Raw genomic sequence first — 57,671 nt, 5'->3', positions numbered from 1 at the left:
CGCCAATGGAGCGCGTGTTCCGCAGCTTGAAAACGGAATGGATACCGACCATGGGCTACAGAATGGCTCAAGAAGCCCAGCGCGATATCAGCCACTTCTTGATGCATCGGTACAACTGGGTTCGCCCCCATCAATTCAACGGCGGGCTGGCGTCGAAGAAAAACTTAACGTCGTGTCCGGGATTAGTTGACCACTACACCTCGAGGGCTCTGCAAGTTGGATTTTTCGCGACAAGCTTGCTGGCAATAGCCGAGACTCGCTACGTTTGGTCGCCAAAGGAGAGAATATTTTTAACAGGATACAGCGAGCGCGCCAATTGGAGCTACCCTCTGAGGAGGCATGTGGGTGTCCTGCGAGAATAATTATCAAATGAAAAACTCCGCCAAAATTATCGATTACTCATCTAAAATACTAAAAGCAGAATGGCCAAATTTAGTACTGTGGTCATATCTGCTTTCACCGTTGATTGTTAGAACGCTAACAAACTATCAATACTCTAAAATTGATTTGTTGGTCTTTTACACCCTTGGCATGTCGGTGTTGTGGCTTTTGGCGATTAGATTTATTTCATCCAATCAATTCAAAGTTCACATCATTCTGCTGCCATTTTATTTGCTGGCAGCTGTTGATCTCTTTTTGGTTTTAAATTTCAACTCGAAATTAACAGCGGCCTATATGTTTATTGGCTTGACAAACCATAAGGAAGCCAGCGAATTTTTACCGACCTATTGGCAGTCCATCAGTATCGTTTTGGTGATCTTTGTTATTTGCTATGGGGCTGGATTAATAGGCCTGCATAAGCGCGAATTATATAAAAACAAAGGTATTTTTGTTCTGGTTGTTAGCGCCTTGCTAGTGGGGTATGGGGCGTATTTTTATAAAACCGTCAAACTTAATTCTCTCGGGAAATCTGCAGTCATGGATCTCCTTGCAAAAGATCAAAGCACGCCAGTAGGTTATTTGTCGCAAATGGCCCTTACTGCAAACTTGTATTTGGGGACGGAGAAACTTATCAAGCGCCGTCGAGAATCTGATGTAAAAATAACCAGCATGTCGGATCAATCAAATATAGAAACCATTGTTTTTGTGATCGGTGAGTCATCACGGCCGCACAACTGGTCCCTCTACGGTTATAACAAGGAAACAACTCCAAATCTCGGTAAGCAGGCGGGGATTTTCAAGTTTAATAATATTTGCACGACAGCCCCATATACCTCGTTCGCGGTTCCTTCAATGCTGAGTCTTGAGCCTATATGGGATTGGGAATCCATTGTATCAACCAAATCATTGGTGAGTATATATCGCGCAGCCGGGTACATGACCTATTGGTTGTCTGTACAGGAGGTTGATAGTTTTGGAGGAATAATTCCACAAATAGCTGCAGAGGCACAGTACCGTCAATATTTCGAGAGAAGCTATGATGGAGCATTAATTTCAGAATATGAAAAAATACTGAAAAAAAGCGATACAGAAAAGAAAGCCATATTTATTCATGTCAAGGGTAGTCATTTTGAGTATTCACGCCGATACCCAGAACATTTTGATAAATTCCAGCCGTCAACAAACAGCTTCAAGGACAAAATTACCGCAGAATATGATAACAGTATTTTATATGCGGACTGGCTATTAAGCGCAATTATTGATCAATTGAAGTTAAGCAAAAAACCATCTGTCTTGTTTTATTCATCGGATCATGGTGAAAACATGATGGATGACAGTCGAGGGCTCTTGGGTCATGGAATTGGCAATAAATATGACCTCCCGGTTTCGGCATTTATCTGGGCGTCCGATAATGTTTCAAGCCAGCAATCGCTCAAGCTTTTAAAGCTGAGGGAAAGAGAGAGTCAGAAAATCAGCATATCATCCTTGCCACATACTCTTTTAAATATCACTGGGGTTTTCACGAGTCGGTATAAAAGTCCGGATGATTTATTAAGTGATGATTTTGTGTCGTCGAAGTGTCCACATCTGCTCGGCGCAGGCTATGTTCCATCGTTTGATTTTGACACCCATTAAATAGCCCTCGCTGAACAACGCGCAAGGCGTTGATCCATCAGGTTGACTTCCTGCGTTTTTGAGTAAGCCTTCCTCTCCAGTCGCGGCGGCATGGCGGACGCCCATGCCGCTGGTGCCTTGAACCTTGCCGAGAGTGACCACGCGATGAAACCCACTTTGCTACTGCTGTCGCGCTTGCCCGATAGTTTCAACATCCGCCTGCGCGAGCATTTCGACTGCCACTCGTATTCGCTGCTCAACGAAAAGGATTGGCAGAGCAGTGGCTTTGCGAGCCCAGGCGTTCGGTATGAGCATTGCGTATACGGGGCGCACGCCAAAGGCTGATGTGCCCTATCGCTGGTGTAACGATGTACAAGCACTGGCGGCATGATCAACGCGGCGGTGCTGGCAATGGGTATGCCGCGTCTGATAAGCGCTTGATAGTCAGCAATAGGGTGTACCATCAAACCCTGTCCATCGGAAACCATTTAGCCATGTCCGCGCTAAGCGAAGAGAGCCGCCAGATTGTAGCTTCTCTGGCGCACCGGATTGGCGCCAACGCTGACATTGCAGCGATCGCGCGAGCGATTGTTTCAACCTTGCAGGGTATGGACGCCGCCCTCACGCCCATCATTGGTCACCAAGGCGGGGCTGCGCTTTATCGGCGCAGCCTTCAACTGTGCACCTCCCGGGATCCGCGCCTGGCCGGTATCTATGATCGTGCACAGGTTACGTTTGATTTGAATGCTCTCAAGCAGGTCCTCCTTGAACAAAGCGAAGCCGATGCGTTGCTCTTCGGTGAAGTGATGTTGATCACCTTCTATGAATTACTCACCACACTTATCGGGTCCTCGCTTACTGCAAGGTTGCTTCGCGACGTGTGGGAACCTCCTTTGAGCGACACCCCCTCGCAGGAAAACTCGCCATGAGCACCAAAGTGACTATCAACCGCCTGGCCACCGGCGTGCCAGGATTGGACGAGGTGCTGGGCGGTGGTTTGCCGGAGTTTTCGTTCAACCTGATTGCCGGCCCGCCTGGCTGCGGCAAAACCACCCTGGCGCATCAAATGATGTTTGCCCTGGCGACGCCTGATCGCCCCGCGTTGTTCTTTACAGTGCTGGGCGAGCCGCCGCTGAAGATGCTGCGATATCAGCAGCAGTTCGACTTTTTTGACAACGAAGCGATCAACCGCTCGATCCGCTACATCAACCTGGCTGACGACACGCTGGCCGGGGACCTGGACGAAGTGTTGCGCCGGATCGTCAACGAGGTAGAGATTCATTCACCGGCGCTGGTGTTCGTTGACTCTTTCCGATCGGTGGTACTGGCCAGCCAGACCCGCAACAACCCCAACAACAACCTGCCGCAGTTCGTTCAGCAACTGGGCATGCTAATGACCACCTGGCACGCGACGACCTTCCTGATTGGCGAGTACTTCACCGAAACCGAGACCAACCCGATTTTCACCGTGGCCGATGGCCTGATCTGGCTGCGCCAGAGTGTTCAGCGCAACTCCATGGTGCGCAAGATGGAAATCATGAAGATGCGTGGCCAGCCAACCTTGCCGGGGCTGCACACCTTCCGCATCGCCACCTCGGGCATCAAGGTCTTTGCGCCGGCTGCTTTCAACCCTGTTGAAGCGCCACTGGAGTTTCCGCTCCAGCGCCTGAAAATGGGTGTGCCGCAGCTCGACAGGATGCTGGGAGGCGGTCTGCCTCGGGGTTACTCGTTGTTGGTGGCCGGGCCGTCGGGTTCGGGCAAGAGCATACTGGCGGCCGCCTTCCTTGCCGAAGGTGCGCGCAATGGCGAAACCGGTGTGATCGCGGTGTTCGAGCAACGGCCCAATCATTCGCAGAACGCGACCCTCGCAACGCTGATTCGGAGCGGTCAGGTCGGCCTGGTCGACAGCCGCGCCCCTGATTTATCCATCGATGAAATCGTGCACTTGTTGTTGGGCGAAATTACCCGATTGAAAGCGACCCGCGTGGTCATCGACTCATTGTCGGGGTTCGAACTCGCGCTGGCACCGACGTTCCGCGAAGATTTCCGTGAATCCCTGTCGCGAATGGTCACGGCCCTGACGAGCGCCGGCGTCAGCGTGCTGATGACCTCGGAACTGGAAGACCGCTATACCGACCTGCGTTTCAGCCCTTACGGAACAGCGTTTCTCACCGACGCCATCATAGTCCAGCGCTATATCGAAGTGGAGAGCCGTCTGTTGCGCATCATGGCCGTCGTCAAAGTGCGAGCGAGTGCTCATTCCGATGAGCTGCGCTTGTACCAGATTGACGATAACGGATTGCAGATTGGCGAAATGTTGTCTGACCAGGAAGGCCTGCTCGGCGGACGGCCTACCAGGCGGCGTTTGGGCAAAGACCACGGGTGAATAAACCATCATGAATGAGGCCAATGGCAAGAACGAGCAGGCGCTGGTCAACGCCGCTCGTGAGCTGTTCCTGCTTGGCCAGAAAACCGTCGAGGCGCTCGCGGCCTTGCACAAGGAACTGAACGACGCCAACGCCCAGCTCGCCGATAACCAGCAGCTCGAACAACTGATCGAGGCCAATCAGCAATTGGTCCTGGCGATCCTTTTGGCACAGTCCGATGCAGAAAAACCAGAACGCACACAGCAAGAGCAGCGGCTGTACCTGGAAATGCGCGAAGCCAACGAGCAGTTGGTGATCGCCGCGCTCAGCGCACAACACTTGCAAGCAGCTGCTGAACAGGCGCTGGAACAGCAACGCAAAGTCCTGACGATGGTGGCCCACGAGCTGCGCAATCCCCTGACGCCCATCAGCATGATCGCCGGTCGACTGGTGCGGGTGCCCAGTGAGGAGCTGCCGCGCATGCAGAAGTTGATCGAAGGTCAGGTGCAGCACATGTCCCGATTGGTGGAGGATCTGCTCGACGTCGCCCGCGCCAGCTCCGGCAAGTTTCATCTCGATTGCAGCGTTGTCGATATGACGCAGATCATCCACGAAGCGAAAGACATCTGCACACCCGTCATGATCTCTCACCAGTTGCAGTTCAACGCAGATCTGCCTGAATGCGCGTTGATGGTGAAGGGTGACCCTCTGCGGCTGATTCAAGTTCTTGGCAATTTGCTGGGCAATGCCGCCAAATACACGCCGGCGGGCGGCACCGTCTGCCTTTCGGTGACCGCCGAGGACGGCGTGGTGAAGATAAGCGTCCGCGATACCGGCATTGGGATTACCGCCAAGGCATTGCCGTTCGTTTTTGAGCCCTTTGTGCAGGACGTTCACGCGGTGGGGTTTAACGGGGCGGGCCTGGGCATTGGTTTGACGGTGGTGCGAGAGTTGGTCGAAGCTCACGGTGGCACAGTGACTGGCCACAGTGCAGGAGATGGGGAGGGGAGCGAGTTTGTGGTGACATTACCGTTGCTCAACCATTAACTTCTTATTGACGCCATCTGGAGGTTTAGCATTTGGAGATCTCCACCTATCCCTGACCGGCAATGCTGTCGGGGCCCAGCCTCGAAAATCAGACGCTAGGGCAAATTTTCCGACCCCAGTGCAGAACTCCATCTCCCCAGGCAAGGCGCTTCCTGTGCCTTTCTCACACACTCGGCTCTAACGCTATCGCGCTGTATAACAACAAGAGCCGCGAAAAAATGACCAGTTTCCCATCTGCTACCGAAAGCCAGATCGGCCATATCGGCGCCCGTCAGACCCGAGTCGAGGACGCCGCATTGTTGCGCGGCCTTGACTGCTACGCCGACGACGCTGCGATCCCTCCTGGACAGGGGGCAATTCGTTTATCCATTTAAATTGTTTAAACGCCTGTTTCTGGCTGTTTTTGATTAACGAACTAATCGCTCAGGCCACTGGCTCATTTATCTAAATGTGCCATGAGTGTTCAGCATAATAAAATCGCGCGCCATTTATCGGTCTGGTTAAATTAATTTAATACCGTTCCCTTGTATGCGTTGCGTTGAGCTGAAAGATTTTGCGTTGCTTCTATTACTTGAAAATAACAAATGGAGCGCTATATAAGTGAGTCGAAAAAAAATTGCTGCGAGTTCGTTGTTTCTTAGTGTCACCCTGAGTGCCCAGGCGCATGCTGACTTCCTAAGTGATAGCAAAGCCACCTTGGGAATGAGAAACTTCTATTTCAATAACGACAACCGCGATGGCGTTGCCGCCCCTTCCAAAACCGAAGAATGGGCGCAGGGTTTCATGTTGGACTTCAAATCGGGCTATACCGATGGAATAGTTGGTTTTGGTGTCGATGGCCTGGGGTTGCTGGGGGTTACCCTGGACAGCGGCAAAGGACGGCATGTCGGCAGCACCATGATGCCTTCTGACAGTGACAACCGTGCCGTCGACGAGTGGAGCCGGCTGGGGCTGACCGGCAAAGTCAAAATGTCGAAAACTGAATTTCGCTACGGCACTTTGATTCCGAAACTCCCAATTCTGGTCGCCAACGATGGGCGCGTGCTTCCACAAACTTTCGAGGGCGGTCAAATCACTTCGAGCGAGTTCAAGGGGCTGACCTTGACTGGAGGTCGGATCGAACATGCAACAGGACGGGGTTCGACCGATCAGACGGGGTTGGCCGTTGCTGGTGGTACGCGTGAAAGCAATCAGTTTGACTTCGCCGGGGGCGATTGGAACGTCACCAAGGATCTGACAGCCCAGTACTACTACGCCAACCTCGATAACTACTATAAACAGCATTTTTTGGGATTAATTCACACCCTGGCGCTCTCGGACAATCAGTCCCTTAAAACCGACCTGCGCTACTTCAACACTGACTCCTCAGGTGCAAATAGCGCCGGTACGTCAGGCTACAGAATGAGTGGCTTCACCAAAAACGGTGATGGAGAGATCGACAACCGTACCTGGAGTGCCGCGTTGATTTACACACTGGGTGGCCACGCGATTACTGCGGGGTACCAAAGTGTGTCGGATGGCAGCAACTTCACTCAACTCAGTCAGGGTAGCCTGGTAGACAAGGGCGCCGGTGGAGCAAGCATGTATCTGTATACAGACCGCCTGATCCAAAGTTTCGCCCGCGCAGGCGAGCGCACAGTTTTCGGTCAGTACGCTTACGACTTCGCCGCTCTGGGTGTCCCTGGCCTGAAAGGCTCGGTCATGTACCTCTCCGGCGATAATATTAAAACGACGTCAGGCGACAACCAAAAGGAATGGGAAAGAGACATTAGCCTGGACTACGTCCTTCAGTCCGGAGCGCTCAAAGGCGTCGGGTTCGGCTGGCGTAACGGCAAGTCCAACAGCGAAGCGGCTCGTAACGTAGATCAGAATCGAGTGTTTGTAAGCTATAGCCTTCCGCTTCTTTAACGAGTGTCATGAGGGGTTAATTCCCAGCTTTGCTTTGTTTACAGAGCTAATGATGGATTCAGTCGTCTTGTTCCACCTGAAGAGCTTGGCAAGCGCTGCGGGCGCTGAGACTTGGAACTGATGGCTGACCTCTTTGGGCGTTGATCCCTCCGCCAATGACAGCAGAATTTTGGCCCGCAGCCCAAGACGTTGCGCCAGCCAACCCATCCGCGACCAGCCTTGTAGTGTGGCGCGGTCAAATCGCATTTAAACGAATGGGGCGGCGGGTTTGTCTACACCCTCTTAGAAGCCTTCCAGCACGATCTTGCCCTTCGCCTTGCCGCTTTCCAGTAGAGCATGGGCACGACGAAGATTTTCTGCGTTGATGCGCCCATAGTTATCGCCAACGGTGGTGCGCAACTCACCCGTATCAACGCGCCGTGCAACTTCGTTGAGGATGTTGTGCTGCTCCTGCATGTCCTCTGTCTCGTAAAGCGAGCGGGTGTACATCAGCTCCCAGTGCAACGACAGGCTCTTACGCTTCATCGGCACGACGTCAAGCGTGGCCGGGTCATCGATCAGGCCCAGCTTGCCTTGAGGCTTCAGTGACTCGATGATTTGCTCGTAGTGCCGATCGGTCTGCGTCAGGCTTGCGACATAGCTGACTTGTGCGATACCGATGCGCTTGAGCTCCTCGCTGAGTGGCTTGGTATGGTCGATGACATGATGCGCACCAAGCTCGGTGACCCAGGACTGGGTTTCAGGGCGCGAAGCCGTACCAATGATCGTCAACCCGGTTAACTGACGCGCCAGCTGAGTCAGGATTGAACCCACCCCGCCTGCAGCGCCGATGATCAGCAGCGTTTCGCCCCGGTCGGTGGTATCGCGTGCAACACCGAGGCGATCAAACAGTAATTCCCAAGCGGTCAAGGACGTCAGTGGCAATGCCGCAGCCTGGCTGAATTCAAGCGACTGGGGCATTGAACCGACGATACGCTCATCCACCAGTTGCAGCTCACAGTTGCTGCCCGGGCGGATCAGCGATCCGGCGTACCAGACCCTGTCACCGGGCTTGAATAGCGTCACGTCGCTGCCGACCGACTTGACCACGCCGGCAGCGTCCCAACCGAGGATACGCGGCTGGCTTTCGTCCTCGTGCGGTACGTAGCCCTGCCGCACCTTGGTATCGACAGGATTGACCGATACGGCCTTTACCTCTACGAGCAAGTCGCGCGGCCCCGGAACTGGCTCGGGTATATCGATCTCCACCAAGGCGTCGGGATGTTCAATAGGCAGGCATTTGAAATGTGCAATGGCTTTCATTCTATGCTCCTCAGGAGATGCGATACATTTTCGTGATGGTGAGCTTTTCAGCAGCACGTTCGATGAAAGGGAGTGCTGACTGAAAATGCGGTGTCGCTTCGTGAGCAGTCTGCGCCGCTTCGTCCCGCCACTGCTCGATCATGTGGAAAGTGCGAGCTTGCTCGGCATCACGATGGAGGTCGTACTGGATACAGTCCGCTTCGCCTCGGCTTGGGCCTTGCAGGCCCTGCAACGTTTGCTCGAGCTCGGTTTCGAAGCCAGCCTTGGCGACCAAAGTGGCAATCAGTGTTAGAGGGGTAGTCATCAAACCTCCTGTCTGCGTGCGATATAAAGGGGGAACGCATTGGCTGGCACGGGTGTATCGAAGATGTCCATGCCGGCCATGCGGCCAAAAACCTGAATCTGGGTGGGAGCGCGACAACAATCTTGCCCACTTGGGCATTCGACTAAGTTGATAGCCCTAAGGCCATGCGAGCTCGCTCTGGCGGGATCACTTGTAGCGTTCAAGCCAATGTGCATAAGGAGCGGGCAAGGTCCAGGCAGCACGCTCTACACCCAGCTCCTGGGCGGCTGAATAGGACCAGTTAGGATTGCCCAGGTGCGCCCGGCCAATCATCGCCAGGTCCAGTTGACCACTCCTCACCGCTTCTTCGGCGACGCTCGGCGTGCCGAAGCCCCATGCCGAGGCCACCGCAATCCCCGTCTCGCGCCGTACCCGCTGGGTAACTTCGCCCATGAAACCGGGGGCCCAAGGAATGTTGGATTCAGGGATGGTGAACCCGATACTGACGCTGAGCAAGTCCAATCCACCGTCCTTGAAGCGACGTGTCAGTTCGATAGCCTCTGACAAGGTCTGTTCATCCCGGCCGTCGTATTCGATGACACCCAGGCGAGCGGTCAGCGGCAAGTGCTCTGGCCATACTTCGCGAACCGCCGCCAGTGTTTCCAGCAGAAAGCGGCTACGGTTATCGAAGTTTCCGCCATAGGCGTCGTCACGAAGGTTGGAGTGTTCAGAGAGGAATGACTGGGCCAGATAGCCATGGGCGAAATGCAACTCTAACCACTCGAAGCCAGCGTCACGTGCACGGCGAGCGGCTGAGACAAAATCCTCGCGCACCCGGGCGATATCCTCCAGCGTCATGGCTTTCGGCTGCTTGGCGAGATGAGCGCCAAAGGCAACTGCCGACGGGGCGATGGTCTGCCAGCCACGCGAATCATCCTCGCCGATATGATCGTCGCCTTCCCAAGGACGGTTCGCACTGGCCTTGCGCCCCGCGTGGGCAATCTGGATACCTGGCACTGCGCCGGCAGCCTTGATCGATTGCACCACAGGCACGAAGGCACGGGCGAGTTCATCGTTCCAGATACCAGCGCAGCCAGGCGTGATCCGTCCTTCGGGCGACACGGCAGTCGCCTCGACGACCACCAGTCCTGCCCCGCCACGCGCGAGGGTGGCATAGTGCACAGTGTGCCAATCGTTGATCAGGCCATCATTGGCCGAGTACATGCACATGGGGGGAATCGCGATCCGGTTGCGAAGGGAGACATCCTTGAGCGTGAAAGGTTGGAACAGCGCAGACATTAGGTCTTTCTCCGAGGGATACTATTTCTGTTGTTCGATAATATTCGAACTATTGACATAGAGCAAACCCGTGTATGATTCGCTCATGCGCCCCTTCAAACACCTTCCTCTCAGCGAATTCGTTCTTGAGCGTCTGTTTTACGCCTTGAGCGACCCTGTACGCCTGGAGATTGTCCGGCGCCTCGCCGAACTGGGAGAGGCCAGCTGTGGCGAGCTGGACGGTGGTCGCGCGAAGTCCACCATGTCCCATCATTTTCGGGTGCTGCGAGATGCCGGCCTGGTTCAAACCCAGACCATCGGCACGACCCACATGAACTCGTTGCGGAGGGAAGACTTGAGTAACCGTTTTCCGGGCCTGCTGGAAACGATCCTGTCCCAGCGCGACTAATGTTGCTGTGGGTCACTCAGTGATGCATGCCCGAAGGGACAGCGTAATACTCCACCCAAACAAGCCCTTGTTCAGAACTGTTTCAGCGCTTGCTCTGCGCAAAAACCTGCGGATCGGAAAAACAGTTGACCAGGCGGTCGTACACCAGCCTCACTCGTGGTGCCACGGGCCCTGATTGCGGACGATACATGATCAATTCGGAAGGCGGCGGGGCATCGTGCTGCATGACCTCGACCAGACGCCCTTCAGACAGGTAGGGTTCTGCCAGATAACCGGGCATTTGCCCAAAGGCGAGCCCGGCCAGAACAATCTCTCGCTCGGTTTCTGGGTCGTCGCAGGTAAATGCCGGGGAGGCAGGCAGGAACGCTTGTCCCTCGGCAAGCACCCACGGCCAGGGCCGGCCGTTGTTGCGATCGATCAGCATCGACAGGGGTAAGCGTTTCAGATCCTCGATATTGCCAGGGCGTTGCACGGTGTCGAGCAGTGACGGCGCCGCAACGATTTTCAGGTCCACATTGGCCACCGTTCTGGCGATATAGCGCCGATCCCGCACAGCTCCGACACGAATACCGATGTCGATCTTGTTGGCCACCGCGTCGGTGAGCTGGTCATCCAGGCTCAGGTCGATGCTCAGGCCCGGATTCTCCCGCATCAGCGGTTTCAGAAACTTGATCAGATACAGCTTGCCGATGGCGTGGGGGGCCGTGATGCCGACGATGCCTTTTGCCTCCTGTGTACTGTGGGCGATAAACAACTGATCCACCCGCTCCAGGGTTTCCCGGGCTTGCAAGGCGAAATTGGCACCAAAAGCGGTGACATGAACCTGCCGCGTGCTGCGGTGGAACAACAGCTCCCCAAGCGTGCGCTCCAGTTCTTTGATGGCGCGTGTCACGGTCTGCGGAGAAGTGCCGAGGCGGGTGGCTGCATCGCGAAACGTGGTCGATTGCGCTGCCACCGAGAAGATCCGAATCAGCTCCATGCGATTGAGCATTGCCGTCAACTCCAGTTCCAGAAAATGGAATTCTCAAATCCGAACTCTTCCATTTTATGACGAATAAAACCAGCGCAGACTGCACCCGTCAACCCAAGCAGGTCTCAACAGGAGCGCTGAACATGAGTAAAAATATCCAGGGTAAAGTGGTCGTCATCACCGGTGCGAGTAGCGGTCTGGGCGAAGCAACGGCGCGTCATTTGGCTGCGCTCGGCGCCCATGTGGTACTTGGCGCCCGTCGCCAGGATCGTCTGGATGCAATTGTCCGGGAGATCGTCGCAGCAGGCGGCAAGGCGATTGCCCATCCGATCGATGTCACACGCAAAGAGGACTTGTCTGCGCTGGTCGCCAAGGCTGTCGAGGCATTCGGTCGCATCGATGTGATGATCAACAATGCAGGGCTGATGGCGATCTCTCCGATTTCGCAGCTGCGCGTCGAAGAGTGGGATCGCATGATCGACATCAACATCAAGGGCGTGTTGTATGGCATCGCGGCCGCGTTGCCGCTTTTCGAACAACAGGCCAGCGGTCACTTCATCAACATCTCGTCGGTTGCCGGCATCAAGGTATTCAGCCCCGGTGGCTCGGTGTACAGCGGCACCAAGTTCGCGGTGCGCGCCATTTCCGATGGCCTGCGTCATGAAGTCGGCGGGAATATTCGCACTACGACCATCGAGCCGGGCGCGGTGGATTCCGAGCTCAAGTTCGGCAGCGGGCACCAGCCGAGCGCCGAGGTCGTTGGCGAATTTTACAAGATGGCCATCCCGGCTGATTCGGTTGCACGGGCCATCGCATACGCGATCGAGCAACCTGCCGATGTCGACATCAACGAAATCGTTCTGCGTCCCACTGCGCAAGACTTCTGATAGGTACCCTTTGCCGTTTGCGCCCTTGCGGAAAGGTACGGGCGCGAGCGACTAAGTTTTAGCGCTATTGAAATACTTCCAATGGTCTGGCCTTGAGCCCTCGTTATGCCACCCCCACCAACTTAGCCTGTCGCTCAATGACGACTTTGCCAATAGCATTGCCTGACTCAAGGCGCACATGTGCCGCGCTGACACCCTCAACAGTGAAGTCATGGTGCTCATCAATCAGTGGTTTAACCAGGCCGCGATCAACCAAGGCAGCTAGTCTTTGCAGGATTTCGCCATGGTGCTTGCGGTCTTCATTATGAATGATCGAAATAGCCATGAATACAAAGTCGAGCCTCAATGCCTTGAAGTGCATTTCGGTCAGATCGTAGCGGTCGTAACCGATGATCGAGACGACATGACCTTTAAGCTTCGCGGCTTTCAGTGAGTTTTGTAAGACCTCACCGCCCAAGGTATCAAAGACCGTATCGAATCCTTTTCCTTCGGTGATTCGCTGGCTGTATTCCTGGGGCGTTTCGCTGTTATAGAAAATAATCTCATCGGCGCCCAGCCGACGGGCAATTTCCGCTTTTTCTGGCGTTGAAACCGTCGTCGAAACCCTGGCCCCCTGGACCTTCGCCAATTGAATGCCGATGTGCCCAACTCCACCGGTGCCACCATGCACCAAGACGTTGTCATTGGGTTTGATCGAGGCTCGGTCAATCAGCGCCTCCCAGGCCGTAATTGCCACGAGGGGCAAGCTGGCTGCTTCGCCAAAAGAGAGCGACTTGGGTTTTAGAGCAAGCATCTCGGCATCGGCCTCCATCTGATCTGCCAGCGCACCGGGAATCCCCACGATGCCACCGAAACAGCCATAGACTTCATCGCCTACGTCAAAGCGAGTCACACCAGCACCGACAGAGCTGACGACCCCTGAAACATCGATGTGAAGAATTGCCGGAAAAGTCAGACCGGCTGTACCTTCGCTGCCCCGACGAATTTTCGTGTCCACTGGATTCACGCTTGTCGCCCGCACGTCGATAATCACATGACCTGGGCGGGCAACGGGGTTTTCCGTATTAATTTCTACAAAAAGGTCTGAGTTACCATGCTGATTTATCACAATGGCTTTCAAGGCTTAAACTCCGAGGAACAATAGGCCAACAAATTTATCATCAGTAATATGGGATAAATACGCTAGAATTATTGAATCTTTCGGTCCTTTTGGTTGGTAATAAATGCTGGATTCCATTGATGAATTGCGGTTGTTTATTGCTGTTTTCGAGGAGGGTTCCATCCGCGCAGCGTCCGAACGAATGGGGATGACTGCCGCAGGCGCAAGCAAGCGTCTTCTGGCCCTTGAAGACAGCGTTGGTCGGAGACTTTTTAACCGCACCACCCGCAAGCTAAGTCCCACTTCGGACGGTGAGAAGCTTTATCAACACGCACTAAGCATCCTGGAAAGCGTCGAAAAGGCCGAGCGAGGATTTTTCCAGAAGACCGAGATTACCGGTCATCTACGCATAACCGCTTCCGCGACATTTGCCCAAGGTTATTTATCGAGCGTCGTGAGCAGTTATCTCAAACGCTATCCTGGCGTTATCGTTGATCTACACCCAACAGATCAACTGGTTGATTTGGCCGTCCATGGTACCGACCTTGCGATTCGGCACGGAGTATTGGCCGATTCATCCCTGATCGCGCAGAGGATTTCTGCGTCCCGACGTCTGATTTGCGCCGCCCCCCAATATTGGGAAAAACAGGGCGTGCCTACCTCTCTAAAAGACTTGACCACGCTGGACGGCCTCATCGTCGGAAAAGATTCCAGTTGGACTATGTCCCGAGGGGGCGTTAAAAAAACGTGCAAAATACGCAACCGTTTTTCATCCAGTTTGGGGGAAGTGGTTCGCCAGATGGCAATTGATGGGCATGGAGTAGCGCTGCTGATGGACTGGCATGTACGAGATGATCTTGATTCAGGAAAGCTGGTGGAAGCATTTTCCGATTGGGCCATTGAGCCCCCGGTGGGAATCTATGCGGTATACCCTTCAAGAGAAAACATCGCTCCGACTGTTCTCAGTTTTATTGCTCATCTCAAAGAGTGGGTGGCGGCCCACCCCGTCTAAATCGGGTAACGTGGACCTAGATCTTTTCTTGCAGCACTTTGAAAAAGGCATCGATATTTTCCTCGTGGCGTTTGTAATAGGTCCAAGGGCCTATCCGCTGCGAGGTTAGCAGGTGCGCGCGCTGCAGGGATGTGAGGTAAAGCGATGTAGTGGACTGCGAAAGGCCCGTGCGCTCCTGGATGATGCTGACGCATACACCTACTGTTTCCGGGTCGACTTCCTGCTCCGGAAAGTTCGTCCTGGGATCCTTGAGCCAATTGAGGATGTCGAGGCGCATCGGGTTCGCCAAGGCTTTCAGGGCTTCGTTGATGTCAATGTTCATAAAATTTGCGATACCTGTTTTTCGCGATATTACGATATCTTCCTCGTTCGCACGGAAAATTGGAAGGCGCCAAAATGACCTCTGCGGTACGTTTGTCACCCGCCAAGATCATTGCTGATTGCAGTCCCATTCCCAGGTTCGGATGACCTGGACTGAACTCTTGTCTGCGGTCAGCAAGCGTTAGCCGCGCCCTGGAAGTCTGGGGCGCGGCCTCGATCACTCAGGGACGATAGCTCGGGTAGTCGGTGTAGCCTTTGTCGGTACCGCCATACATGCTTGTCGGGTCGACCGGGTTGAGCGGCCAGTTGTTGGCGATACGGGCGGGCAGGTCGGGGTTAGCGATGAAAGGACGGCCAAATGCGATCAGATCGCCCCAGCCGGCCTGGATGACACGATTTCCGCGTTCGGCGGTGTACCTGCCGGCATAGAGAATCTTGCCGCTGAAGATACTGCGAATATCCTCCCGGAACGCTTCAGGGAGATCGGGGGCGTCCTCCCAGTCGGCCTCGGCAAGCGACAGATAGGCGATACCCACTTCCTCGAGAATCTTCACCGCTTCTACATAGGTCTGATGGGGATCTTCCTCGACCAGGCCGAGGTAGACGCGATCTTCATCGGTGCTCGCGAATAGCGGGGCGAAGCGTACGCCCATGCGCTCCTTGCCTACGACGCCAGCAACTGCCTGGGTGATTTCGCGCAGGAAGCGCAGTCGATTTTGCAACGAGCCACCATATTCATCATCACGCTGGTTTGTGTGGGCGGAAATGAACTGGTTCACCAGGTAGCCATTCGCGCAGTGCAGTTCCACCCCGTCGAACCCTGCGTCCAGGGCATTGCGGGCTGCCTGGGCATAGAGCTGGACCAGTTCTTTCACCTCTGTGGTGGAAAGCGCGCGCGGGGTCGATGGATCGGCCAGTGCGCCCGTGCCGGGACCGGTCTCGATGAATACCTTGACGTTGTCCGCCTTGATGGCTGACGGCGCGACCGGCGCTTCACCGCCGGGCTGCAGGGACGTATGCGACACTCGGCCGACATGCCAAAGTTGAGCGAAGATCACACCCCCTTCGGCGTGAACGGCGTCGGTGATTTTGCGCCAGCCTTCGATCTGCTCGGCGCTGTAAATGCCGGGAGTCCAGGCGTAACCCTGACCACGAGGCTCGATCTGGGTGCCTTCGGTCACCATGAACCCCGCACCAGTACGCTGGCGGTAATAAGTGGCCATGAGATCGTTCGCAATGTTGCCGGGCTGGGAGCTACGCGAACGGGTCAGCGGTGGCAAAACGATTCGATTCTTGAGGGTGTAGGGCCCCAGTTGTGCGGTTTTGAAGAGCGCGGATTGTGTCATTTCATTTACCTGCATATCTAGAAATATCGATGTATTAAGTTAAATCGATGCGGCTCCACGGGATCGGAACAACCGCTTCATCCTTGATCCCTTCGCATACGGGAAGAGGATGATGGCCGACTTGCCACCCGTTCGAGCGTTGCAGGGATAACCCTCGCATTTGGGCGCCTCCTGGAGTACGTGGGGTGGCTTGGAATCCAGACTATTTGTGAAATCGAGATATGTCAATATCTAGTTTTGTCTTTCCCAATCCCTGTTTGCGACGCGGGTCGGGGCGATGCACCTCGAGGTGCATTTGAAAGTACCCATTCGAAGGCATATGATCAAAAGTGAGGCAGTTTACATGCATGCTACAGCTCCGCCACGGTGACACCACGCCGGATGCGGTCAGCAGACCGGGAGGTGTTACTTGAAGTGCACAACTGATATGCCCGCCAGTGTCATCACGACACTTACCTACCTGGTCAAGCACGATGCAAAGCCCTACGTGCATACCGAGGCTCTGACTGGTGATAGTGAACCGCACTATTTTGCTGAGCAGGAGGAGCGCGAGGTCCCGATATACAACGGTCGTCCCTTGGCAGACAGCCTTTCTCTGGACAAACAGGGGTTTGAACTGCATCGGCGGGATACGGTGGTTGACGACCTCTACGACGATACCTCAGTGGAAAGCGTCTACTATGACGAGGTCAAGGCCTTGATCATGGAGTTGACGGGCGCGAGCCGGGTCGTCATTTTCGACCACACCAGGCGCAGCGACGCCGAGCGACGGGGTATTCGCGGCCCAGCCAGCCGTGTGCATAATGACTACACCGAGCGCTCGGGGCCTGAGCGTATCCGCGACGCGCTGGGCGGGGATCAGGCCGTCACACTGGCAGCGGTCCCGGTGGCCCAGATCAACCTCTGGCGTCCGATGAGTGGGCCCGTCAAGCGCTCGCCGCTGGCCGTGCTGGACGCCTCGACGCTCGACCCCGACGACCTGCTGGCCACCGACTTGGTCTATCCGGATCGTATCGGTGAGATCTACCACCTGGCCTACAATCCGCACCAGCGCTGGTACTATTTTCCGGACATGCGCCGTGACGAAGTCTTGCTGATCAAGGGGTATGACTCGCGTCACGACGGCCGAGCCCGCTTCACGCCCCATACCGCCTTCCGGGACCCAAATACGCCGCCGGGAGCCCCACCGCGCGAGAGTATCGAAGTTCGCACCCTGGCCTTCTTTGATTAAGTTTTTGCCACCTGGCGGATTGCTGATCCACCCTCACCGCACGTCACGCCGAGTAACAGGCGGCCATCACTGAGCTGATCGACACTGGTTACGGCCTTGGTGGTGTGCAGGGGGATTGCGGATTGGCATCAATCGCCGTCATTCGGTTCAACTGCGCTCCAGAGCAGAAAACTGGCCCCTCAACCACGTATAAAGCTGCGAAACCGCAGGGCTGATCTGCTTGCGATGTGGGCACACCAGGCTCAACGGTGAAGCTTCCCCGGGATAATCCGGCAGCAGCACAAGCAGACGCTCTGCAGCGATATCTGCACTGACATCCAGCCAGGATTTGTAGGCGATACCTTCACCCTCCAATGACCAGCGCCGCACGACATCGGCGTCGTCGCTGAACAACGGTCCTGAAACCTGCACGGTTTGCCCGCCCAGGTTCCACTTGTCGTAGACCCGGCCATTTTGCCAATAGAGCAGGCAGGGATGCTTGCTCAAGTCATCCGGCGTTTGGGGAGCACCGCAGCGTTGCACATACTCCGGCGAGGCAACCAGCACCCGCTGGTTCCACGGTGCGAGCGGCAGTGCCACATAGTTGGCGTCTTCATTCGGGCCGTATCGAATCGCCACGTCCACCGGGTCGCGAAACAGATTGGCCATCTGGTCCGACAGGAAAAAACGCAACGTCAATTCCGGATGCTGACGGCGGAACAGCGTCAACCACGGCAGCAGTATGTTGCGCCCCAGATCGGACGGCGCTGTCACTTGCAGTACGCCCCGCAGCGTGGCGTTCTCACCGCGCAGGTTTTCCTTGCCTTGCTTCAGGGTTTCAAGCACTGCGTGGGCGGTGGGCAGATATTGCTCGCCCTCGGCAGTCAATCGCAGGCTGCGAGTGGTGCGGGCGAACAGTCGCACGTCCAGTTCGCGTTCCAGACGTTTGATGGCGGCCGCGACCTGACCAGGCAGCAAGTCAACCTCCAGCGCCGCTGCGGTGAAACTGCCCAGCGCGGCGCTGCGGATGAATAAACCAAGATCATCGATGCGGATCATTTTCACTCCTGCAGTGAAAGTGTTGGCGCATTCTGCTTGTTTTTCTTTGTACATGGGAAGTCGAAGATGGCCGCAAGTGAATGCACCAACCCTTCAGACAGCGAGTGTCCATGAAAGCCATCACCTTTACCGAACACGCCTTGCCCATCGACAATCCACAAGCATTGATTGATATCAACCTCCCGATGCCCACGCCTGGCCCACGGGATCTGCTGGTTGAAGTTCGCGCGGTATCAGTGAATCCGGTCGACACTAAGGTGCGCGCCGGAACTTTCACAAAAGAACCGAAAATCCTCGGCTGGGATGCCACAGGCATTGTCCGCGAGGTCGGCTCTGGAGTGACGCTGTTTCAGCCGGGCGATGAAGTGTTCTATGCCGGCTCGATTGCCCGCACCGGCAGCTACAGCGAATTCCATTTGGTCGATGAGCGGATCGTCGGGCACAAGCCTCGTTCATTGAGTGCAGCCGATGCGGCCGCGTTGCCGTTGACCTCGATCACTGCATGGGAATTGTTGTTTGACCGGCTTGGTGTCGTCGAGGGTTCGGGGGAGGGCAAGTGCCTGTTGATCACTGGAGCGGCTGGCGGCGTCGGTTCGATGCTGGTGCAACTGGCCCGACAGTTGACCCGCCTGACCGTCATCGGAACTGCCTCACGCCAGGAAACCGCTGATTGGGTGCGGCAGTTGGGGGCGCATCACGTGATCGATCACAGCCAGCCACTGCTCGCACAGTTGCAAGCGCTCGACGTGCCGCAGATCGACTATGTCGCCAGCCTGACTCACACCGAACAGCACTTTGCACAACTGATCGACGTGCTCAAGCCGCAAGGGCGTCTGGGTGTGATTGACGATCCCGAAAGCCTCGACGTGATGCCACTCAAGCGCAAGTCGCTGTCGTTGCATTGGGAGCTGATGTTCACCCGCTCGCTGTATGAAACCCCGGACATGATCAACCAGCATCACCTGCTCAACCGGGTCAGCGCTCTGATTGACCAAGGTGTTCTGCAAACCACCGTGGGCGAGCACTTCGGTGCGATCAATGCGGCAAACATGCGTCGTGCCCATGCGCTGGTCGAGAGCGGCAAGGCCCGGGGCAAGATCGTTCTCGAAGGTTTCTGATTTCACTCATCCATCAGGCGGGCTCGCTTGTGGGCCCGCTGAACTGCCCGCGGCATCACTTTCCATTTTTTTATTGTTGGAGCGTTGACGGTGAATACGTCCAGTAACGTGTTGGTATCGATTGCCGTGCTCAAGGCCAAAGCAGGCAAAGAACAGGCATTGAAACAAGAATTGCTGGCGCTGGTCGAGCCGACTCGCGCAGAGCCGGGCAATCTCGACTATGTGTTGTTCAAGCTGCGTGACGAGCAGGGCACGTTCTACATGCGCGAGGCTTTCAGGGATCAGGCGGCGCTGGATGCGCATTTTTCGATGCCGTACTTTCAGCGCTTTGCCGCGACGGTAGATGACCTGCTCGAAGAGCCGTTGCAACTGATATTCCTTGAACAGGTATCAGCCTGATGTTTCAACCTGTTGAACCATACCGCCTCGGCCGGCAAGGAAGCGGCCGGCCTATCAATTCTCTTCAGGAAGCGGCTGTACTCCGAATTGCGGAACGATGTGAGTACCCAGCTCCTCAATGACTTGCGCAGCAGGGCGCTTTCCGTATTTGAGATTCAGGATAACGTGGTCCACTCCGATTTCCTCAAGCGACTCCAGCAAAAACCGGAGATGGTAGCGTCCAAGTTTGAACCCCAAATGAATGCGAGTGGGTGGCGTGGACGGATTCTCATCGAGGTCGATGTAAAGCGACTGAGTGAAGGGCTTATAGACGGAGCCACATTGCTTCATGACCTCCAGCCGCCAATCTTCCACGATCAGTCGCTGCATGTTCGGTATACGTGGATAGTTGATCCATCCGACGCTTTCGCGCGCGATCCAGTCCAGTGACTGGCGACTATTGCCGGTCACGAGCATTGGAATGACTTGGGTTGTGGGTTTCGGAATGAGGTCTGCGCCGCGCATCTCACCACTGCTCCAGCGGATGGGTTCAAAGCTGGTGCTGTGGGCTTGGCGAATCACCTCGTAGTGTTCTCGAAAGATTTCTCCGCGTCTTTCGGGATCGACGCCAAAAGCCGAAAACTCCACTGGGCGATCGCCGGAAGCTACCCCCAGAATCAAGCGACCTGCGCTCAACTGATCGACGCTGGCCGACGCCTTGGCCGTGTGCAGAGGATGGTGTAGAGGGATGGCAATGGAGGCAGTGCCAAGCGCTATCTCCGACGTATGAGCGGCCATATATCCCAGGTAAACCCAGGGGTCGAACAGTTGGCCAACATCGCCGAAACCAGGGTCCCGAAGCGGCACGTCGCGGAACCAGAGCGCGCAGAAGCCCAGCGCCTCTGCTTGTTTGGCCAGTGCGACCTGGTTGAGCATGCTCGGAGTGTCCCCATCGAAGGCCTCCAAAGGAAAGAACAATCCAAGGCTCAAATGACCCTGTGTGAAGGTTCGGCTGAACCCTCGATGCTGCTGATAAGGAATCGTGCTCGGCCGATACATACTAATCTTCCTCAATGGGAGAACGTGGACAGCGCCCTATTTCCAGAGGTGCTGCGGCATCGGTCGCTTGAGAACGACAGGTGGGGTAGTGCGTGTAGCCTTCCCGTTGCGCCGTACATGCTGGTCGGGTCGACCGGATTGAGGGGCCAGTTGCTGGCGATACGCGAGGCAGGTCCGGATTTGGCGAAGAGCGGACGGTAGAAGGAAATCAGATCGCTCCAGCCCGATACATCATCTGAGCACAGGCTCGGGGATCATTTAACAAGCGTAGGCGGTTTTGCAGTGAACCACCATGTTTGTTGTCACGACGATTGGTGTGGGCGCAAATGAACGGGCTCACGAGGTAGCCGTTCGCGCAGTGCAGTTCGACACCGTGTGATCGATCCCGAGCAATGGATTCCAGACCATGCTTTTGCCTTGAACGATTCTGGGCGGCCCGGAGAGTGAGTGGTTTTTCTATAGAGAGTCCCAATGATCAGCTGAAGTCACTCCGCGTTTAACGCCCTACAGGATCTGGTGCGTCTGATTCAGGAGGCACCGCAAACCAGAGTGCTCTGGGCGATCCGGGGTAATTCTCTTGAGCGCATTCTGGGGGGGGGGGGGGCGAATGATCAATTGGAAGAGCGCGGAAAGCTCGGCCTGAAGATTCGCCAATTGCTGAATGACGGCGTGATCGAGCTGTTCAAAAACGTCGCTATCGATCAGGTTGTAGGCAGTGGTCAAGGGTTGGTTGTGAGGGCCGGAGACCAGATACTTCCACCTGTGGACCAAATCATTGTGGCGACTGGATTCCGACCTGACATGAGCCTGCTCGCCGAGTTGCGTATTGCACTTGATCCCGCAACTCAAAGCGCAGTGTTGCTCGCTCCAATGATCGATCCCAACGCGCACAGCTGCGGTACGGTCAGGCCTCATGGCGCGATAGAACTTGCCCATCCTGAGGAAGGTTTGTTCATCGTTGGGATGAAGAGCTATGGTCGGGCACCTACGTTCTTGTTGATGACCGGGTAGGAGCAAGTTCGCTCTGTCGTCGAGGCGCTGGCGGGTGATTGGGATGCGGCCAAAAGGGTTGAGCTGATCCTTCCGGAAACGGGCATTTGCAACTCGGATTTCGATGAAGTCGATGATCGCTTGAAGGCCTCGGCAAGTCAGACGTCTTGTTGTGGCACCGGAGAGACAATCCTTGAGGCCGCGCCTCGTACCTCGCCGGGGTGTTGCAAAGCCTAGTGCGCAGCAACAGAACCCGCCCTCGATGACCGGGGCGGGTTAAGGGCGACCTTCTTATTTTCTTTTGCACGTTCAGGTAGTCCTTGAACCAAGGAGCGACCTTTTTCTGCGTGAGTGACTGATTCATTGCAGAAACCATATATACACTACCGCAGATATTTGAAGAGGCACGGAAGGCGGGCTAGCGCCGTAATACGCAGCTTTCATTGAAGGTGCTTGGCGGAGTCTAATCGTTTTGATGGATTAATGGGTCGTTGGCTCTTTACCTTGTATACGGAAAAACATATATTCGTTAAGCCGCATATGAACTGAGACTTCACAATGACCCGCAAAGCCCGTGTCCTGTTCGTCTGTACTGCCAACGCTGCACGCTCCCAGTTGGCCCAAGCGTTGCTGAGGCATACCGATTCGGAGCATTTCGAGGCGTTCAGCGCCGGCACAACTCCAACTCAGGTAGATCCGCGCACCTTCGAGGCGCTTTCACACATCGGCGTGAGCACCGAAGGATTACGTAGCAAGTCGATAGACGAGTTCGGTGGTGAGCGTTTCGATTACGTCATCACCTTGTGTGATAAAGCCGCAGCGCAATGCCTGTCTTTACCTGGAGCGGGGGAGTCATTGGCCTGGAGTTTTGAAGACCCGGTCACCAGCACCAAGCCCGATGCCTTCCGTCACACCCTTCACGAATCATGAGCGCATCAAGATGTTCGTCTTGGTCAAAAACAAACACTGAGAAACGATATGGCTGACCATCTGACACCGACCACTGTTTTCAAATGCCTGGCCGACGACACTCGGGTCCGCACGATGATGCTCATCACCCGTGAAGGAGAGCTATGTGTTTGCGAGCTGACCTGCGCGTTGAACGAGAGTCAGCCAAAAATCTCCAGGCACCTGGCGCAGCTGCGTACTTGCGGCCTGTTGTCGGACCGTCGGCAAGGCCAATGGGTGTATTACCGACTGCACCCGAATCTCCCTGATTGGGTTCATCAAGTACTGACCACCGTGCTGGAAAGCAACAAGCACTGGTTGAGCCCTGATGCCAAACGCCTTGATGAAATGGGTGACCGTCCTGAACGGGCAGCCGTGTGCTGTGAAAGCAAAATCGCCTGATTCCGCCTTCGACCACGAGATCACTCGATGAAAATCCAGCTCCTCTGCACTGCCAATAGCCTAAAACCCGTATTGAAGCCTTCCTGGCATTACCGCTTTCCCAACTGAGTGCCGAACAGCTCAAGGCAGAGCTGGCCCTGATTGGCACGTTGTAACCACAGGAGCAATGATCATGAGTAAAAGCCGCCTTTCCTTCCTGGACCGATACCTGACCCTGTGGATTTTTCTCGCCATGGCCTTGGGTATCGGTTTGGGGAGCCTGTTCGAAGGCTGGCCGCAATGGCTTAACAGTCTTTCTGTGGGCACAACCAACATCCCCATCGCTATCGGCTTGATGGTGATGATGTATCCGCCTCTGGCAAAGGTTCGTTATGAGGAACTGCCGGAAGTCTTCAAGGACAAGCGCATCCTCGTTTTGTCTTTGGTCCAGAACTGGGTCATCGGCCCGGTGTTGATGTTCGCGCTGGCGATCATCTTCCTTCGAGACCAACCGGAATATATGACGGGCCTGATCCTGATCGGGTTGGCTCGTTGCATCGCGATGGTGCTGGTCTGGAATCAGATCGCGGGAGGCAACAACCAGTACGTCGCTGGGCTGGTAGCGTTCAACAGCATCTTCCAGATCCTGTTTTTCAGTGTGTATGCCTGGGTCTTCCTTGGTCTGCTGCCGCCGCTTTTTGGGTTGGAAGGCAGTGTGATTGAGACCAGCTTTGTCAGCATTGCCGAGTCGGTCCTGATCTACCTGGGTGTGCCGTTCCTGGCAGGCTTCCTGACCCGCAGGATCCTCATTGCCCGTAGAGGTGAAGCTTGGTTTCAGGAACGCTTCATTCCAAAGATCAGCCCGCTGACACTGGTGGCACTGTTGTTGACCATCGTGGCCATGTTCAGCCTCAAGGGTGATGTGGTGCTGCAATTGCCGCTGGATGTATTGCGTATCGCGGTCCCTCTGACGATTTACTTCGTGGTGATGTTTTTCATCAGCTTCTGGATGGGCAGGCTGCTCAAGGCTGATTACCCACGTACCACCGCACTGGCGTTTACAGCCGCGAGCAACAACTTCGAACTGGCGATTGCCGTGGCTATTGCCACCTTCGGCTTGGCTTCCCCGGTCGCCTTCGCCACGGTGATTGGCCCGTTGGTGGAAGTGCCAGTGCTGATTTCCCTGGTCGGTGTGGCCCTCTGGTTGAAACGCCGCTGGTTCGATGACTCCAAGAGCACCATTGCGCAGGACAAAGACTATGTTTGATGACCCTATCCCCCAACTCGAAACCGAACTGGTTGATCTCCCCTCGACAGACAAGCTCGGCATCGAAAAGACCTCCATCCATAAGCCGCGCATTTTGCTGCTGTACGGGTCGACCCGTGAGCGCTCCTTCAGCCGTCTGTTGGTGGAGGAAGCCGCTCGACTGCTGGAGCACTTCGGCGCGGAGACGCGAATCTTCAATCCGTCAGGTTTGCCGCTGCCAGATGACGCCCCTGACGATCACCCCCGTGTGAAAGAACTGCGCGAGCTGATGCTGTGGTCCGAGGGGCAGGTCTGGTGCTCTCCTGAACGTCACGGCTCCATGAGCGCAGTGTTCAAGGCACAGATCGACTGGGTGCCACTGGCCATGGGCGCGGTACGCCCGACCCAGGGCAAAACCCTTGCGGTCATGCAGGTATGCGGTGGCTCGCAGTCGTTCAACGTGGTCAATCAGCTGAGAGTGCTGGGACGTTGGATGCGCATGTTCACCATCCCCAACCAATCCTCTGTGCCGAAGGCCTATATGGAGTTCGATGATCACGGCCGGATGAAACCTTCTCCGTTCTACGACCGTGTCGTCGATGTGATGGAAGAGTTGGTGAAATTCACGCTGCTGCTTCGTGACCGCCAGGACTATCTGGTTGATCGTTATTCCGAGCGCAAAGAGTCAGCGGAAGCACTCATGAAACGTGTTAATCAGCGCTCCATCTGAGGATTTTTCACCTTGTCACAACACCCTTATTCCGTGCTGCCTCTGGCACAGTTCAATGGCCAATTGATCTTCACCCCGTGCCCCGGCACAAAGGGCACCAAGCCTTTCGAGGCGGTGCAAACCCTCAAGGACGCAGGCACATCGGCGTTGCTGACGCTGATGCCGACCGAGGAGTTGCTTCAGAACGAGATCGACCTGCTGCCCGAAGAGTGCCAAATGCTCGGCATCGAGTGGTTTCACCTGCCAATAGAAGACGATCAAGCGCCTGGCGAAGCATTCAAAGCCGCATGGGAACAGCATCATCCGCGACTCCAGCAGCTGCTGACCGAAGGGAACACGATTGCTATCCATTGCAAGGGCGGCTCGGGTCGTACGGGCTTGGTCGCCGCTCAGTTATTGATCGAGAGCGGTGTGCCATTTAGTGATGCCATCCGCGATGTCCAGTCGTTGCGTCCACGCGCCATTCAGCATCCTGCCCACATTGAATACATCGGTCAGTTCGACACCCAGTCGAACTCCCTCTGACAACAGATACAGAGCACATCAACATGACTATCAAAGTTGGCATCAATGGTTTTGGTCGGATCGGTCGCCTCGCGCTGCGAGCCGCCTGGAGCTGGCCGGAGTTTGAATTCGTGCAGATCAACGATCCGGCAGGCGATGCAGTAACCCATGCGCACCTGATCAACTTCGACTCTGTGCACGGTCGTTGGCACAGCGAAGCCAGCGCAGAGGGCGATCAGGTAGTGATCGGCGGCAAGCGCATCAAGGTGACCGCGAACAAAGCGATTGGCGACACCGACTGGTCGGGTTGCGATCTGGTGATCGAGGCCAGCGGCAAGATGAAAACTGTGGAGGTGTTGCAGGCCTACCTGGATCAGGGCGTTAAACGTGTGGTGGTCTGCGCTCCGGTGAAGGAAAAAGGCGCATTGAACATCGTCATGGGCGTCAACCATCAGCTGTTCAACCCGGCTGAGCATCGCATCGTCACCGCCGCTTCGTGCACCACCAACTGTCTGGCGCCAGTGGTGAAAGTGATCCACGAGAAGCTGGGCATTCGCCACGGTTCGATCACCACCATCCACGACCTGACCAACACCCAGAGCATTCTCGATCAGCCGCACAAGGATCTGCGCCGTGCGCGTGCTTCCGGCATGAGCCTGATCCCAACCAGTACCGGCTCGGCCACTGCCATCGCCGAAATCTTCCCGGAGCTGCGCGGACGCCTGAATGGTCACGCTGTACGCGTACCGCTGGCCAACGCTTCGTTGACTGATTGTGTCTTCGAGGTCGAGCGAGCCACCACTGTGGAGGAGGTGAATAAGCTCCTCAAGGACGCTTCCGAGAAAGAGCTGAAAGGCATCCTCGGTTTCGAGGAGCGTCCATTGGTGTCCATTGACTACCGTACCGACCCGCGTTCATCGATCATTGATGCGCTCTCGACCATGGTCATCAACGGCACCCAGGTCAAACTTTACGCCTGGTACGACAACGAATGGGGCTATGCCAACCGTACCGTCGAACTGGCCAAAATGGTCGGCCTGGCAGTCTGAGGAGCGATCATGAAAGCGTTGTCAGCCCTCGCTCCGGAAGTGCGGCAGTATCTGCTCGTGACGGGCAACTACTGGGCCTTCACCCTCACCGACGGCGCTTTGCGCATGTTGGTGGTGCTGCACTTTCACGCGTTGGGCTACAGCCCACTGCAAATCGCGGCGTTGTTCCTGTTCTACGAACTCTTTGGCGTAATCACCAATCTTGTGGGCGGCTATCTCGGTGCTCGGCTGGGTCTGAACCGAACCATGAACATCGGGTTGGGCATACAGGTCGCGGCGCTGCTGATGCTGACAGTGCCCTCGGCCTGGCTGACCATCCCCTGGGTGATGGGCGCTCAGGCGTTGTCGGGGATCGCCAAAGACCTGAATAAGATGAGTGCCAAAAGCTCCATCAAGCTTCTGGTTCCTGATGGGCAGCAGGGCAAGCTCTACAAGTGGGTGGCGATTCTCACCGGCTCGAAGAACGCACTCAAGGGTGTGGGTTTCTTTCTGGGCGGAGCCTTGTTGGCACTCATCGGCTTCAAAGGTGCCTTGCTGGCCATGGCGGGTGTCTTGGCGCTGATTTGGATCAGCAGCTTGATCCTGTTGAAGAAGGACCTGGGCAAAGCGAAAGCCAAGCCTAAGTTTCGCGACATCCTGTCCAAGAGCCGGGCGATCAATATTCTTTCGGCAGCACGGATGTTTCTGTTTGGCGCCCGCGACGTTTGGTTCGTGGTGGCCTTGCCGGTTTACCTTAGCGGCGTTTTCGGCTGGGACTTCTGGGAGGTTGGCGGATTCCTCGCGGCCTGGGTGATTGGCTACGGCATTGTGCAATCCTTCGCGCCCAACATCACCGGCAAGAAACGAGGGCACGTACCGGATGGTCGTGCGGCGTTCCTGTGGGCACTTGCATTGGCGGGAATGCCTGCGGCCATTGCTCTCGGGCTAAACACCGGGGTGTCACAGCAGGAGGTATTACTCGGCGGATTAATGGTCTTTGGCGCGCTGTTCGCGGTGAATTCGTCGCTGCACAGCTACCTGATTGTCTCTTACGCCAAGGAAGACGGCGTGTCGCTGGACGTGGGGTTTTATTACATGTCCAACGCCATGGGGCGGCTGATAGGCACGGTGCTGTCCGGCTGGGTTTATCAGGTGTATGGGCTGGAAGCATGCTTGTGGATATCGAGCGCATTCGTTCTGCTCGCTGCATTGATTTCTATCGGGCTGCCGAAGCATGCCGAGGCGATATGAAACCGTCAAACAGGATGCGGTGGGGACATGGTTTATAGGAGAGTGGCGCAGTAACCAGGGAGATGCTTCAGCGCTACCGTCACTTCGACTTTCCGTCGACAGGCTGCAATGGGGGGATTGCACGGTGGAGTTTGGCAGCCTGATTAGCCGCGATGAGAAGCGAGCATCCTGGGTGGTGAAAGAGGGCAGCAACTGTCCAGCCAACAACCAAGGACTGCTGAAGGATATCCTGCTTCAGCGCATAAACGACTGCATGGTCAGTGTCCAACGTTACGCTTCTGCGGAAGATGTCAGGCAAGGCTCTCCGCAACAGTCAGCGGTATACACCAAGGCCGATTGCAGTCCGCCTCAGGCGGACTGACCGGCGAGAAAGGCTACGATCTCATTGACAGTGCTTCGTGCTGTTCGTGTCACACCGATCAGTGTGGCGGACGCCGAACCTGTCCACTCACCGTAACCAACCACAACCTTGGCTCTTCGGTCGAGTGGGTGCCTTCGACCTCAACGCGGCCCTCGGCGTTGACCAGCCCCAGTGATTCAAGATGCTGTAGGGCTGACCTGAAACCGGTGCACCAAATTACCGCGTCCACCTCAGATTCGGAACCATCGCTCCAAATAACCCCGTTGCAGACTTGAGAACATTGCGCTCTCGGGCTTCGTAGACAGGCCGTTTTTGTGGCTCAAATGGCTCTCATCACGCGTTATCCGCTTAATTTCGCCAACATTTCCGACTGGCGGTTTGCAGAGGTATCTACTTGTTGGCGCGGTGAAGTTTCTGCAAGTCAGTCTGGTTTTTTTCAAGATGAGCGATTGGTACGACTCACGAAAAAGGACAGGTATTGCAGATTTGCGGTCTCCGATAATCACGAAGTGAAGTTCGGCAGTTAGCTTGGTCATGTGCTCACCCGAGATGCGGGCATGATAGACATGGTATTCCTACTGCGAGTGGCTGCTATTGGCGATTTCTGCCTGTCACTAGGGGCTGAAAGCGACCCATTGCTGACCTTCTCTTTTGGAGTGGGAAAGCTTGGTAGCCGGGGAGGTTCTGATTGGAATGTATCGAGCTATTCGATTCTTATAAGCAGTAATTGTCATTTTTTTTCGATAACTTATCGAGGCAATAATTCATCCACGATTGAACTGAAAAGGCACACAGGATGGCAAAAGCAGAGAGTTACACCAGTACTGCAAAGTGGCTGCATTGGGGGATGGCGTTGCTCTGGATCGGTGCCTGGTTCATTGGAATCCTGGCCACTCACTGGCGTGATGAGTTTAATACGCATCATGAGCTGACATTCCTGCACAAAGCGATGGCGAGTACGTTGCTGTTTTTGATTGTTGTGCGTATCGCATGGAGGATCACTCACCCCGCGCCGGCATTGCCCGCGGCGATGAGCCCGCTAATGAAGCGTGGGGCTTTCTTTGGTCACTTTATGCTTTACGCAATTGCGCTAATCGGCCTACCACTCTCTGGCTGGTATTGGAGCTCTGTGGCAGATAAACCCATCCTCGTGGCCGGACTTTTTCAGTTACCGCCTATGGTCGATCCTGACCAATCGCTTTATGGCTTGGCAAAATCGATTCATACCTATGTTGCTTGGCTATGCGGAGCCTTGGTGGGAGGGCACGTCATCGTGGCGCTCAAGCATCACTTCGTTGAAAAAGACGAGGTGTTGAAAGGCATGCTGCCTGGTCGTAATTCGTAAGCGAGTCCAAGGAATAGAGTCACAGGGGTTAGGGGCCAGATTTTTATCACCACTCAAACGACTACTTCTGGTCGATTGCGCCGGTCAGCAGTGGCTAAAATGGATAACTGCTGCTTGTCGTTGCTGTGCAATCTTTTGACCGCAGTGGTTGCTTCTATTGGCTGATGATTGTTGCTGAACCCAGCACTTGAAGTTGTGCGGATTCAGATGTGGCAGTAGTGATGGTAAACAACATTTTTCGTGTCGTGCTTGGAACTGACCATTCGTAGGAAAGGGTTTGAGTTTGCCCATTTGAGGGTGAGTGTGTTTGCTCGTTTTTTACCAGCGTTGAGGTAAACGGAGAGGGTGGATTTGCGACCAGTCCAGTGAACAGCTTGATAGCGGTCTCAGTACTTGCCCTGCGGACATGCACAGCGCAAAAAATCTTGCCGCTGGGAAGCGCTAACACAAACGTTCCGTACTTGTCTGGAACAGACCAAGCGTCGCCAGGATTACCTGCCAGAAACAACGCCGCTTTTTCGGTGGGAAGGCTAGGGATTGGCCTGAGTTTTTCTCGGAGTGCTTCCAGATTTGGAAGGTTCTTCATGCAAAGCGATGCGTATATTTTGGCGAACGAGTTGGCCTGGTCATCACCTTCGCTGGTAAGGCAGCCTTCATAAACATGCAGAGACCAGAAAGGTTCGAGACTCAAATCATAGAGTTCGCTCCTGGCCGATTGCTGCCTGCCACGAAGGGCCGAAGGGCGGTCATCGAATACGAGCGCCCCATAATTGATAGCTACCCGGTATCAAGTGCAGCAATCGGCTCAAGGTTCAATGTGCCGTCAGCACAACAGCTTGTGGTAGAACATTCGGGTATGTCCCGGCGGATAATCCGTCAGGCGCCCAAATTCGCAGTAGCCCAGCTTTTGATAAAATCCCGGTGCCTGAAAACTGAATGTCTCCAGCCAGATACCTATGCAGTACTTTTTCTGCGCGATGTCTTCGGCCATGTGCATAAGCCGTTGTCCGATACCCTGGCCCCGCATCGACTCGGGAACACTGACAAGATCGATGAGGAGCCATCGATAGGAAACCTTTCCGTACAGCCCGCCAATGATTTCATTGCTGTCAGGATCTCGCAGCAACAGGGCAAAAGTTTCATGGGCGTCGTCTCCACCCTTGGCCAGATTGTGGGCCAGCAACGGGGTCAGAATGGCTGACCGCTGTTCTTCCGTTGCATGTTCCGACAGCAGGATGTCTAAAGGCATGGCGCTCTCCCTGAGCAATGAATCAGTGGGTCGACAAGGATTTTTTGATGGGGTTGAAGGGGGCTGCTCTGTCGGTGGGTCTGCTGCATGTAACTATCCCAGTGCTTGGGGTCGTGTATGCCACTGTTACTCCTGAGGGGGCTCCTGATTGTATCGGTCGGACGGAAGGTCTTTCACACTTGATTCGCAACGGCCAACCAGTAAGCGCTGGTCTTGCTGATAAAAAGCTCTCGAAAGGCAGTAGAGTAATGGTCAGCGCTGCGGCGGTGAATAAACCGGAGCTCAATCGTGAGCTGTGCGCACCAGCGTGTTTTCATGCAATGCCTTCAATTGCATACAGGTTAGCAAGAGTTGCCGTCGGCGATGCTGTATGTGGTGTCTCGCTCTATCCTGTTTCAGCTCATGACGTCGTAGCTGGGCATGCGCTATTAAGAGGTGCAGGAGGGGTATTGCTGGGTTCCGAGTACAATCTACATGCCCATGTAGTTTCATCAACGCTTCGACGCTCCACTGTGTGCGTGCCGGAACGAAGGGCATGAGTAAGCAAAGGCGCTTTAAGCATTTCCAGGCGTGATGCCTCTGCTTGATTGAGCGCGATATCACTATAATGAGTGGTGGGCAAAGCCGCGAAGGTTGGAGTGCCGACCACGAAGGCCGACCACCCTTTCGGGTGCCGACGCGACCCCGCCCATAACGCAGGCAACGCGAGAACATGGTCACAAAGGCCCTAGACATTATTGAATTCGCCGAGGGTCTTCTGTTGGGGAGCAATCCTAGGCTAATCGATATCAAATCATTGTCGAGAAGGCATTTGATTCAAAAAGTATCAACACCCCGCTCGTCATAGGGCTTCATGGTCGGCGAAAGGGCAAAGCTCCATCAAAACCTTTCCCCAACAACTGTCTTTGACAATCCAGTTATGGGTGCCGTGCTGTCAAACCATTCACGATCTCCTATTTGACTAGGGTGATTGGTAAATCCGAGAGCTGAATCACCTTTGCCGCGACAGAGCCCAGAAAAATCCCCGCCAAAAAACCATTGCCATGCGAACCTAGGATGATGCTGTCACATCCAAGGGAACGCGAACACGCCACAATTTGGCTGGCTGCATCGCCTTGTAAGGTATGGAGTGCGAATGCAATCCCTTCTTGCTTCAGAAGCACCTCAGCTTTTTGTGAATCCTCAGCACTTTTATCCCCATAGTAACGATCACGCTCATCCTCGCTCATGTCGAGTGCGATTCGAGTTGGTAAAAGTGGCTGCACATTCACCAGATGTACCTCAACACTACCGCCCAGTAATCCGCCATCTTGGATCAGCCCAATAAGGTAACGCACCGCGCGCTCCGAATGCTCGGAACCATCGATCGCTACAAGTATTTTATGCATTTTCCAAATCCTCTTTCAGTGGCATGAAGATGCTTGTCGTTTAGGGTATGCCCAGTATGCAACCCGTTCTACTCGGACAAGCGGATTCGAATCTGTTTTTCTATCTCGATTACCGCAAACAGCGCAACACCAACCCCGATGATCAGCAGGCCATCAAGGAAGGGGACTGCCTCTGTTGCAAACACCTTTTGCAGCGGTGGCGCATACGTGATGGCGAACTGAGCGAAGGTAATCACTGTGACGGTCATCCACACGACCTTGGTGCCGCGAATGCCCTTCCAGGTAAGCGATGTGCTGTAGAGATTACGAATGAAGAACAGATGGAATATTTCCATCACGACTAACGTGTTCACCGCGATGGTTCGGGCCAACTCCACGGAGTAGCCGCGGTCGAGTGCATACGAAAAAATGCCGTAAACACCACAGAGGAAAAGAACGGAAACAAGCACCATATGCCAGACTAAGGCTCCGCTTATGAGTGGTTCCTTGCGTGAACGAGGCGGTCTGCGCATGGTGTTTTCTTCGGTGGGCTCGAACGCTAGCGCGATGCCGAGCGTCACTGCGGTTATCAGATTGATCCACAGAATCTGTATCGGCGTCACCGGCAGGGTAATGCCGAGTAGCAGCGCGACGATGATGGTCATGGTCTCGCCCGCGTTGGTAGGCAGCGTCCAGCTCAGCACTTTCTTGATGTTGTCGTAGACTGTCCGGCCTTCGCGTACTGCAGCCACGATGGATGCGAAGTTGTCATCTGCCAGCACCAGGTCTGCGGCCTCCTTGGCGGCTTCACTGCCTTTTCCACCCATGGCGATACCGGCATCGGCACGCTTTAGCGCTGGTGCGTCGTTAACGCCATCGCCGGTCATGGCCACTGTCATGCCGTTCGATTGCAGCAGCATTACCAACCTGAGCTTATGTTCGGGGCTGGTGCGAGCAAAAATATTGACGTCCTTTACCGCTTCCTTGAGGGCAGCATCGTTCATGGCGTCCAGGTCCACGCCAGTCAGCACCTTGTCGGGATTTTGCAGGCCAATCTGGCGACCGATAGCAGCGGCGGTGCCGCCATGATCGCCAGTGATCATTTTTACGACAATGCCCGCCCCTTGGCATTGCTGAACTGCCTTTATCGTCTCGGGTCTAGGTGGATCAATCAGGCCGACCATGCCCAGCAACGTTAACGTTCCTTGCACGTCCCCGAACTCCAACACGGTGTGCTCGGGCCGAACCGATCTCACTGCTAACGCCAATACACGCTGCCCCTTGGCAGCAATGGCGTTTGCCCGTGCGTGCCAGTATTCCGCATTGAGCGGTTCAGTTCCGCCGGCGTTTACGAACTGCTGCGTGCTCATGGCCAGTATTTGCTCTGGCGCGCCTTTCACATAGATAGAGGCATGTCGATCATGGTTGTGATGCAGTGTCGCCATGAAACGGTGTTTAGCGTCAAATGGTATGGCGTCGGTGCGGGGCCAAGCCCGATGGTCTTCATCTCTATCGATTCCGGTCTTTCCGGAAAATGCTAGCAAGGCACCCTCCATCGGGTCGCCCTCTACCTTCCATAAGTCATCATGCAGGCGCAGCACGGCATCGTTGCAAAGACCTGCTGCTCGCCCCAATTCTGACAGCGCGGGGTGAGACGATATGTCGATTAACTGATCGGCAAGACTGATGCTTCCCGCTGGCTGATAACCTGCGCCATCGACGGTGAAGAGGAGATCGTTCGTGACGACCGATGCCACCATCATTTCGTTGCGGGTGAGAGTGCCGGTCTTGTCAGTGCAGATGACGGATACCGAACCTAGCGTTTCGATGGCCGGTAGGCGACGCACGATGGCGTTGCGGCGAGCCATTGCCCGTACTCCTACAGCCAGCGTAATAGTAAGGACTGCTGGCAGCCCTTCAGGTATCGCCGCTACCGACATCCCCACCACGACCATGAAGATCTCGGTGAATGCGTAGTGCCCGACATAATGGCCGAACACGAGCAAAAGGCCACCGACTAACAAGATCAAGATCGTCAGCCAGCGCGCGAATACGTTCATTTGCTGCACCAGCGGGGTGGTCAGCGTTTCTACTCCTGCAAGCAGCGTACTGATGCGTCCGATTTCAGCAACTGCTGCGGTAGCAACTACAACCCCTGTTGCTTGCCCGCAAGTCACGAGGGTGCCGCTGAATGCCATGCATGTACGATCACCCAGGGCAGCTTCAAGACCTACTGGTTCAGTATGTTTTTCTACTGGTAGGGATTCACCGGTGAGAATTGCTTCTTGAATTTGCAGTCTGTTCGCGTGCAGCAGGCGTAAATCAGCAGGTACTTTGTCTCCGGCCTCCAGCAATACAATATCGCCCGGTACTAGCGCCTCACCTACAACACTCAAGCGTTCGCCTGCGCGAACTACTGCTGCGTGCGGTGCCAACATCTGCCGGATAGCGTCCATGGCTTTTTCCGCTTTGCCTTCCTGGACGTATCCAATGATTGCGTTTGCAATTACTACCGCAAGAATCACCACCGTGTCCCACAGATGTTGCAGCATCGCGGTAATCGCAGCGGATCCTAGAAGCACATAAATCAGAATGTTGTGAAATTGCAGCAAGAATCTGAGCCACGCAGGCCGACGTGCGGCTTCTGGTAGCCTGTTGAAACCAGTGCGGGCAAGCCTGGCTTGAACTTCGGTTGCCTCCAACCCGACATGCTCATTCACCTCGAGCAGGTTCATCACTTGCTCTGCAGGCAGCGTATGCCACGCCACGGAATGCGTGGGAACTAGTGTTAGCTCAGCTGCTGCGTCGACCACCGGCTTCTTCAATGAATATCTCCTGTGCGCATAGCTCGACTGAACTGGGCTGAGTTGGTCATGGGCGGGCGCGGGTATAGCAGAACGCTTAAAAAATCGTTGGATTTTCTTACATTCACTCTATTAACCAGCTGATACGAACTAAAAGATCCATGCAACCAAGCGCTTGATGATTATTGACTTAAATCAAATTGTTGGCAGACGGTAGTGTGACAAGATATTTACGGAGCAATCTATTCTTCGATCTAAGCCTCTTGTGATTTATGGTCGCAGCACCCTGATATTGCTTTTAGTAAGTTCGATCTGTTAAGAGTATTGGAATGCAGTTGCTGCAATACTTTTATAAATCATTACGTTACAGTCCACATAGGGCTTGCACTCATAGTAAGAGTGCAAGCAATGAGGTACCTAGCTTGATTGAGCACTGCTGTCGACCGGGTTCTCATCCAGCACCTCTAGTGCTTCTGGCAACTCGGTAATCACGCTGAAGTCGCTCACTTCAACGGCACCCAATCCATAGCCCAACAAGTGGAACGAAAACGCCTTACGCGACTGCGGATTGTCAAAGCTGAAGTCCATCTCCAGTGGCTGGTCTGCTGTGACGACCATTTCGGCTGGCAGGCCCAGCTGGACATCCTGCTCCAGCTCCTTGGCCTTGAGCAGTATGTAGGCGTTCTGTTGTGGATCTACCGAGCGCACGGTCAGGCGAACGCGAGTGTGCGAGCCCTTAGGCATTTCGAGGTACTGAGCACCGATAAGGTTGTCGGCCCAGTCATCCTTGATCTGCGCTTGAAGCGGGATGATAGCGGGGCTGCCGAACTGGTAGTGCTGGTTCAATGGTGTCCGGAGCAGCGAGTGATCCAGCGCCGTCGCTCTTGCTGTGATTTGTCGGGCGCGTTTACCGCCGTACTGACCAGTCAAGGTCGCACGCTCGGCAATAAAGCCTTTGCTGGCGTAAAACCGACAGCGCTGTTGAAAATCACACTCGGTCAAGGTGCCTTGGCCATCGTGATAGCGCAGCTTGTCGTTGGTGAATGACATAATTTCGCGGCCCGTTTCATAATCACGAAACAGGGACCGACCGCTCAAGGCTGAGGGGGCAGGCAAGGCGAAGTAGTCGAGTATCGAGGCACTCAGATCGACATGCCCGTAGACCCCAGACTTCACCCTGGGCAACTGATCCTGTTCGGGCGCTAGCATCAGGTTGAAGCCCCATGAGGAAGCCAGGCGTACACCATCTATGCCGTGGGACTCGTCCGAGGTGATTACCACCAGGGTGTCTTTCAAGATGCCCTGACGTTCCAGGCTGCTGAAGAATTGTCCGAGAGCATCATCCAGATATCCGACGGCGGCCTGCTTGGGTGTGTCGTAGCGCTCAAGGTAGTCTTCAGGGGCCGAATAGGGTTGGTGGGTGCCAACGGTCAGCAGGGTCAGCATCCACGGCTTTTTCTGCTTTTTCAGCTGGCCGACGTATTCGAGCGCCCCCTCGAAGAAAGCCTTGTCATCCTTGCCCCAAGGGAACTCCAGGTAGTTGCTATTAGAGAACCATTCCAACCCGTGCGTAGCGTCGAAGCCGATGTGCGGCATGATCTTGTCTTTGGCCATGAATCGCAGGCCTGCCCCCTGAAGGTAGTGCGTGGCAAACCCGTTCTTGCGCAACTGGGCAGGTAGGCAGGCTTGGTTGCGCTCACTCTGGGTCAACATTTCGACCCCCTTGGGCGTGCCGTTGTCCAGCTTGTCGTAATCGCCACAAAGCATCGCGTAGAGGCCGCGAATGGTTTGATGGCTGTGTAATACATAGTCCGGCGTATTCATGCCGCGTTCTGCCCAATGACTGAGGTTGGGCATGAGGTTTTCTTGATACCTGCTGTGCAGGGCTTGGCGGTTGACGCCGACGTAAGCGCCAGGAATACCTTCCAGCGCGATGATCAACACATTACGCGCACGCCCCGGTGCCGCGAGCAATTTCTGTCCGTCCAAATCGAGCTGAGTGAGCCCCGCCATTTGCGGTGGGACATCGACAACATCACCTTCCAACCACTCTTCTGCGCTTGCCTGAACATCGCCAACGCTCGCGGCCATCAACTGGTGCGGGAGGTTGAACAAGCGCCACTGGTCTTCCTCTGAGGGGGACAGGTGCTGAGCGCCCCAATGGGTGATCAATAGCAGTAGCGGTGCTCCCCACGCGCTTCGCGGCAAGCCTGGAGCGGCAGTGGAACGTCCCAGATACTGCGTGATCAGCCAAATCACCAGTCCAAGAAATAGAGTGGCGGCTAGCCAAGGCTGGGCGAAACCACCACCGGTAGAGTTTTCCAAAAACTGAGGGTCGATCAGGTAGTGCAGGTCTGAGGAGTTTGGAAGTCTACCGACCGCGCTGACCAGTTCGGCAGTCGCCAGCGTCATAACTCCCCATGCCAGCAGCACTGGAAGTGCTAACCACCAAGGACGGCGATGCAGGAGTACGATGAGCAGGCTCGCAGTTCCCAGATCTGAAAGGTAGCCGAGTGGATTCGACCAACCCAGTGCCGCACGCATGCACACAGGCACGATCAGAACCAGTCCGAACAGAGTGATGAGACGTGCATAGGGTTGTCGTAACCAGCGACGGATAATGTTCACAGTGGCCTTCCAGACATTAAATCTTCATACAAGTGTGCTGGATGGTATCAAGCGATGGGAAGACTGATCGGGTTATTCGAAAAGGGCATGGGGTATGGAAGCGATGGGCGGCCTGTATATTGTTTCGCATGCGAATAGGTTCTGGCCTAAAACCCCCATTCCAGAGCAATGAATGAACAGCATTAATGCCTGGTTATGGCCTTAAACATTAACTGTTTCAGGCTGTTTAACGCCGCCATGTTCGTGTAGGCCAGATGTTAATCTATTACCTTTTAAGTGATCCCAAGGATGTTGATGACCAAGCATCAAGCTAAAGCCGAAACCCCTAGAGCAGCAGCGATTCTGACTCGCTTCCTGTCGTCGGAATCCGCTGGCGGTCTCGTGTTGATGGGCGCAGCTCTGGCCGCTCTGATTGTTGCTAACTCGCCTGTATCCCAGAGTTACTTTGCAGCCTTACACAGCGTTTGGATGGGCATGTCTGTAGAGCATTGGGTGAATGATGGTCTGATGGCGATCTTCTTCCTGATGGTCGGTCTTGAAATCAAACGAGAGGTGCTGGCCGGTGGGCTTTCCACTTGGGGGCAGCGCGCCTTACCTGGATTTGGTGCTTTGGGCGGCATGGTTGTTCCTGCGCTGATCTACATCGCAATAAACTGGGGTAATCCTGAGACCTTGGGGGGATGGGCGATCCCGGCCGCTACTGACATCGCATTCGCTTTAGGTGTTTTGTCGTTACTGGGTAAGCGAGTCCCGACTTCGCTGAAAGTGTTTCTGGCTGCCTTAGCGATCATTGACGATCTGGGCGCAGTGGTGATCATCGCCTTTTTCTATACGTCGGGCCTTTCCATGCCGATGTTACTGGCCTCGCTTGCGACTCTGGTCATTCTGATCGCAATGAATCGATTGGGCGTAAGGCGATTGTTCCCGTATCTCCTGGTCGGTGGTGTACTGTGGTTCTTCGTGCTGCAATCGGGTGTACATGCCACGCTGGCGGGTGTCGCTGTGGCGATGTGCATCCCAATGGGCAAGCCAGAAGAGGAAGCCCGATCTCCGCTGCTTTTCCTGGAAGAGAAGCTGCACATGTGGGTAGCGTTCGCAGTGGTGCCGATTTTTGGTTTCGCCAACGCGGGTGTTTCATTGTCCGGAATTTCGATGGAGAACCTGGTCGATCCGGTTCCGCTGGGTGTAGCCCTGGGTCTGTTGGTGGGCAAGCAGGTCGGTATTTTCCTATTGGCTGCTCTGACCATTCGTATGGGCTTGGCCAAGCTGCCGGAAGGGAGCACCTGGGTTCAACTCTATGGCGTAGCACTGTTGTGCGGCATTGGTTTCACCATGAGCCTATTCATTGGCAATCTGGCGTTCGCCGGATCAGCTCTTTTGATTGATGAAGTCAAAGTCGGGGTATTGATCGGATCGATTCTGGCAGCGTTCGGTGGCGTTATAGTCCTTCGCCGCAGCAGCGTCCTAACGAGTGCTGCCGTAGCCAAATAATCTCTCTTGAGATGACCACAGTATCTCGAAACCTACAAATACTGTGGTTTAGAAACCTGCGTCAGCGAAGCAACAAGACAGGCATTCAGGCTGTTCGAAGCACTGTCTAAGTCGTGTTATCACCAGGAACTGTTGGATATCCATAAAGCCCGGCCAAGTGCCTAATGCTGTTCACTTAAGACTATTTTCGGCGGGCAAGAAATCTGTGGCGAGGGGATTTATCCCCGTTGGGCCGCGAAGCGGCCCTCAGCGTCTTTTCAAACAGATCGAGTGGTTCGCATTGACGACTGCTTCGCAGCCGAACGGGGATAAATCCCCTCGCCACAAATGTGGCCCCCCCACGCATAAGTGAACGGCATTACGGCCAAGTGCCGGTTTCTACTCACCAGTTAATTTTTCCTCACAACCGATCCTTGTTTGACTGATTGCCCGTAGAAATTTTACGCAAAATTTACGAGGCTTTGAGATTGAGCATTCGATACTGCGTGGCGCTAACTTAGTAGGCTACTTTCTATGTCCTTCGCAGCAATGCGGCTCATCGGCTTCATCCTAGGCATTTTTCTGATCACGCTGGCCGTAAGCATGGCTATCCCAATGATTACGCTGGTGGCCTTCGAGCGTAGCGACGATCTGTCGGCCTTTCTCTGGTCGAGTTTGATTACCTTCATCAGCGGTCTTCTTTTGATCGTGCGTGGGCGCCCCGATACTGGCCAGCTCCGTCCGAGGGATATGTACTTGTTGACGACTGGCAGTTGGGTGGTGGTGTGTACCTTCGCGGCGTTGCCAATGGTGTTCATTAGTCACATCAGTTACACAGACGCTTTCTTCGAAACGATGTCCGGCATCACAACCACGGGCTCAACTGTCCTGAGTGGTTTGGATACCGCTTCACCAGGATTGTTGATCTGGCGCTCGATGCTGCACTGGCTAGGTGGTATCGGCTTCATCGGCATGGCTGTGGCGATCCTTCCACTGTTGCGAGTGGGTGGCATGCGTCTTTTCCAGACAGAGTCCTCAGACTGGTCGGAGAAAGTGACGCCGCGTTCGCATGTGGCAGCCAAGTACATCCTCGTTCTCTATCTGGGACTTACTGGCACCGGGGCTCTGGCACTCTGGATCGCTGGGATGACGCCGTTTGAAGCGGTCAACCACGCAATGTCGTTGATCTCTACTGGCGGATTCTCCACTTCGGACGCCTCGCTTGGGCATTGGACGCAGCCAGCGATTCACTGGGTAGCGGTGGTCATCATGATTCTGGGTAGCCTGCCCTTTACCTTGTACGTCGCAACATTGCGCGGCCATAGGCGTGCGCTGCTGAAGGATCACCAGGTACGCGGATTTCTTGGATTCTTGATTGTCACCTGGCTGGCTGTTGGTACATGGCTATGCTTTCACAGCGACTACGTTTGGTGGGATGCATTTCGTATTGTGGCGGTCAACGTGACCTCCGTCGTCACGACCACAGGAGTTGCAGTTGGCGATTACACACTATGGGGTAGTTTTGCCGTTCTGTTGTTCTTCTATCTGACGTTTGTCGGCGGATGCTCAGGCTCGACGGCTGGCGGACTGAAAATTTTCCGCTTCCAAGTTGCTGCATCCCTACTCGTGAGTAGCTTGAAGCAGTTGATCCATCCTCGAGCCGTGATTCAGAAGAAGTACAACGGTCACCCCATTGACGAGGAGATCTTGCGCTCACTTTTAACCTTCTCATTTTTCTTCACCATCACCATTGCCATAATCGCCTTGGGACTGGCTCTGATCGGGCTGGACTGGACAACTGCTTTAAGTGGCGCCGCTACTGCAGTATGCAACGTTGGACCAGGCCTGGGCACGATCATCGGGCCTGCCGGTAACTTCTCATCACTACCTGATGCAGCAAAATGGTTACTGACCATTGGCATGTTACTGGGGCGGTTGGAAATCCTAACCGTGCTGGTACTTATTACGCCGGTCTTTTGGAGGTATTAGCCTACCTATTGTGAATTTGAGGCTGGACTTTGAAAGCAAGCTCCGTGCATTGTTCGGCGAGTACGGCTTCAGTCTGCAGAACGTCATCAACCTGCTTGATCCTCAGGTCGCCGCTCCCCTGGTGCTGCTGCCGCACCGAAGGCAGCCCGTAAAGCCCGCGAGGTGAAAATCTATAAGAATCCGAATTCTGGTGAGTTGATCGAAAGCAAGGACGGAAACCATCGCCAATCGAAAGAATGGAGAGCCGAGTTCGGTGCAGATGTTGTTGAGTCGTGGCGCACTCAATAACATCATTTGTAAGCAAAAAAGGCCCTGTGAGGGTAATGCCAGTCAGCTAAGCTGATCGGCATTTTTTTTGGAGGTAAGAATCCCGATTAGGCGTCATCGCAGCGACCGTTTGAGAAGTCCAAAATTATTAGGCTAACTCAGCTTCCCACTCAAGGCCTTGGTTTCGACTACAGTAGAAAGACTCTGCATAAAGCCATAACAAGACGGAGAGTTTTCCATGCGAGTAAACAAACGCTTTAGCCTCCTTGCGGCCACCGCTGCGTTGACAGTCTCGTGCGCAGCTAACGCTGCACCTGTGTTCATAAACATCCTTACAGGTGGCACTAGCGGGGTCTACTACCCCATTGGGGTTGGGCTGTCACAGATCTACAGCGATGGGATTCCGGGGGCGAAGACTTCTGTCCAGGCGACAAAAGCCTCGGTGGAAAATCTCAACCTTTTACAAGCTGGTCGTGGGGAGCTCGCTCTGGCACTCGGGGACTCTGTAGCTGATGCAAAAAACGGCGTGGAAGATGCCGGGTTCAAGGCCCCGCTGACAAAGTTGCGAGCAATTGCAGGCGCCTATCCGAACTACATTCAAATTGTTGCGAGCAAAGAGTCCGGCATCAAAACCTTGGCGGATCTGAAAGGGAAAACCATCTCCGTCGGCGCCCCGAAATCCGGTACCGAGCTGAACGCGCGTGCGATCTTCAAAGCTGCGGGATTGACGTACGAAGATATGAGCAAAGTCCAATACCTACCCTTTGCGGAGTCGGTCGAGCTGATCAAAAACCGTCAGTTAGATGCCACGCTTCAGTCCTCGGGGTTAGGAATGGCGGCCATCCGCGACCTTTCCTCAACCATGGCATTGAACTACGTCTCCATCCCTCCTGATGTAGTTTCGAAAATCGGCAATGCCGCGTATCAGCCTGCTCAAATTCCAGCCAATACCTATGACGGACAGCCCGAATCAGTGCCTACGGTGGCGATCACCAATATCTTGGTGACACGCGAGGATATTTCGGATGACGTTGCCTACCAGATGACCAAGCTGATGTTCGAAAACCTCACTCGTTTAGGTAATTCTCACTCAGCTGCCAAGGATATCAAGTTGCAAAATGCTGCCAAGAATCTGCCCATTCCACTTCACCCCGGTGCCGAACGCTACTACAAGGAAGCTGGAGCGCTGTAATCCTAAAATGCGCCACGGGGATGGTCGCTAGAGCGATAGAGCGGTTCGTACCCCTTCAATGTAGTTTTGAGGCAGGTACCCAATGAGCGAAGATCATCATGGCATCGCCGCCAACCCACGCGACTGGCCTAAGACGCTGTTCTACGTGGCGTTGTTGTTTTCAGTTTTCCAGATTGTCACCGCTGCGTTTGCACCGGTTTCCAGCCAGGTGCTGCGCGCGGTGCACGTTGGTTTCCTGCTGTGGGTGGTGTTTCTGAGTTACCCGGCGTATGGCAGAGCACGCCCTTGGCAGCCGTTGGCCTGGATATTGAGCCTCGCGGGGATTACCACTGCCCTGTATCAATGGATCTTCGAAGCGGATTTGATCCAGCGTTCAGGTGACCTGACATCTGCGGACATGGTGGTTGGGCTGGTATTGATCGCATTGGTGTTTGAGGCGGCTCGTCGGGTGATGGGTATCGCGTTGCCTGTCATCTGTGGACTGTTTTTGGCATACGGTCTATTGGGTGAATACCTGCCAGGCGACTTGGCACATCGAGGCTACGGTTTCGATCAAATCGTCAACCAGTTGTCATTCGGCACCGAGGGGCTCTACGGCACACCCACTTACGTTTCCGCTACCTATATTTTCCTGTTCATTTTGTTCGGTTCCTTTCTCGAACAGGCCGGCATGATCAAATTGTTCACTGACTTCGCGATGGGCTTGTTTGGCCACAAACTCGGGGGGCCGGCAAAAGTATCAGTCGCGTCATCGGCTTTGATGGGGACGATCACAGGCTCAGGCATTGCAAACGTTGTCACGACAGGACAGTTCACGATTCCATTGATGAAGCGCTTCGGCTACAAGGCAGCATTTGCTGGCGGCGTAGAGGCGACTTCGAGCATGGGCAGCCAGCTGATGCCGCCTGTGATGGGTGCTGTCGCCTTCATTATGGCGGAAACAATTAATGTCCCGTTTGTAGAGATTGCCAAAGCTGCGTTGATTCCAGCCATCCTGTATTTCGGTTCGGTGTTCTGGATGGTTCACCTTGAGGCAAAACGCTCCGACCTTAAAGGGCTACCCAAAGACCAATGTCCCAGCGCATGGGGTGCGGTAAAGGAAAGCTGGTATTTGCTGATTCCGCTTTTTGTCCTGGTCTACCTGCTGTTTTCCGGACGTACCCCGCTATTCTCCGGAATGGTGGGTCTGGCGCTAACAGCCATCGTTATTCTCGGTTCGGCAATCATTCTTCGGGTGTCCAGTTTCGCGTTGCGGTGCGCGTTCTGGATCGCGCTGGGTGTCCTCTGTGTCGGCTTTTTCCAGTTGGGTATAGGCGTGATTTTCGCGGTGATCGCCACGTTGGTGGTCATCTGCTGGTTCATTCAGGGAGGCCGGGAAACCCTGAGTATTTGCCTGCATGCCTTGGTCGAAGGTGCTCGTCATGCTGTGCCGGTCGGGATTGCTTGCGCGCTGGTGGGAATCATCATCGGCGTAGTGTCATTGACGGGCATAGCCTCGACCTTCGCTGGTTACATACTGGCCATAGGCAGGGATAACTTGTTGTTGTCACTGATACTGACGATGGTTACCTGCCTGGTGTTGGGTATGGGTATCCCGACGATTCCCAACTACATCATCACCAGTTCGATTGCAGCACCCGCACTGTTGGAGTTGGGTGTACCGCTGATCGTGTCGCACATGTTCGTTTTCTATTTCGGAATTCTTGCAGACCTTACCCCACCGGTTGCCTTGGCATGCTTTGCCGCAGCGCCCATCGCCAAGGAAACAGGATTCAAGATCAGTCTGTGGGCGGTTCGTATTGCACTGGCTGGCTTTGTCATTCCTTTCATGGCGGTCTACAACCCTGCGCTTATGATGCAAGGCGACAATTTGTGGATGACTGCCTATATGTTGGTCAAGACCATGTTGGCCGTTGGTCTTTGGGGAATGGCGTCCACAGGTTATCTGCAACAGAAGATGCCGGTTTGGGAGCGATTATTGTGTTTCGCGGCAGGTGCTTTGTTGGTCGTTGCGCTGCCGTTGACCGATGAAATCGGTTTTGTGCTGGGTGTGATGCTGATACTTCAGCATGTCTGGCGGTCTCGCCGTGGCGGACTGGCCAGAGCATGATCGGCTTGTGCCTGGGGCTGGCGGGAGTCGCCTGGGCCCAACTCCCAATCTCGAGCTTTACACTGGCTTGGAATCACACAATCGAAAAAATTCGTTGGGAAGAAGACTACCGCGTCTCGGAACAGGGACTTGTGCTCACCGAGGCCAGGGTCAAAGGGAATGGCGCTGGCATGGAAATTCCCCCTGGGGCCAGGTTGGAAAAAGGCAGTTGGCACTATCAACGTCACCTGCCGCCCTTGCAGCCTCTGAGTCTGGGACGCACCCCGCAAGCAGGTGACTACCAGTTATGCTTCCAACAGCAATGTCATGAGATGAGCGAGTGGCTAGGGCTACCCGTCATCACTCCGTCCTCAGTCGAGCTATGGAGTTGCTGGACGGACTCAGGACAACAATAAGTGACCAGAAGCACAAACCTCAAAGCCCTGTCCGGATACGAACGTCCAGTACCCGGACAGGCAGGCATCAACTCATGCCCAGCCAGTTTGGCAAAACCAGGGAGATCCAAGGCACGTAGGTAATCAGAATCAGGAACAGGAGCAGAATCATCAGCCACGGCATGGCGGCTCTGATCGTTGCCGGCAGTGTCATGCCTGTCACAGCAGAGGTCACGAACAGGTTCAGACCCACGGGCGGCGTGATCAAGCCGATTTCCAGGTTCACCACCATAATAATCCCAAGGTGAATGGGGTCGATACCCAGCTTCATGGCGATGGGGAAAAGGATCGGTGCCAGGATCAGGATGATGGCCGACGGTTCCATAAAGGCCCCCGCAATCAACAACACAATGTTCACCACCAGCAGGAACATCACCGGTGTCAGACCCGCCTCTATCACCCACGCGGTAATCTGTTGCGGTAGTTGCTCAGTGGTCAAAACGTGCGCGAAGAGCATGGCGTTGGCAATAATGAACATCAGCATGATGCTCAGCTTGGCCGAGTCCAGCAGGACTTTTGGTGTTTCGCGGAACGTTAAGTCTTTGTAGACGAACAAGGCGATGAAGGCCGAGTAAACGGCCGCCACGGCCGCAGCTTCGGTTGGGGTAAACATCCCGGAGTAGATACCTCCCAGGATGATTAGCATCAGCAATAGGCCCCAGAGCGCCTTGCGTGCCGTGCTAAGCCATTCACGGAACGTCGCGCGCGGCATGGCGGGCAGCTTTTTCTTCACGGCGACGATGTAGATCGCCACCATCAACACCAGCCCCAGCAGCAGGCCTGGCAACACCCCGGCCATAAACAGTTTGCCGACAGACGTTTCGGTCGCGGCTGCGTAGACCACCATGACGATCGAGGGTGGAATCAGGATGCCCAAGGTTCCCGCGTTACAGACGATCCCCGCGCCAAAGGCCTGCGGATAACCGGAGCGGACCATGCCGGCAATGGCAATTGAACCCACCGCCGCCACAGTGGCTGGGCTGGATCCTGAAAGGGCCGCGAACAACATGCACGCCAACACGGCAGCGATAGCCAGACCACCACGAATATGACCGACACAGGCATTGGCAAAGTCAATCAACCTCCGAGCGACGCCACCGGTGGTCATGAAGGCCCCAGCGAGCAGAAAGAACGGGATGGCCAGCAGCGTGTAGTGCTCCGACGTCTCGAACAGTTTGATCGCCAGTGAGCGCACGGAGTCAGGACTGAAAAAAACGATGGTCAGTGAGCCCGCCAAGCCCAGGGAGATGGCAATGGGAACGCCGATAAACATCAGCACGAACAGTGATACAAACAGGAAGGCAATAGTCATGACTTGTCATCCTCGTGTTCAGTCAGCTTCAACGCATCTGCGGCTTCATCAGCCAGGCCCAGGCCGGTCTGCCTGTTTTGCAGGATGCGCACGAGAATTTCAGCGAAACGGATGAAAACCAGGGCGAACCCTACGGGGACGATCAACCCGATGTGCCATTGCATGATCCCGTACTGGCCCAGATCTTCGGCGCCAATTTGGGCAACCATCAGGGTCTGGATCCAGCCAAAACTGGCGATGCTGAGCAGCCCGGCATAAGACAGGCAGAAAAGGCAGGCGATGATGCCAATGAACCGTTGCACCGGTTTGCTGGCCAGCTTGACCAGGGCGTCGACGCCGATATGGCCTGCAGTGCGGACGCCGTACGACAACCCGAAAAAAATCAGCCAGCCAAACAGGGCCTTGGTCAGTGAGGTGCTCCAGGTCATGGCCTGTGCCATACCCATGACGCCGTCGCCGATGGCAAACAGCGATTCGCTGGCGCCTTCCCAGCTCTCGGCGAGGCGGTAGAACAGGGTGTAGAGGTTGTTGAGGACAACGTAGACGAATGTTACCAACGTCATGGCCGCCAGAAGGAAGACGATGAAGCCTTCCTCGAAGTGTTCCCAGATGCGCCGAAGAGCATTCATGGATGGCATCTCCTGTAGCAGACGACAGGCAGGTGCTGTCAGGGCGGCAACACCTGCCGACGACCGATCATTGGGCCTGGTTGGCAGCTTCAGCGGCAGTGATCAGCTCGGCGCCGATATCACCTTCAAATTTTTTCCACACCGGTTTCATCGCGACACGCCATTGTTCGCGTTGCTCAGGCGTCAGGATGATGATTTCGGTGGTTTTGGCCGCGATGATGTTCTGCTTGGCATCCTGGTTCAGTTTCTCAGCCTCTTTGTTCACATGAGCGGTGACTTCGACGAGTATCTTGTCCAGCTCGCTGCGAAGCTCCGGCGACAAACCGTTCCAGAACTTGGTGTTGGTGATCAGCATGTAGTCCAGGACACCGTGGTTGGATTCGGTGATGTACTTCTGTACCTCATGCATTTTCTGGCTGTAGATGTTCGAGTAAGGATTCTCCGCGCCATTGACGACACCGGTCTGCAAGCCCTGATAAACCTCGGCGAAGCTCATCTTGCGTGGATTGGCGCGTATGACTTTGAACTGCTCTTCAAGCACGGCGGAGGCCTGCACCCGGAACTTCAGGCCACGGGCATCACCCGGCACTCGTAGCGCTTTGTTCGCGGACAGTTGTTTCATCCCGTTGTGCCAATAGGCCAGTCCAGTGATGTTTTTGTCTTCCATGGACTTGAGCAGTCCCTGGCCCTGCGGGCTCAGTTGGAAGCGGTCAACCGCCGTGATGTCATCAAAGAGGAAAGGCAGGTCGAACAGTTGAACGGTCTTGGTGTAGTGCTCGAACTTGGCCAGCGACGGTGCAATCATCTGTACGTCCCCGAGCAGTAAGGCCTCCATCTCTTTGCCATCGCCAAACAACGAGGAGTTCGGGTAGACCTCGACCTTGACCTTGCCGGGCAAGCGTTCTTCCACCAGCCTCTTGAATAACAGGGCGCCTTGGCCCTTGGGTGTCTGCTCTGCAACGACGTGGGAGAATTTTATAATTACCGGATCTGCAGCCATGGCCATGCTCATGGTGCCAAGGGCAAGGGCGCAGGCAACTGCTTTCCAAATAGGTTTGAACATTGGGGGGATTCCTCTTGTTTTCGTTTTTTCGTACAGTTCCATGCTTTGAAAAGCATGTGCACGGCGGACAAGAGCAAGTCTAGGCAGAAAACTGGAATTTGGAGGGGGATGGCTGAATGTAGTAAGAAATCTTGTATGTAATAATCTCCTCCGAAACAACCTCTTACAATTGGTGCTTGAGACGAGCGTGGTGTGACTTTCTCTGACCAGTCTGAAGATTCTGTCTGGAACAAACGCATGCCGCCGATGCGAAATTGCACCCATTATTCAAGCGATTGGAGGCCGAAGAAGTTTCCGTGTTTTTATTCAGACCCCAGTCGAAATGAGCGTCGTCGGCAAAAAGGCCAACTGACCTATATACGCTCTTATTCTGAAGCGATGAGCATGAGCTCAGTAGATGCGCTACTGGTGATGCGTTGATCGATGATGAGATTGTCATCGGTATCGATGACTTTTAAAACCGCTAACCCGTCGCGGCGAAATATATTCTGGTGCTCTACCTCGGGCTGACCGGGGTGTCCGCACTGGCGCTATGGGTCGCGGGAATGACACCTTTCGAAGCGATCAATCATGCGATGTCATTTATTTCAACGGGTGGCTTCTCAACCTCGGATGCCTCCCTGGCGCACTGGCCTCAACCGGCTATTCATTGGGTATCCGTGGTCGTCATGATCGTAGGCAGCCTGCCTTTTACCTTTTATGTCGCCACGCTACGGGGCAACAAAAGTGCATTATTAAAAGACCATCAGGTGCGAGGGTTCATTGGATTTCTGGTGATTACCTGGCTGCTATTTGGTACGTGGTTGTGCATTAACAGCGACTACAGCTGGTGGGAAGCGTTTCGTATCGTGGCCGTCAATGTAACCTCGGTGGTCACGACCACGGGTTTAGCCCTCGGGGATTACACCTTGTGGGGCAGCTTTTCTGTCTTGCTGTTTTTCTATTTGACCTTCGTGGGCGGCTGCTCCGGGTCTACGGCGGGAGGGCTTAAAATATTCCGCTTTCAGGTTGCCTCCTCCTTGCTGATGGGCAGCCTGAAACAACTGATTCATCCTCGTGCGGTGATTCGAAAAAAATACAACGGCCATCCCATTGACGAAGACATCGCACGTTCGCTGTTGACCTTTTCATTCTTTTTCACCATCACCATCGGTGGCATTGCCCTGGGATTGGCGCTGATCGGTCTTGATTGGACGACAGCCTTAAGCGGTGCTGCCACCGCAGTGTGCAACGTGGGTCCTGGACTGGGGACGATCATTGGTCCAGCAGGCAACTTCTCGACCTTGCCGGATGCGGCAAAATGGCTACTGACGGTCGGCATGCTCTTGGGAAGGCTGGAGATTCTGACGGTGCTGGTGCTGCTCACACCAGTCTTTTGGAGGTACTAATCGAGTCGATAGCGACGGCCTGGCAGCCCGGGTTCAGAATCAAATCAGAGCCATCAACTTGGCGTTACTGGCTCATCAACTACTTGGCAACAGCATCATGGGCCGGCAAGGAAGTCGCATCGTTAGCCACGTTGGCGGCGGCGGGATGGCTGGCGAACCGCGCTATCACGACCTCGGCCTTCGGATCAACATACAGTGCCTGGCCATAGACTCCTCAGGCCATGAAGGCACGATGCTCATTATGGGTTTGCCACCACCTGTCGTGATAGCTCCAGCCAGCCAAAGACCTGTCGTTCGCTCAGATTGCCGAAGGTACCGGCCTACCTATGGCCTGATAAACATTCCACGATATCTGAAATTCAGGAAAACATAACAGATCATGGTGGCTGTCAGGCCGACCAATATGTACTGGACGCGGGGCAGGAATATAACCAGCCCACCCAAAGACAACACGATCAAGGTGTTTTGTATTATGTATTTCCTTATTTTGGGCACGGCTACGAAATAGCCATATTGCTTGCCTAGGAAAAACAAGGCCATGCCGATGATTGACATAATCTGGAAATCGCGTATCGCAATGTCATTCAGGATCGCATGCCTGATCAAATTGGCGAGGAGTGAGCCCCATAAACAGAAAAAGGTGCGAGTAGATCAGGGAGTGCCCACTCATACTGCTTTCTTTGTTGCTCAGCAGGTAAAATCTTTCAAAATAGATCCACCAGATACTGCAAACCATGATAAATCCGGTGATTGCCGTCATTACGGTATAACGATCCCATTCAATGTTGGATAACCCTGCAGAAAGGCTAATGACTGACTCGCCCAATAAGATGAGGGTGAGCAAGCCCAGTCGTTCAACCAAGTGTTCTGTATGTGCTGGCAATGGCTTTAGGTTGCTCCCGACAATTACAGGCAAGAGAATGTCAAGAAAAATTCCAAGGTAAGCAACAAGGTAACGCATGGGTGGGTCAAAAAGAATGGATGAAAGACTAATAACTGCGCTGACTAACAGGGCGAAGCCAAGCCTGGCGGAGAATTTGCCACGGTCATCGTGTTTTCTTCTGGACGATATGTACAAAATGCTGATGATCACACGTATACCAAAATAACAGGCCATAACAAGCGGATAGTTTACTTCTGGTATTTTCTCAATCAGTGCAGAGAGCACAATGAGCAGCAACATCATAAACAATGTTGCCAGGCGGTGAGGGTTACTGTCTGTATCAAACCTGTTGGCGTAAATCGTGTGACTAGACCAGATCCACCAAAATGGAACAAAAAGCAGTAAAAACGTCCATACTTGCTCAGGCTCAAAGTGCCCGTGATGAACATGACCGAGAATGTGCGTAACCTTGCCAATTGCCACAACAAAAATCAGGTCAAAAAACAACTCTAACCATGTGGCGTGTCGATTTTTGTCATAGTACTTCAAGGACTTCATTCGCTGCTGGCTCCGTGTGCACCTCTTTAATGTAGAAGGAAACTAACGGATAAGCGAACGGGTGGCCGGGAATAGCTAGCGATTGTTACGATAGCGTTCGGTCAAGGACTGCACGAGGGTGACGTAGGATTGCGTCTCGGCGTAGGGAGGCACCCCGTTGTGCTCGACCACGGACGCTTCGCCAGCGTTGTAACCGGCCAACGCCAGCATCTGGTTGCCGTTGAAACGCTTGAGCAGCCAGGCCAGGTAGCGCACGCCGCCACGAATGTTCTGCCGGGCGTCGAATGGATCGTCCACGGCGAAGCGCTCGGCGGTGGCGGGCATCAATTGCATCAGCCCCTGGGCGCCCGCTTCGGAAATGGCGTTGGGGCGAAACGCCGATTCGGCATGTATCACCGCGCGGACCAGCGCTCTGTCGACCCCATATTGACCCGAAGCGGCTTCGATTTCCCGCCGATAGGAACGGGTGTCCAGGCGCAGTGAGGCGACCTTGAAATCCTTCGGCGCCCTGCACAGATAGCAACCCTTGATGTAATAGACTTCAAGGACATCGACCCGCGCGGAAATGCCTACCGGGCGCCGGCTCACATATTGACGAACACCCTTGTGGATGAAAGTGAACACCCGAATCCGCATCGCGCCGGAGTCGTCGTCTTGCACAAGCCGTGGCAAGGCCTTGGGCTTGGCGCCGACACCGGCGCCAGCCATGCCATCCACTCGAGTGCAGCGGGCGCTGGCGATGGCTTGACTGGTGTAGCTGATGGCTCCGTCCCCGGCTTGGCACTTGAACATGGCGCTGGCGCACAGTGGCGTGACCAGTAAGGCCAGCTCGATGCCGCCAATAAGGCTCTTGCGAGCCCATCGCCATGCCCTGGAATACATCACATCGCTCCGCGCCGCAGGCGCCGATCAGGGGCGCCTGACCCGAACGTTGCCTTTGGAGGGCCTGGGGTGACCCGCCTGCTGTCCTGACAGTTATACCCCTTGTAGCCGACGTTGGGACTTGCGTTGACGTACGGGCTGGAACCAGTCCCCAGCAACCCCACCAACGTGAGCCCCAAACACAGCATCAACTTGGCACGTATGTTTTATGTTGCGACTAAAAAGTTATTAGCTAATAACAAGAGGCTTATAGCTTTTATCGGGATTTAATAACGGGAAAGGTATATCGGGCTTAATCTATCTTTAGAATAATTTGTGATTAGTCATCGCTGCTTTTATGACTTTATGATCTGTTTCACAACAACTCGTGAGACAGGAGGTAGCTCGATGACTATTCAAATCAAACCGGTCGCCGGTCGAATTGGGGCACAACTGGAAGGCGTAAAGTTGGGGGGCGGCATCAGCGCCGAGGCATTCGATTTCATTAATCAGGCACTGTTGAAATATAAAGTGCTGTTCTTTCGCGACCAACATCTGGATGACGCCGAGCACGAGGCTTTTTCCCGCCGCTTCGGCGATCAGGTCCCGCACCCGACCGTGCGTTCCGCTGAACAAGGCGCTGCGATCCTGCATTTGGACGCCAAGGAAACCCGCGCCAATTCCTGGCACACCGATGTGACCTTCGTGGCCAACTACCCGAAGATTTCCATCTTGCGTGGTGTTGTAATTCCGCCCTTTGGCGGTGATACGGTATGGGCCAATACTGCAGCAGCCTATGCTGATTTACCCGACCCGTTAAAACAATTGGCCGATAATCTTCGCGCATTGCACACCAACGTATATGACTACGCGGCGCCGCGTAATACCGACGAGTCGGGACTCAAGCGTTATCGTGAACAGTTCACTGCTGAAGTCTACGAAACCGAACATCCATTAGTGCGAGTCCATCCGGAGTCGGGTGAAAGAAGTTTGTTGTTGGGGCACTTTGTTAAACAAATTCAAGGTGTCAGTAGCAACGATTCCAAACAACTGATTCGCCTGTTTCACGACCGTATCACCCATGTCGACAACACCGTTCGCTGGCGCTGGCAGGAGGGCGATGTGGTGATCTGGGACAACCGCGCCACCCAGCACATCGCGATCAACGATTACGGCGACGCCCCGCGCATCGTGCGCCGCACCACCATCGACGGTGATGTGCCGGTCGGGGTGGATGGTCGCTTGAGCCAGGCGCTCAAGCCGAGCCCCGAGGCGCGTTCGCCGAAAACCGAAGCCGACAAAAAACACCTCGCCGCCTGACGAGCGACTCTCATTGGTACAAGGAAGGCTGACATGAAGCTCAATGGCATTCGCCTGTTTAAAAAAGGCAGCATCGCTGCAGCGCTGGCTGCGGTTCTTGCGGTATCCGGGGCCGAGGCCGATGTCTTGCGCATCGGTGTCGCCACGGCCGGTGGCGGTGACCCGGTGACCTTCAGCGGCTCGCCTCTGGGCATCGTGCGCAATCAACAATTGCTGGAAAAAGCCTTCGCCGGAACCGGGACCGAAGTGCAGTGGTTCTTCTTCAAGGGGGCAGGGCCTGCGGTCAACGAAGCCTTCTCCAACCAGCAACTGGACTTCGCCTACCAGGGCGATCTGCCTGCAGTCGTCGGGCGCTCCAACGGACTGGACACCAAGTTGCTGGCGGCGTTGGGTGTGCGCGCCAACCTGTACCTGGCAGTGCCCAAGGGCTCCCCCCTCAAAACCATCGAGGACCTCAAAGGCAAAAAGGTCGCGATCTTCCGTGGCACCAACGGTCATCTGGTGATGATCAATCTGCTGGCGGAGCACGGGCTGACCGAGCGCGATATCAAGGCCATCAACCTCGATACCGGCAGCTCTCAGGCCGCATTGATTTCCAATGGCGTAGATGCCGCATTCGGTGGGCGTGAGTTGTTCAAGCTGCGTGACAAGGGTCTGATCGACATCGTTTACGACAATCCCGAGCAGGACGTGCGCTACACCCGGCAGACGGCGCTGGTGGTTCGCGGTGAATATGAAAAAGAGCATCCGGACAAGGTGCAAAAGGTCGTCGACACGCTGGTGGACGCGGCGAAGTGGACATCGGACGAGAGCCATCGCGATGACGTCTTCGCTGAATGGGCCAAGAGCAATGACCCCGCCGATTCACTGCGTGCCGACTTCACCGGGGTTCCTCTCAGGGACCGGGCCTCGCCTCTGGTCGACAACTTTCTGATCAGCCGCTATCAGGCCGTGGCGGATCAGGCCAAGGAAGAAAAACTCATCCGTCGCCCGGTCAGTATCGATGGCTGGTTCGAAAGCAGTTATCTGCAGAAATCCCTCAAGGCCAAGGGACTGGAAAACTACTGGACGCCCTACGGCCCGGATGGCAAGCAACCGGCGGGTAACGCGGTAGCGGCCACGACGACCAGCAAGCAAGGGAGCTAGGAAAATGGCCAGGGCACAGACCGCAAGACTCGAGAAGTATGGGGCGCCGGCATTGCCGAGCGACAACGTCAAACGTCTTCCACCGTCGCCCGCTCGCCCGGTCCGCAAGGTCGAGGTACCGCGCACTTCAGCCTGGTCCGTGAACCTGGGTGACAAGGCCTTGCCCTGGCTGTTGCCGTTGCTGTTGCTGGGTTTGTGGTACCTGGGGGTGGAACGCGGCTGGCTTTCGGAGCAGGTGCTGCCACCGCCAGCCTACGTTTACCAGGCGCTGTCGGACCTGGTTGTCAGCGGGGATCTGTGGCTCAACGCATTGGCCAGCCTGCAGCGGGTTGTCGCCGGGTTCAGTCTCGGCGCCTTGCTCGGTGTGGCGCTGGGCCTGGCCATGGGACTGTCCCGGACGCTGGAGGATTACCTGCTGCCGACTTTCAACGCACTGGTGCAAATTCCGGTATTGGGCTGGCTGCCGTTCGCCTTGTTGCTGTTCGGCATCGGCGAGACGCTCAAGTATGTGCTGATTGCCAAGGCCGCCCTGGTGCCAATCACCCTGTGTACCTTGCAGGCGTTCCGCCAGGCGCCCAAGGGCTTGTTGGAAGTCGGCCGGACCTACGGCTTCAGCCGTCGGCAAAGCGTCACCTCCATTGTCCTGCCGGCGGCAATCCCGACACTGTTTACCGGGTTCCGCCTGGGCTTCACCAAGGCCTGGCTATCGCTGGTGGTGGTCGAATTGGTGGCCTCGAGTGAAGGGCTGGGCTACCTGATCGTCTATGGACGCCAGCTGTTTCAACTGGACCTGGTGATGGCGGCCGTCGTGATAGTGGGTGCGCTCGGCCTGCTGATCGACCGCAGTTTCGATTACGCGCAGAAACGTCTAGATCGCGGACGGCCAACGGTTGGAGGGCGTCAGTCATGAGTGCGGCTTTGTCATCAGGTAGCAGTAGCCACCGGTATCGCGGTTGGGTCTTGCCAATCTCGGTGATTGCCCTGTGGTGGTTGGCTTCGAACCAGGGCTGGAGTGAATCGGGGCTGTTCGTTTCGCCGGAAAAAGTCGCGGCGACAGCCTGGGATCAAATCACCTCGGACAAATTCTGGCGGGCGATTTCGGCGAGCCTTGCGCGCAACCTCAGTGGCTTTTTCATCGGCACCGCGCTGGGCTTGGTACTGGGTTGCCTGCTGGGTCTTTCGCGGCATTTCGAGCGCTTGGTGGGGCCAAGCTTCAACACCTTCAAGCAAATCTCCCTGTTCGCCTGGATCCCGCTGATCTCGGTGTGGTTCGGCCTGGGCGATGTGGCCAAGGTGGTGTTCCTGTCACTGGCCGCACTGGTGCCGGTGGTGGTCAACACTTGCGATGGGCTGCGCAACGTCCCACCCAACTTGTTGGAAGTGGCGCGGGTGTACGGCTTCACCCGTTGGCAAACCATCATCGGGGTGATGCTGCCTGCTGCCTTGCCGTCGATTTTCACCGGGCTCTACCTGGCGCTGGTCTACAGCTGGCTGGCAACCATCGGCGCCGAATACCTGCTGGTATCGGGGGAGGGGATCGGCAACACGCTGATCGATGGCAGCGAGCATTTCATGATGGACCTGGTGCTGTTTGGAATGGTGGTTATCGGCCTGGTGGGATGGGGCCTCAACGCCCTGGCCCGGACACTTGAGCGGCGGATGCAGCGCCTGTATGGCATCACGACTAACTGATTGCCACATTGAAAAGGATCGCAACATGAGCAACGGCCTGACCCTGGAACACATCAGCAAGCGGTTCATCTCCAAACCTGGCAGTTCGACGCAATTGCAGGTACTCGACAACATCCACCTCGACATCGCCCCTGGCGAGTTCATCAGCATCGTCGGCGCCAGCGGTTGCGGCAAATCCACGCTGCTGCGGCTGATCCTCGGCCTGGACGAGGAATTCGACGGGCGCATCCTGCTCGATGGCACACCCATCAAGGGCACGGGCCTGGAGCGCGGCATCGTGTTTCAGGACCACCGATTGTTCCCCTGGCTCAACGTCGAGCAGAACGTCGCCGTGGGCCTCAAGAATTCACCGCTGAGCGCCGGGCAGAAGCGCGACACCGTGCGCGAGCACATTGAACTGGTCGGCCTGCAAGACTTCATCGAGTCCTACCCGCATCAGATTTCCGGCGGCATGGCCCAACGCGTGGCCATCGCCCGCGGCTTGGTCAATCGTCCGAGCGTGCTGCTGCTGGATGAACCACTGGGCGCCCTCGACGCCTTGACCCGCGCGCGGCTGCAGGGCGAGCTGCAGAACATCTGGGCCAAGGAAAAAATCACCATGATCCTGGTCACCCACGATGTGGACGAGGCGGTATTCCTCGGCGACCGGGTGGTCGTGATGCAACCCAACCCAGGGCGCATCCGGCGCATCGTCGACGTCGATCTGCCGCGTCCACGCAATCGCAGTGACAGCCGTTTCATCGCCCTGCGCGATGACGTGCTGAGCGACTTTGCAGAGCTGCATTGAGTCGCGTGCTGTCCTGTTTTTTCAGATTCATCTACTCAGGCTTTTCATAGTAGGAAAAAGGAAATGTCCGAACGTCAGCTCAGCCTCAACCTCTTCATCTACCCCAATGGTCATCACGAAGCCGCCTGGCGTCACCCGCAGTCGGTGCCGGAAGCGTCCATGGACATCGCTCACTACCAACAGCTTGCACTGAGAGCGGAACGGGAAAAGCTCGATGCGATCTTCTTTGCCGATTCGCCATCCCTGGCCGAAAGCGATCGCGAAGGTGTGCGCATACGTTTCGAACCAGTGACCTGGCTGGCGGCCATCGCGGCGGTGACCCAACGCATCGGCCTGATCGCCACGGCCAGCACCACCTACAGCGAGCCTTACAACCTGGCGCGTTCGTTCAGTGCGCTGGACCACCTGAGCAAGGGCCGCGCCGGCTGGAACATCGTCACCACGTCCCTGGCGGCCGCCGCCGCCAACTTCGGCCTGGACCAGCATCCGTCGGCCCATGACCGCTATGCCAAGGCCGAAGAGTTCGTGCAGGTGGTGGGTGACCTGTGGGACAGCTGGGAGGACGATGCGCTGGTGCTGGACAAGGCCACCGGGGTATTCGCCAACGGTGCGAAAGTGCACTCGATCAACCACGTGGGGACGCACTACCAGGTCAAGGGCCCATTTAACTCACCACGCTCTCCGCAAGGAC

Annotated in this window: 50 protein-coding genes and 8 pseudogenes (2 of these 58 cut by a window edge); 36 read left to right on the top strand and 22 right to left on the bottom strand. The window is 55.3% G+C overall.

Translation table 11 applies throughout. The annotated features are described in order from the left end of the window. The 7 genes and pseudogenes from PSUM_RS29160 to PSUM_RS29135 all read left to right on the top strand — a co-directional run. Positions 1-190: pseudogene (locus tag PSUM_RS29160) on the top strand (DDE-type integrase/transposase/recombinase); its annotated part reaches 269 nt to the left of the window's first position; the annotation flags it as partial. A gap of 179 nt (positions 191-369) precedes the next feature. Further along, positions 370-2,016, top strand: coding sequence for a phosphoethanolamine transferase (locus tag PSUM_RS29155; protein WP_042955766.1), 1,647 nt, complete (start codon positions 370-372; stop codon positions 2,014-2,016). 90 nt (positions 2,017-2,106) lie between these two features. Further along, positions 2,107-2,340: a hypothetical protein gene (locus PSUM_RS31740; RefSeq protein ID WP_020800166.1), complete on the top strand. Its 234-nt coding sequence runs from the start codon at positions 2,107-2,109 to the stop codon at positions 2,338-2,340. Positions 2,341-2,363: 23 nt separating this feature from the next. Continuing rightward, positions 2,364-2,924 carry a hypothetical protein gene (locus PSUM_RS32285; protein WP_231989904.1) on the top strand — a complete coding sequence of 187 codons (561 nt, stop codon included), beginning with the start codon at positions 2,364-2,366 and terminating at the stop codon, positions 2,922-2,924. Then, positions 2,921-4,381, top strand: coding sequence for an ATPase domain-containing protein (locus PSUM_RS29145; protein WP_033039080.1), 1,461 nt, complete (start codon positions 2,921-2,923; stop codon positions 4,379-4,381). Before PSUM_RS32285 ends, PSUM_RS29145 begins: the two co-directional genes overlap by 4 nt. A 10-nt stretch (positions 4,382-4,391) precedes the next feature. Next, complete coding sequence (locus PSUM_RS29140; RefSeq protein WP_083348637.1) at positions 4,392-5,408, top strand: sensor histidine kinase; 1,017 nt, start codon at positions 4,392-4,394, stop codon at positions 5,406-5,408. A gap of 600 nt (positions 5,409-6,008) precedes the next feature. Beyond that, complete coding sequence (locus PSUM_RS29135; protein ID WP_083348638.1) at positions 6,009-7,316, top strand: OprD family porin; 1,308 nt, start codon at positions 6,009-6,011, stop codon at positions 7,314-7,316. A gap of 282 nt (positions 7,317-7,598) precedes the next feature. Here the strand turns inward: PSUM_RS29135 and PSUM_RS29125 are convergent, their stop codons facing one another. The 3 genes from PSUM_RS29125 to PSUM_RS29115 form a co-directional block, all read right to left on the bottom strand. Beyond that, positions 7,599-8,618: a zinc-binding alcohol dehydrogenase family protein gene (locus PSUM_RS29125; protein ID WP_083348640.1), complete on the bottom strand. Its 1,020-nt coding sequence runs from the start codon at positions 8,616-8,618 to the stop codon at positions 7,599-7,601. Positions 8,619-8,628: 10 nt separating this feature from the next. Beyond that, complete coding sequence (locus tag PSUM_RS29120) at positions 8,629-8,922, bottom strand: putative quinol monooxygenase (protein ID WP_083348641.1); 294 nt, start codon at positions 8,920-8,922, stop codon at positions 8,629-8,631. Between the two features lie 186 nt (positions 8,923-9,108). Beyond that, positions 9,109-10,200 (bottom strand): NADH:flavin oxidoreductase/NADH oxidase, encoded by a 1,092-nt coding sequence (locus PSUM_RS29115; protein WP_083348642.1) that lies wholly within the window; start codon positions 10,198-10,200, stop codon positions 9,109-9,111. Between the two features lie 85 nt (positions 10,201-10,285). On the opposite strand from PSUM_RS29115, the gene PSUM_RS29110 reads away from it, so the two are divergent. Beyond that, entirely contained in the window at positions 10,286-10,588 is a 303-nt protein-coding gene (locus PSUM_RS29110; protein WP_083350136.1) for an ArsR/SmtB family transcription factor, read from the top strand. Positions 10,589-10,670: 82 nt separating this feature from the next. Here PSUM_RS29110 and PSUM_RS29105 read toward each other — a convergent pair whose 3' ends face one another. Continuing rightward, the gene (locus tag PSUM_RS29105) at positions 10,671-11,579 is read right to left on the bottom strand and encodes a LysR family transcriptional regulator (protein ID WP_083348643.1); all 909 of its coding nucleotides are present in this window, start codon (positions 11,577-11,579) and stop codon (positions 10,671-10,673) included. A gap of 122 nt (positions 11,580-11,701) precedes the next feature. On the opposite strand from PSUM_RS29105, the gene PSUM_RS29100 reads away from it, so the two are divergent. After that, complete coding sequence (locus PSUM_RS29100) at positions 11,702-12,445, top strand: SDR family oxidoreductase (RefSeq protein ID WP_083348644.1); 744 nt, start codon at positions 11,702-11,704, stop codon at positions 12,443-12,445. Positions 12,446-12,548: 103 nt separating this feature from the next. Here PSUM_RS29100 and PSUM_RS29095 read toward each other — a convergent pair whose 3' ends face one another. Beyond that, a complete protein-coding gene (locus PSUM_RS29095) occupies positions 12,549-13,565 on the bottom strand; it encodes a zinc-dependent alcohol dehydrogenase family protein (protein WP_083348645.1) in 1,017 nt (338 codons plus the stop codon). A 103-nt stretch (positions 13,566-13,668) separates the two neighbouring features. Here PSUM_RS29095 and PSUM_RS29090 point away from each other — a divergent pair, with 103 nt between their 5' ends. Then, positions 13,669-14,556 (top strand): LysR family transcriptional regulator, encoded by an 888-nt coding sequence (locus PSUM_RS29090; RefSeq protein ID WP_083348646.1) that lies wholly within the window; start codon positions 13,669-13,671, stop codon positions 14,554-14,556. A gap of 16 nt (positions 14,557-14,572) precedes the next feature. Here the strand turns inward: PSUM_RS29090 and PSUM_RS29085 are convergent, their stop codons facing one another. Together PSUM_RS29085 and PSUM_RS29080 are read right to left on the bottom strand one after the other, a co-directional pair. Next, a complete protein-coding gene (locus PSUM_RS29085) occupies positions 14,573-14,878 on the bottom strand; it encodes an ArsR/SmtB family transcription factor (RefSeq protein WP_083348647.1) in 306 nt (101 codons plus the stop codon). Between the two features lie 220 nt (positions 14,879-15,098). Continuing rightward, positions 15,099-16,223 (bottom strand): alkene reductase, encoded by a 1,125-nt coding sequence (locus tag PSUM_RS29080; RefSeq protein WP_083348648.1) that lies wholly within the window; start codon positions 16,221-16,223, stop codon positions 15,099-15,101. A 409-nt stretch (positions 16,224-16,632) separates the two neighbouring features. On the opposite strand from PSUM_RS29080, the gene PSUM_RS29075 reads away from it, so the two are divergent. Next, positions 16,633-17,454 (top strand): CmcJ/NvfI family oxidoreductase, encoded by an 822-nt coding sequence (locus tag PSUM_RS29075; RefSeq protein ID WP_083348649.1) that lies wholly within the window; start codon positions 16,633-16,635, stop codon positions 17,452-17,454. A 147-nt stretch (positions 17,455-17,601) separates the two neighbouring features. Here the strand turns inward: PSUM_RS29075 and PSUM_RS29070 are convergent, their stop codons facing one another. Continuing rightward, positions 17,602-18,492: a LysR family transcriptional regulator gene (locus PSUM_RS29070; protein WP_033040702.1), complete on the bottom strand. Its 891-nt coding sequence runs from the start codon at positions 18,490-18,492 to the stop codon at positions 17,602-17,604. Positions 18,493-18,602: 110 nt separating this feature from the next. Between PSUM_RS29070 and PSUM_RS29065 the strand changes: the two genes are divergently transcribed. Both PSUM_RS29065 and PSUM_RS29060 read left to right on the top strand, forming a co-directional pair. Then, complete coding sequence (locus PSUM_RS29065) at positions 18,603-19,610, top strand: zinc-binding alcohol dehydrogenase family protein (protein ID WP_033040700.1); 1,008 nt, start codon at positions 18,603-18,605, stop codon at positions 19,608-19,610. A 90-nt stretch (positions 19,611-19,700) separates the two neighbouring features. Next, positions 19,701-20,009, top strand: a complete 309-nt coding sequence (locus tag PSUM_RS29060) for a putative quinol monooxygenase (RefSeq protein WP_020800176.1) — start codon at positions 19,701-19,703, stop codon at positions 20,007-20,009. A 54-nt stretch (positions 20,010-20,063) separates the two neighbouring features. On the opposite strand, the gene PSUM_RS29055 is transcribed toward PSUM_RS29060, so the two are convergent. Continuing rightward, positions 20,064-21,047 (bottom strand): LLM class oxidoreductase, encoded by a 984-nt coding sequence (locus PSUM_RS29055; protein WP_020800177.1) that lies wholly within the window; start codon positions 21,045-21,047, stop codon positions 20,064-20,066. A gap of 1 nt (position 21,048) precedes the next feature. Continuing rightward, positions 21,049-21,420 (bottom strand): annotated as a pseudogene (locus PSUM_RS32755) (oxidoreductase); the annotation flags it as partial. 143 nt (positions 21,421-21,563) lie between these two features. On the opposite strand from PSUM_RS32755, the gene PSUM_RS32270 reads away from it, so the two are divergent. From PSUM_RS32270 to arsJ, 8 genes and pseudogenes are all read left to right on the top strand, one after another. Then, positions 21,564-22,058, top strand: a complete 495-nt coding sequence (locus PSUM_RS32270) for an NAD(P)/FAD-dependent oxidoreductase (RefSeq protein ID WP_249030809.1) — start codon at positions 21,564-21,566, stop codon at positions 22,056-22,058. 537 nt (positions 22,059-22,595) lie between these two features. Beyond that, positions 22,596-23,007 (top strand): annotated as a pseudogene (locus PSUM_RS29040) (arsenate reductase ArsC). An 8-nt stretch (positions 23,008-23,015) separates the two neighbouring features. Further along, positions 23,016-23,387 carry a metalloregulator ArsR/SmtB family transcription factor gene (locus PSUM_RS29035; protein WP_010455862.1) on the top strand — a complete coding sequence of 124 codons (372 nt, stop codon included), beginning with the start codon at positions 23,016-23,018 and terminating at the stop codon, positions 23,385-23,387. 172 nt (positions 23,388-23,559) lie between these two features. Then, complete coding sequence (gene arsB, locus PSUM_RS29025; protein ID WP_033040695.1) at positions 23,560-24,633, top strand: ACR3 family arsenite efflux transporter; 1,074 nt, start codon at positions 23,560-23,562, stop codon at positions 24,631-24,633. After that, positions 24,626-25,342 carry an arsenical resistance protein ArsH gene (arsH, locus tag PSUM_RS29020; RefSeq protein WP_020799268.1) on the top strand — a complete coding sequence of 239 codons (717 nt, stop codon included), beginning with the start codon at positions 24,626-24,628 and terminating at the stop codon, positions 25,340-25,342. Before arsB ends, arsH begins: the two co-directional genes overlap by 8 nt. Positions 25,343-25,354: 12 nt before the next feature. Next, positions 25,355-25,867, top strand: a complete 513-nt coding sequence (locus tag PSUM_RS29015) for a phosphatase domain-containing putative toxin (RefSeq protein ID WP_033040693.1) — start codon at positions 25,355-25,357, stop codon at positions 25,865-25,867. A 23-nt stretch (positions 25,868-25,890) separates the two neighbouring features. Continuing rightward, a complete protein-coding gene (locus PSUM_RS29010; protein ID WP_083348651.1) occupies positions 25,891-26,895 on the top strand; it encodes an ArsJ-associated glyceraldehyde-3-phosphate dehydrogenase in 1,005 nt (334 codons plus the stop codon). A gap of 9 nt (positions 26,896-26,904) precedes the next feature. Next, positions 26,905-28,125: an organoarsenical effux MFS transporter ArsJ gene (gene arsJ / locus PSUM_RS29005; RefSeq protein WP_083348652.1), complete on the top strand. Its 1,221-nt coding sequence runs from the start codon at positions 26,905-26,907 to the stop codon at positions 28,123-28,125. 348 nt (positions 28,126-28,473) lie between these two features. Here arsJ and PSUM_RS32265 read toward each other — a convergent pair. After that, positions 28,474-28,792 (bottom strand): annotated as a pseudogene (locus PSUM_RS32265) (pyridine nucleotide-disulfide oxidoreductase); the annotation flags it as partial. Positions 28,793-29,282: 490 nt separating this feature from the next. On the opposite strand from PSUM_RS32265, the gene PSUM_RS28990 reads away from it, so the two are divergent. Next, a complete protein-coding gene (locus PSUM_RS28990; protein WP_020799263.1) occupies positions 29,283-29,831 on the top strand; it encodes a cytochrome b in 549 nt (182 codons plus the stop codon). 154 nt (positions 29,832-29,985) lie between these two features. Here PSUM_RS28990 and PSUM_RS31630 read toward each other — a convergent pair whose 3' ends face one another. Continuing rightward, positions 29,986-30,522, bottom strand: a complete 537-nt coding sequence (locus tag PSUM_RS31630) for an NMCC_0638 family (lipo)protein (RefSeq protein ID WP_141195527.1) — start codon at positions 30,520-30,522, stop codon at positions 29,986-29,988. Between the two features lie 132 nt (positions 30,523-30,654). Beyond that, the gene (locus PSUM_RS28985) at positions 30,655-31,080 is read right to left on the bottom strand and encodes a GNAT family N-acetyltransferase (RefSeq protein WP_020799262.1); all 426 of its coding nucleotides are present in this window, start codon (positions 31,078-31,080) and stop codon (positions 30,655-30,657) included. Positions 31,081-31,118: 38 nt separating this feature from the next. Between PSUM_RS28985 and PSUM_RS28980 the strand changes: the two are divergent. Beyond that, positions 31,119-31,535: pseudogene (locus PSUM_RS28980) on the top strand (inositol monophosphatase family protein); the annotation flags it as partial. A gap of 498 nt (positions 31,536-32,033) precedes the next feature. Here the strand turns inward: PSUM_RS28980 and PSUM_RS28975 are convergent. The 3 genes from PSUM_RS28975 to PSUM_RS28965 form a co-directional block, all read right to left on the bottom strand. Next, positions 32,034-32,468 (bottom strand): universal stress protein, encoded by a 435-nt coding sequence (locus tag PSUM_RS28975; RefSeq protein ID WP_042955624.1) that lies wholly within the window; start codon positions 32,466-32,468, stop codon positions 32,034-32,036. Positions 32,469-32,536: 68 nt separating this feature from the next. Continuing rightward, complete coding sequence (locus PSUM_RS28970) at positions 32,537-35,272, bottom strand: cation-transporting P-type ATPase (protein WP_042955623.1); 2,736 nt, start codon at positions 35,270-35,272, stop codon at positions 32,537-32,539. Between the two features lie 396 nt (positions 35,273-35,668). Continuing rightward, positions 35,669-37,879: an LTA synthase family protein gene (locus PSUM_RS28965; RefSeq protein WP_083348653.1), complete on the bottom strand. Its 2,211-nt coding sequence runs from the start codon at positions 37,877-37,879 to the stop codon at positions 35,669-35,671. A 294-nt stretch (positions 37,880-38,173) separates the two neighbouring features. Between PSUM_RS28965 and nhaA the strand changes: the two genes are divergently transcribed. The 6 genes and pseudogenes from nhaA to PSUM_RS28935 all read left to right on the top strand — a co-directional run bounded on the left by nhaA (position 38,174) and on the right by PSUM_RS28935 (position 45,302). After that, positions 38,174-39,370 (top strand): Na+/H+ antiporter NhaA, encoded by a 1,197-nt coding sequence (gene nhaA, locus PSUM_RS28960; RefSeq protein WP_020799259.1) that lies wholly within the window; start codon positions 38,174-38,176, stop codon positions 39,368-39,370. Between the two features lie 513 nt (positions 39,371-39,883). Further along, on the top strand, positions 39,884-41,338 hold the full coding sequence (locus PSUM_RS28955; RefSeq protein WP_083348654.1) for a TrkH family potassium uptake protein: 1,455 nt from the start codon (positions 39,884-39,886) through the stop codon (positions 41,336-41,338). 22 nt (positions 41,339-41,360) lie between these two features. Next, positions 41,361-41,626 (top strand): annotated as a pseudogene (locus PSUM_RS32260) (histone-like nucleoid-structuring protein, MvaT/MvaU family); the annotation flags it as partial. A 217-nt stretch (positions 41,627-41,843) separates the two neighbouring features. Beyond that, positions 41,844-42,797 carry a TAXI family TRAP transporter solute-binding subunit gene (locus PSUM_RS28945; protein WP_083348655.1) on the top strand — a complete coding sequence of 318 codons (954 nt, stop codon included), beginning with the start codon at positions 41,844-41,846 and terminating at the stop codon, positions 42,795-42,797. A gap of 82 nt (positions 42,798-42,879) precedes the next feature. Then, complete coding sequence (locus PSUM_RS28940; RefSeq protein WP_020799253.1) at positions 42,880-44,907, top strand: TRAP transporter permease; 2,028 nt, start codon at positions 42,880-42,882, stop codon at positions 44,905-44,907. After that, on the top strand, positions 44,904-45,302 hold the full coding sequence (locus PSUM_RS28935; RefSeq protein ID WP_083348656.1) for a DUF1850 domain-containing protein: 399 nt from the start codon (positions 44,904-44,906) through the stop codon (positions 45,300-45,302). Before PSUM_RS28940 ends, PSUM_RS28935 begins: the two co-directional genes overlap by 4 nt. Positions 45,303-45,369: 67 nt before the next feature. On the opposite strand, the gene dctM is transcribed toward PSUM_RS28935, so the two are convergent. From dctM to PSUM_RS32750, 4 genes and pseudogenes are all read right to left on the bottom strand, one after another. Continuing rightward, positions 45,370-46,653, bottom strand: coding sequence for a C4-dicarboxylate TRAP transporter large permease protein DctM (dctM, locus tag PSUM_RS28930; RefSeq protein ID WP_083348657.1), 1,284 nt, complete (start codon positions 46,651-46,653; stop codon positions 45,370-45,372). Beyond that, on the bottom strand, positions 46,650-47,282 hold the full coding sequence (locus tag PSUM_RS28925; RefSeq protein ID WP_020799250.1) for a TRAP transporter small permease: 633 nt from the start codon (positions 47,280-47,282) through the stop codon (positions 46,650-46,652). Before PSUM_RS28925 ends, dctM begins: the two co-directional genes overlap by 4 nt. A 67-nt stretch (positions 47,283-47,349) precedes the next feature. Continuing rightward, positions 47,350-48,345, bottom strand: coding sequence for a TRAP transporter substrate-binding protein (locus tag PSUM_RS28920; protein ID WP_020799249.1), 996 nt, complete (start codon positions 48,343-48,345; stop codon positions 47,350-47,352). A gap of 182 nt (positions 48,346-48,527) precedes the next feature. Next, positions 48,528-48,596, bottom strand: a pseudogene (locus PSUM_RS32750) (hypothetical protein); the annotation flags it as partial. 219 nt (positions 48,597-48,815) lie between these two features. On the opposite strand from PSUM_RS32750, the pseudogene PSUM_RS28915 reads away from it, so the two are divergent. Then, positions 48,816-49,733, top strand: a pseudogene (locus PSUM_RS28915) (TrkH family potassium uptake protein); the annotation flags it as partial. Positions 49,734-50,313: 580 nt separating this feature from the next. Here PSUM_RS28915 and PSUM_RS28905 read toward each other — a convergent pair. After that, positions 50,314-51,174: a low temperature requirement protein A gene (locus tag PSUM_RS28905; protein WP_231989906.1), complete on the bottom strand. Its 861-nt coding sequence runs from the start codon at positions 51,172-51,174 to the stop codon at positions 50,314-50,316. A 75-nt stretch (positions 51,175-51,249) separates the two neighbouring features. Beyond that, positions 51,250-52,056 (bottom strand): lytic transglycosylase domain-containing protein, encoded by an 807-nt coding sequence (locus PSUM_RS28900; protein WP_083348659.1) that lies wholly within the window; start codon positions 52,054-52,056, stop codon positions 51,250-51,252. Between the two features lie 387 nt (positions 52,057-52,443). Between PSUM_RS28900 and PSUM_RS28895 the strand changes: the two genes are divergently transcribed. From PSUM_RS28895 to PSUM_RS28870, 6 genes are all read left to right on the top strand, one after another. Further along, positions 52,444-53,355, top strand: coding sequence for a TauD/TfdA dioxygenase family protein (locus PSUM_RS28895; RefSeq protein WP_083348660.1), 912 nt, complete (start codon positions 52,444-52,446; stop codon positions 53,353-53,355). A gap of 33 nt (positions 53,356-53,388) precedes the next feature. Continuing rightward, positions 53,389-54,501: an ABC transporter substrate-binding protein gene (locus PSUM_RS28890; protein ID WP_083348661.1), complete on the top strand. Its 1,113-nt coding sequence runs from the start codon at positions 53,389-53,391 to the stop codon at positions 54,499-54,501. A 4-nt stretch (positions 54,502-54,505) separates the two neighbouring features. Continuing rightward, a complete protein-coding gene (locus PSUM_RS28885; RefSeq protein WP_033044874.1) occupies positions 54,506-55,411 on the top strand; it encodes an ABC transporter permease in 906 nt (301 codons plus the stop codon). After that, entirely contained in the window at positions 55,408-56,193 is a 786-nt protein-coding gene (locus PSUM_RS28880) for an ABC transporter permease (RefSeq protein ID WP_020799240.1), read from the top strand. Before PSUM_RS28885 ends, PSUM_RS28880 begins: the two co-directional genes overlap by 4 nt. Positions 56,194-56,218: 25 nt before the next feature. Next, entirely contained in the window at positions 56,219-56,980 is a 762-nt protein-coding gene (locus PSUM_RS28875) for an ABC transporter ATP-binding protein (RefSeq protein WP_020799239.1), read from the top strand. A gap of 63 nt (positions 56,981-57,043) precedes the next feature. Further along, a protein-coding gene (locus tag PSUM_RS28870; RefSeq protein WP_083348662.1) for an LLM class flavin-dependent oxidoreductase crosses the window boundary here: on the top strand, positions 57,044-57,671 show its start. The gene runs 704 nt beyond the window's last position; the window shows 628 of its 1,332 coding nt (coding positions 1-628); its start codon is at positions 57,044-57,046; its stop codon lies beyond the right edge, outside the window.

Origin of the sequence: Pseudomonas umsongensis, assembly GCF_002236105.1 — a bacterium.
Taxonomy (GTDB): Bacteria; Pseudomonadota; Gammaproteobacteria; order Pseudomonadales; family Pseudomonadaceae; genus Aquipseudomonas; species Aquipseudomonas umsongensis.
This window is presented reverse-complemented; position numbering and strand designations above follow the sequence as displayed.

Excerpts from the sequence above, each read along its gene's own strand:
- PSUM_RS29155 (WP_042955766.1), top strand. The coding sequence starts at position 370 with ATGAAAAACTCCGCCAAAATTATCGATTACTCATCTAAAATACTAAAA.
- PSUM_RS31740 (WP_020800166.1), top strand. The coding sequence starts at position 2,107 with ATGGCGGACGCCCATGCCGCTGGTGCCTTGAACCTTGCCGAGAGTGAC.
- PSUM_RS32285 (WP_231989904.1), top strand. The coding sequence starts at position 2,364 with ATGTACAAGCACTGGCGGCATGATCAACGCGGCGGTGCTGGCAATGGG.
- PSUM_RS29145 (WP_033039080.1), top strand. The coding sequence starts at position 2,921 with ATGAGCACCAAAGTGACTATCAACCGCCTGGCCACCGGCGTGCCAGGA.
- PSUM_RS29140 (WP_083348637.1), top strand. The coding sequence starts at position 4,392 with ATGAATGAGGCCAATGGCAAGAACGAGCAGGCGCTGGTCAACGCCGCT.
- PSUM_RS29125 (WP_083348640.1), bottom strand. The coding sequence starts at position 8,618 with ATGAAAGCCATTGCACATTTCAAATGCCTGCCTATTGAACATCCCGAC.
- PSUM_RS29120 (WP_083348641.1), bottom strand. The coding sequence starts at position 8,922 with ATGACTACCCCTCTAACACTGATTGCCACTTTGGTCGCCAAGGCTGGC.
- PSUM_RS29115 (WP_083348642.1), bottom strand. The coding sequence starts at position 10,200 with ATGTCTGCGCTGTTCCAACCTTTCACGCTCAAGGATGTCTCCCTTCGC.
- PSUM_RS29110 (WP_083350136.1), top strand. The coding sequence starts at position 10,286 with ATGCGCCCCTTCAAACACCTTCCTCTCAGCGAATTCGTTCTTGAGCGT.
- PSUM_RS29105 (WP_083348643.1), bottom strand. The coding sequence starts at position 11,579 with ATGCTCAATCGCATGGAGCTGATTCGGATCTTCTCGGTGGCAGCGCAA.
- PSUM_RS29100 (WP_083348644.1), top strand. The coding sequence starts at position 11,702 with ATGAGTAAAAATATCCAGGGTAAAGTGGTCGTCATCACCGGTGCGAGT.
- PSUM_RS29090 (WP_083348646.1), top strand. The coding sequence starts at position 13,669 with ATGCTGGATTCCATTGATGAATTGCGGTTGTTTATTGCTGTTTTCGAG.
- PSUM_RS29085 (WP_083348647.1), bottom strand. The coding sequence starts at position 14,878 with ATGAACATTGACATCAACGAAGCCCTGAAAGCCTTGGCGAACCCGATG.
- PSUM_RS29080 (WP_083348648.1), bottom strand. The coding sequence starts at position 16,223 with ATGACACAATCCGCGCTCTTCAAAACCGCACAACTGGGGCCCTACACC.
- PSUM_RS29070 (WP_033040702.1), bottom strand. The coding sequence starts at position 18,492 with ATGATCCGCATCGATGATCTTGGTTTATTCATCCGCAGCGCCGCGCTG.
- PSUM_RS29065 (WP_033040700.1), top strand. The coding sequence starts at position 18,603 with ATGAAAGCCATCACCTTTACCGAACACGCCTTGCCCATCGACAATCCA.
- PSUM_RS29055 (WP_020800177.1), bottom strand. The coding sequence starts at position 21,047 with ATGTATCGGCCGAGCACGATTCCTTATCAGCAGCATCGAGGGTTCAGC.
- PSUM_RS29035 (WP_010455862.1), top strand. The coding sequence starts at position 23,016 with ATGGCTGACCATCTGACACCGACCACTGTTTTCAAATGCCTGGCCGAC.
- arsB (WP_033040695.1), top strand. The coding sequence starts at position 23,560 with ATGAGTAAAAGCCGCCTTTCCTTCCTGGACCGATACCTGACCCTGTGG.
- arsH (WP_020799268.1), top strand. The coding sequence starts at position 24,626 with ATGTTTGATGACCCTATCCCCCAACTCGAAACCGAACTGGTTGATCTC.
- PSUM_RS29010 (WP_083348651.1), top strand. The coding sequence starts at position 25,891 with ATGACTATCAAAGTTGGCATCAATGGTTTTGGTCGGATCGGTCGCCTC.
- arsJ (WP_083348652.1), top strand. The coding sequence starts at position 26,905 with ATGAAAGCGTTGTCAGCCCTCGCTCCGGAAGTGCGGCAGTATCTGCTC.
- PSUM_RS28990 (WP_020799263.1), top strand. The coding sequence starts at position 29,283 with ATGGCAAAAGCAGAGAGTTACACCAGTACTGCAAAGTGGCTGCATTGG.
- PSUM_RS28985 (WP_020799262.1), bottom strand. The coding sequence starts at position 31,080 with ATGCCTTTAGACATCCTGCTGTCGGAACATGCAACGGAAGAACAGCGG.
- PSUM_RS28975 (WP_042955624.1), bottom strand. The coding sequence starts at position 32,468 with ATGCATAAAATACTTGTAGCGATCGATGGTTCCGAGCATTCGGAGCGC.
- nhaA (WP_020799259.1), top strand. The coding sequence starts at position 38,174 with ATGACCAAGCATCAAGCTAAAGCCGAAACCCCTAGAGCAGCAGCGATT.
- PSUM_RS28955 (WP_083348654.1), top strand. The coding sequence starts at position 39,884 with ATGTCCTTCGCAGCAATGCGGCTCATCGGCTTCATCCTAGGCATTTTT.
- PSUM_RS28945 (WP_083348655.1), top strand. The coding sequence starts at position 41,844 with ATGCGAGTAAACAAACGCTTTAGCCTCCTTGCGGCCACCGCTGCGTTG.
- PSUM_RS28940 (WP_020799253.1), top strand. The coding sequence starts at position 42,880 with ATGAGCGAAGATCATCATGGCATCGCCGCCAACCCACGCGACTGGCCT.
- PSUM_RS28935 (WP_083348656.1), top strand. The coding sequence starts at position 44,904 with ATGATCGGCTTGTGCCTGGGGCTGGCGGGAGTCGCCTGGGCCCAACTC.
- dctM (WP_083348657.1), bottom strand. The coding sequence starts at position 46,653 with ATGACTATTGCCTTCCTGTTTGTATCACTGTTCGTGCTGATGTTTATC.
- PSUM_RS28925 (WP_020799250.1), bottom strand. The coding sequence starts at position 47,282 with ATGAATGCTCTTCGGCGCATCTGGGAACACTTCGAGGAAGGCTTCATC.
- PSUM_RS28920 (WP_020799249.1), bottom strand. The coding sequence starts at position 48,345 with ATGTTCAAACCTATTTGGAAAGCAGTTGCCTGCGCCCTTGCCCTTGGC.
- PSUM_RS28905 (WP_231989906.1), bottom strand. The coding sequence starts at position 51,174 with ATGAAGTCCTTGAAGTACTATGACAAAAATCGACACGCCACATGGTTA.
- PSUM_RS28900 (WP_083348659.1), bottom strand. The coding sequence starts at position 52,056 with ATGTATTCCAGGGCATGGCGATGGGCTCGCAAGAGCCTTATTGGCGGC.
- PSUM_RS28895 (WP_083348660.1), top strand. The coding sequence starts at position 52,444 with ATGACTATTCAAATCAAACCGGTCGCCGGTCGAATTGGGGCACAACTG.
- PSUM_RS28890 (WP_083348661.1), top strand. The coding sequence starts at position 53,389 with ATGAAGCTCAATGGCATTCGCCTGTTTAAAAAAGGCAGCATCGCTGCA.
- PSUM_RS28885 (WP_033044874.1), top strand. The coding sequence starts at position 54,506 with ATGGCCAGGGCACAGACCGCAAGACTCGAGAAGTATGGGGCGCCGGCA.
- PSUM_RS28880 (WP_020799240.1), top strand. The coding sequence starts at position 55,408 with ATGAGTGCGGCTTTGTCATCAGGTAGCAGTAGCCACCGGTATCGCGGT.
- PSUM_RS28875 (WP_020799239.1), top strand. The coding sequence starts at position 56,219 with ATGAGCAACGGCCTGACCCTGGAACACATCAGCAAGCGGTTCATCTCC.